We start from the raw sequence: 57,671 nt of genomic DNA on the forward strand, positions 1-57,671 counted from the left end.
GCAATCCTATTGGGCATCGTCACCCAATTGGCGCTGATCTTCATCATGCTCTCCATGCTGCGCAAAACACTCAGCCGACTGGCCTAGACGACCCCATAGGCCAGAATTGCGTCAGCAACCCTGCGGAACCCGGCTATATTTGCCCCTTGAATATAGTCGGGCCGCTTCCCATCCTGCGCACAGGCAACACAATCCTTATGGATTTGCTTCATAATCTTGCGCAGGCGCTTATCCACTTTTTCCGCTGGCCATGAAAGATGCATCGCATTCTGGCTGCGCTCCAGCCCTGATACAGCAACACCACCGGCATTGGCCGCTTTTGCTGGTGCGATCACAATGCCTTTTTCTTGCGCCTTTTCGCGGGCTTCGGCTTGCAACGGCATATTTGCCGCCTCACACACAATTTCCAAATTGCCATCAATCATTTTCGCCATATCGGCCCCGCTCACTTCATTTTGCGTGGCGGCAGGTATGGCAATCTCAAAATCCTCGCCCCAAGGCTTTTTGCCTTCATGATAACGCACATTTTCTGCTTCAAAATCAGCAAGTGTCCCACGTTTTTGTTCCTTTAGTTCAATGATCTGCTCGAGCTCCTCAAAGTCAAATCCGTCATTTTTGATAATATAGCCTTGGCTATCTGAAAGGGTGACGACCTTCGCATTGCGCTCAATCAGTTTTTTCGCCGTATAAAGCGCCACATTGCCAGCGCCAGACACAGCGCATCGCTTACCTTTGATATCATCATCACAGTGCGCCAACATATTCATCAAAAAATAAACACAGCCATAGCCCGTTGCCTCTTTGCGCACACAGCTGCCACCAAAGCCGGGGTTCTTGCCCGTCAGCACCGCCTCATGGCGCCCCGTCAATTGCTTATAAGCACCATATAGAAATCCAATTTCTCGATTGCCGACCCCAATGTCGCCCGCTGGCACATCTCTGTCTGAGCCAATGTGTCGATAAAGTTCCTGCATAAAGGCTTGGCAAAACCGCATCACTTCATGTTCACTTTTACCTTTAGGGTCGAAGTCAGATCCCCCCTTGCCACCGCCCATCGGCAGGCCGGTCAAAGCATTCTTGAAGGTCTGTTCAAAACCCAAAAATTTAAACGTGTCTAAGCGCACATTAGGGGCAAACCGCAGGCCACCTTTATAGGGTCCAAGCGCATTGTTATATTGCACGCGCCATCCATTATTGATCTGAATATTCTGATCATCATCCAACCAAGACACGCGGAACTGAATAATGCGATCTGGCACCAAAAGCCGTTCAAAAACGCGGTTGGCACGATAATCTTCATGCGCCCGCAACTCGTCACCAATATCAGCAGCAACCTCTTCTACCGCCTGATGGAACTGTTTCTCCTCTGGCGTATTCTGTTTAAGGGTCTCAATAATTTCAGAAAAATCAGACAATTTTTCACTCCGCAGCAAATAACCTTATCAAGCCAACGCCATTGATCGGATGAGGTTCCCGCCGCGTATAGAAACAAAGATCACAAAGGATTGAAGATAGATGGGCCAATCCCCCAGCCAAATAGCTTATGACCTGCTGACCGCCGAAGATGATGGCCGCGTGTGCAAGGACATTCCGGAAAAAGCCTGCAATGCGAAAGAAGAAAATTTCGCCATTCATGTTTCATCGCTCAGCATGAGCAAAATGGCCGACGGTTTGGTCGATCCAAAACTAATCTTGAGCTGGTTACTCACCAGCGCAGGTGCGCCCAATGCCATTATCGGCATGCTGGTGCCCGTGCGCGAAGCGGGTGCTTTGCTGCCCCAATTGTTCACCGCAGGCTATATCCGCAATTTGGCACAGCGTAAATTTGCGTGGGCCTTGGGCGCATTTCTGCAAGGCGCGTCCGCTGCTGGAATGGCCTTGGCCGCATTCACTCTTGAAGGCATAGCGCTCGGCATCACGATTTTGGCGCTGCTCGCCATTTTGGCACTATCACGCTCCATTTGTTCAGTGGCTTATAAAGATGTGTTGGGCAAAACAGTGGCCAAATCTGTGCGCGGCACCGCAACAGGCACCGCCTCAAGCATTGGCGCCGGATTTGTCATTCTATTTGCCGCCCTACTCGCCTTTTCAGGCGATAATAAAATGCTGGTCGTGCAAATCGGCCTCGCCACTGCTGGCATTTTATGGATAGTCGGCAGCCTCAATTTCTTGCGGCTAGCTGAGGAAAAAGGGGCAAATGAAGGCGGCGGCAACCCACTCACTTTAGCGATCCAGAACGCGACAGCCCTAAAAGACGACAAGCAGCTTATGTGGTTCATCATCACCCGCGCGCTGCTTACCGCAACCGCGCTCGCGCCACCTTTCTTGATCGCCCTTGGCGGCAATTCAAATGAAGGTGAAGTTTTCCAAGGCCTAGGTCTCCTTCTGTTGGCATCAGCAGGGGCAGGTCTGATCTCCAGCTATATCTGGGGGCGGCTTGCGGACAAGTCGAGCCGAAAGACCCTAGCCTTATCTGGAATAATGGGTGGTCTCGCACTTTGCTTTAGCGTGCTCGCCTCAATATTGAGCTGGATCAATATCTGGTTTGTGTTGCCGCTGCTCCTATTCGCGCTGATGATTGCCTATCAAGGCGTTCGCTTGGGGCGTTCTACCCATCTAGTCGATATGGCATCAAAAGATGATCGCGCAGTTTACACCGCCTTGAGCAACACAATCATTGGCATCGTGTTGCTGGCAGGGGCAGCATTCGGAATCATTGCAGAACTGTTCGGCCCCGCTACTGTGATCGCCCTCTTCGCACTCATGTGCTTCGCAGCAACGGTAACGGCGCTTATGCTGAATGAAGAACAGAAATAGGGCTGGACTACGTCAGCCCTATTTGTTTAGGCAACGCGTTCTGCTTCAGCCAAATCGAGGTGAAACAGTTCCACTATATCGTCCAACCGCTGCGACTGGCGGGCGGTGTGCTCAATATTTTCATTGTTGCGCAACACCAGCGCAGAGCTTTCACCGATCATGTCGCCCAGGCTAGAAATATCATGGCTGAGATGAGCTATGGTTTGCGCTTGCGCGTTCGCATCTTGCGCCAAATTCACCAGCGCCTGATTGTTTGCCCGCACACCATCCAGCATCTGGTTCAGCATTTGCGTGGAACGTGCCACCAATTTCGATCCTTGATCGACTTCCGCGTTGCTTTGCTCGATCAGGGCTTTCACCTCGTTTGACGCATCAGCTGCAGATTGAGCCAAGCGACGCACTTCCACGGCAACCACCGCAAACCCTTTGCCTGCTTCCCCGGCCCGCGCAGCTTCCACTGACGCGTTAAGAGCCAACAAATTGGTTTGAAACGCAATATCGTCAATCATGCCAATGATGGTCGAAATTTTCGATGCACTTTGCGTAATGCGCGTCATCGCATCATCTGCCTGCGCCATAATCTGCGCATTTTCCGTTGCAGTTTGCCCCACATCTTTTGAACGCCCAACAACTGCATTGGTATCGGCGGCCACCTGATTGATCAACACCGCCACATCATGCATGCCGCCGCGCGTGTTTTCCACCAACTGGCTTTGCTTGCTGCTGCGCGTGGTCAAATCCTGCGCATTTTGGTGCATGCCATGGCTGGCCGTTTTAATTGATGCAGATGCGCGCCGCAGTTTGCCAACAATATCACTCAGCGCATGCGCCACTTCATTCGTATCATCACGTAATCTGGAAAAGGCCCCGCGATAGCTGCCCTCCATACGCTGAGTCAAATCCGCCTGCGCCAAAGCCGATAGCACCCGCGCAGTTTCAGAAACGCCATGCTCCACATTATGAACAAGACTGTTCACCGCACGTGCCAATTTCTGCAACTCGGCGTCCGGCTGATTCTCTGGCAAACGTTGCGAGAAATCGCCATTGGCAGCTGCTTCAACAACCTCAGCCATAATAAATTGAAACTGATCCATTTGCCGCGCACGCCGCTCACGCTCTTCTGCGCGCACATCTTCATCGGCAGACAATTCGGCCACCCGCACCGCATTGGCGCGGAACACTTCAACAGTCGCCCGCATTTCGCCAATCTCGTCGCCGCGCTTCATTGGCGGCAAGTGCACTTGATGCTCACCATTGGCTAATTTGCGCATACATTGCGTCAATTTTGAAATCGGCTTTGCAACTGAGCGGGTATAGATCAACGCCAACGCCGTCGACACAACCAAAATCAAAACACCAACCGCCAACATCATCCAGCCCAACATCTGGGTAGGCTGTGTCAGCTCTGCTTGGCTTTGCGACACCCCAACCAGCCACGCAGCCTGATCAAAATTGACCGCGTCAAAAACATGCGTGCGCATTTGCCCATCCGCATCAGGCGCTTCAAACAGCAAATGCGTGCGCCACTTGGTCGGGTCCGCATCGGCAACTGGCCAATCGACCATCTCATGCGCATCAGGTGCAGAGCTGGCAATCACCGCGCCAGCCTCACGCACCAATTGGGTTTGTCCTGTGGTGCCCAAACCTTCAGCCAGTGTGAGGATGGTTTGGAGATTTTCAATTTTAATCTGCACCGCCATCACACCGATCACATCGGCTTTCTCATTGACCACTGGCGTCGCCAAAAACGCAGCATCCCCTGCATCTTTCATCGGGTAAGGCGCAAAATCAGCAAAGCTTGTTTCACCTGGTTGCAGTTCCAGTGCTGCCCGAAAAGCGTGTCCAAGACCTGTTTGATATAGTGGGCTATCTTCTTGCATAAAATTCGCTGCAAAATCGCGATGCTTGAAAACGGAATAAATCAAATTGCCCTTCTTATCGAACAGATACACATCGCCATATCCGTTGGCGAGCGCCAAATCGACCATGCCAGCATGACGCCCGGCATGATAACGATCATAGGCATCGCCGAGGGTCGATCGTTCCAACAAATAGCGCTCTGTGTCGCCATTCGGGTTGTCATCAATATAGGCTTTTTGCAGCAAGCCTGTGGCATCGCCCATAAAGGCAAGTCCACCAAACGCACTTGCCAGCAATTCAACGCCATCTGCCGCGCCCTTTTTATTGGCGTTTAGCACCAAATCTCGCTCTATGGAGGCCATTTGGTCAGCAATCAGCCGGGATTTCAGCGAAGCAATAGACCCCAAACGCGCTTCGGTCTCACTCTGTAACGATTGCGCCGAAACAAAATAGCTAAGTGTGGACGTGCAAAGCACCGTCAGCAAAACTAAACCTGCCAGCAAAGCGGACATTTTGGTCGAAAGCTTCAAATGATTTAAGAATTGAAATTTCGGCATCTGGGCGCAACCTATAAATAAATATCATATTCGCGCGATATTGATCTTGATTTGTCGCCAATTCCCTAACGTTATGTGAAAGTTTTGTGACAAGAAAGCTCTTATATAACAATGGATTAAATCATGCATCCAAAATGCACTATTATTCGACCAGAAGTTGTGAGAGCAGCACAAAACGCGTCGCAAAATGCAGGGCAAAAATCATAATCTGAGTGAGAAAAAAGATGGTGGGCGTGACTGGGATTGAACCAGTGACCCCTACGATGTCAACGTAGTGCTCTCCCGCTGAGCTACACGCCCATCTTTTGCATGTCTGATCACAAAAATCAGTGCGTCGCTGATAGACCATAAAACCGATAGTCTGGTCAATAGGTCAAAATAGCAAATTTTCACCTGCCTCGAAAACTAGACAGATCAGCTAATGACTTGCATACTGATGCTTCCATTGAGGATTTTGGGTAATCAATGTCTGCCAACCACAAAATATTGGCGCGAGAAATTCTAAAAGCGCACCACAAAAAAATCGCTTGGCCCACACTTTGGGCCTCAATAATCGTGGTGACGATTTTTGCCATAAATTTGGTCGCAACACTTTGGGGCACCTGGCCACTCTGGGCGGCAAGCATCATCAGCTTTTTTGCGATCCATGTCAGCTTCGCGCTCGCACATGAAGCTTCACACAAAACCATTTCAGGCGGGGGGCGTCACGGCTGGTTGGATCAAATGGTTGGCTATGCGCATTCTTTAATGCTGCTCTATGATTTTCCAACCTTTAAGTTCCTGCATTTGCGGCACCATTCAAACACAAATGACCCCGCGCTAGATCCTGATTATTGGATGCAAAAACACTCCATTTTCGTTGGGTTCATTCTCTCTTTGTTTGTGCCCTTGCATTATTTATATCTGTTTATTGCCGCTGCCCGAAAAGGTGAGTTGAGCAGGGATTTTGTTGTCCCGGCTACCATCCGGATAATTTTGCAAATCACCGTGCTTTTGACATTATTGATCATCGCGCCCATCCAAACATTCTTCTTGTGGCTCGCCCCTTCCTCGCTGGCATCGGCCATCATTTCTACGTCCCACCGCTTGCTGCACGATGCAGAGCAAACGCCGGACCGTACGCGCACCACCCGCATTATCCATGGCGAACGTATTTGGGAATGGGTTATTTGCCCATTCTTTTGGATGAATAATCACCATTTCTTACATCATGAATATCCGCGCTTGCCCGCTTTCACGCACGAAAATCTGTTCAATCAAGCCAGAGAAAGTTTGGAAGCTGATGGAGTAAAAATCACCATCATTGATCCATTGGGCGCGCGCAAATGAACCAGTTGCCGCCAGAGCAAGCACTTCTCAGCAGCGTCAATATTGACAAGCCTTTGCCACGTCGATCTGTCTACCGCTCGAAACTGGGTCGCCAGCGCATATTTGAACTTTACCAAAAAACGCTGAATGATCTGCCGTTCAAAGTGCGCCATCAAATAGTGCCCACCTCATATGGCAAAACTTTTTTGTCCATGGCTGGCAATCCTGATGCACCGCCCATTCTGGTGCTACCAGGCATGTCCATTGCCGGGCCGATGATGCTTGAGTTTTTTGAAGAGCTGCAAAAAAACCACTTGCTGATCGCGCCAGACCTAATCGGACAGCCTGGCCATTCAGAAGATGTTCCGTTTCCAAATAAAAAACAGGCCTACGGCCAATGGTCTTTAGAAATCTTGGATCATTTGGGCCTCAAACGGGTGGGCATTGCCTCGGCCAGCTTTGGCGGCTCCATCGCGTTGGAACTCACCGCAATGGCACCAGAACGGGTGGGCAAGCAAGTTTTGGTTGTGCCCGCTGGGCTAACGCCCAACTTGCCCTATTTCAAGCTATATGCTGGCCTTGCTGTAAATTGGATGGCCTACCGCTGGTGGCCATTTCACGCCGAACAGGCCATTCCTTATAAATGGCTAAAGCGCATCGCTCGGCCGCTATCGCGCAGCCTCACCCAAGATAATCTTGATTATTTCGACGCCGTGATCCGTCACACCGCATTTTGGCGACATCGTCCAGCTGGCCCTTTCACCAAAGGCGACTTTGCTGAAAGCGTAACACCAACTTTCGCAATTTTCGCGCAAAAGGATTTTGTTTTTCCCCATCGTGCAACTTTGGCCAATGCCAAGCAAAGCCTACCGATGGCCGAAATGGCAATTCTGGAAGAAAGCGCACATATGCCGTCAGACGCGGACATGGTGCCCATGCACGCGCGGATCAGCGCCTATTTCGACGGTTCAATATAATCGGGCTAGAAAGTTAGGCCGCGAGCAAACGCTCGACTTCATCCACCAAATCTTTCAAATGAAATGGCTTTGACAAAACAGAAGCATCTTTTGGCGCTTCACTGTCTGGGTTCAGCGCAACGGCAGCAAAACCGGTGATGAACATCACTTTCAAATCAGGGTCCAGCTCGGTCGCACGGCGCGCCAGCTCAATGCCGTCCATTTCCGGCATCACAATATCGGAAAGCAAAAGTGTAAACGGTTCTTCGCGCAGCTTTTCATAAGCGGAGCGACCATTGTCAAACGCCACCACGTCATAGCCTGCGCTTGAAAGCGCACGCGTCAGAAATTTGCGCATATCGTTATCATCTTCAGCAAGCAAAATGCGGCGCATTCTTGATAACCCCTAACCCGATTCTACTGATTCGCAATTTACCCCGGATTTCCGGCCTCTATCAAGTCAGTAATTATAAATTGACCGTACACAGATCCAGCCACCTTTTTGTGACAAGAAACATATTGTCGCCCTAGATTTTTGGTCACATTTTGGGCAAACTATATTTCAGTTCACAATTGATGGCGCACATCTGCCAAAGGGAGCATGGTTTGAACTCTGATTTTGCCGACCGGCCCGCATTTGAAACCATTCGTCCGCGGTTGCAGCGCATGCCTTTCTTGTTCAACTCCGCTCATTCTGGCCGTGACTATCCCCAACGTTTTCTGGAAATGACAAGGCTGGACAATCTGTCCATCCGTCAATCAGAGGACGCCTATGTGGATGAACTGTTTGAACGTGCGCCGCATATGGGCGCGATGATGCTGCGAGCGCACTTCCCGCGCGCTTATCTGGATGTGAACCGGGAACCATATGAGCTCGATCCAAAAATGTTTCGTGATCCGCTCAAACCAAATTACAACACGGCCTCGCCGCGCGTTGCTGCAGGGCTGGGCACCATTGCTAAAATCGTTGCTGAGCGGAAACCGATCTATCGTGACAAGCTGAGCCATGATGATGCTTTGATGCGCATTGAAGGCATTTATAAGCCTTATCATGCAACCCTTCAAACGCTGCTGACCCAAACATTAAATCGCTTTGGCGTTGCAGTTTTGATTGATTGCCATTCCATGCCCAATCTGGACAAATCGGGCAATGCTAACGCACCCGATATTGTGCTTGGTGATCGGCATGGCAGCGCCTGCCATCCAATCCTGTTGGAATTGACCGACACGCTGTTCACCACTGCCGGCCTAAAAGTGGCGCGAAATCGTCCGTACGCTGGCGGCTTTGTCACCAAAGCCTATGGCCAACCGCACAACAATATTCACGCTTTGCAAATTGAAATTGGCCGGCACCTTTATATGAATGAAGTAACGCTCGAAAAATCGCAGAACTTCACATCTATTCAAACAATATTGCAAAAACTCATTGCACTTTACGCGCGGCTAGACCTCAACGAACTGCTTGATCAAAAGCTCGCAGCTGAATAAACCCATCACACATTTGATTTGGCGAAAAAGGGGCCGCCCAAAGCGGCCCAAAGTCAAGGGAGGAAACGTCAGCAGCTCAAAGCTGTCGAAATATCGCGAGCTGCTAATGCATCATGCACTTACTGGGGTGAACTGATTTGCCCAGGGTTGCAAGCGATTCAACTTCAATTATTTAGATATCCTCAAATAATTGCAAGTTGTCTCATAATTTAAGCTAAAATCAAAAAGTGTACAATTTATTAACAATTGTATTTTTCTGACACAGCGGCAAATAAAGAGCGGAATTAACTGATGAATTCAGGCTGGAAAAGCGAAATAAAGACAAATGAAATCAATGATCTATTGCGGGAAGCCGCGCAAGAGGCATCTAAGATCACCAATGCCTTTTTCCGCACCAGCATCGCTATTGAGAATAAATTAAACCAAGGTTTCGACCCAGTAACCGAAGCAGACAAGCAGGCCGAAATGGCCATTCGCGGCGTGATCAACAAGTATTTTCCGAATCACGGCATCAGCGGCGAAGAATTCGACGACCAGCAAAGCGACAGCCCCTTCAATTGGATTATTGACCCAATTGATGGCACCCGCGCCTTTATTACTGGCTTGCCAGTTTGGGGTACGCTGATTGCCCTGACCTATAAAAATGAACCTATTGCCGGCCTGATGAGCCAACCACATATCGGTGAAAACTTCATCGCCATTCAGGGAGAAGGCGCCACCGTTGAGCGTGGCACCGCGCAAGCCCACCTCAAAACCAGCCAAGTGGGCGATTTGGATGACGCGCGCATGTTCACCACATCACCACGCATCTTTTTGAGCGATACAACCACTGCTGCCTATGATCGGTTGGAAGCTGATGTGAAATTGGCCCGTTATGGCCTAGATTGCTATGGCTATGCCATGCTGGCCGCTGGCCACGGCGAATTGGTGGTTGAAGAAGGCCTAAAAGACGTCGATATCGCTGCCATGATTCCGCTGATTGAAGAAGCAGGCGGTATCGTGACAACCTGGTCTGGCAAATCCGCGATTAAGGGCGGGCAAATCATCGCCGCGGCCAACCAAGCTATTTACGACAAAGCAATCGAATATCTCGCGTCACACGCGACTGATTAAGCTCGCTCAAACAGGTCAGGATAGGTGAGCACATAATTGTGCTCATCCACATCAAATACAGTTTGATAACCTGTGGTCAGGCTCCGATATTGATATGTGTCAGGACCAACCCGTTTATATCTCTGCGTTGCTTTGGTCGGCGTTAGGTCAAGATCAGCAATATAGATCACTTCAGCTTCTGCCGTTTCGCCTTCCGCCAATCTCAACCGATTGAGCGGCAAACTATTGGTGAAGGGCGTTGCGAAAATATCAATATCGATGGCCTCATCCAGCGCGGGAATATTCACTTCATACCCATTAAGCCAATGCCCGGCATCTGATCGGCGCAAAACTAGGCTATGCCCGTCCAACAAGCGCAATTCAGCGCGCATCAATTGCCAATCCACATCCAGCTCTAAGGCATAATCAAGTGCAAAATTCTGCCCACCTTGCTGGCCAACCACACGCCCTGTCACATCAATAAGTGAAGGGGTAAAGTCTACCCGCACCAGTTCAAGCCCTTCACTTTCCAAGTGTCGCCATTTGATCTGGTGATGATGCGTGCTCATGATTTTCCCTGCTCGGTGATAAAGGCGTCAAATGCGGCAAAGGCTTGCGCCCGCAAACCGTCATTTTCCATAAAAATTTCGTGGCGTGCATTCGGCAAAACTGCATGTCGTCCTGTGCGCATGCTCATGCCCAAATGCTCAATGGCCGAGGTAGAAACCACACGGTCATTTGCCGCTGCCAACATCAAAACAGGTAACTTTACTTTTTGGCCAAACTCAGGCGACGCCGCTTCTTCCATCGCAGCAAGGCTTGCTGCCGTCCAACCAACAGTTGGCGCCGCAATCAATAGATCAGGGCGATGATCCAATGTTTTCACCATTCGCATATAGCGCCCATGATCCGAAGTGAGTTCATTGCCGGGAAAGGTTTTAGCGCTCGGGCGCGGAAATTTCCAAGGCTGCATGGGCAAATGACCCGTGCCCAAAAACTTCAAAAACTGCACCAAATTTTTGGCAGTAGAAACACTCACGGCCAAATCCAGCGCCACCATTGGCGCCGACAAAAACACCCGGTCAAACATCAACCGATCGCGCGTGGCCGCAAAAAGCGATGCCAATCCGCCCATAGAATGGCCCACCAAATAAAAAGGCGGCGGACAGTCAGGCAGCAAAATATCCGCATGAAAGCCCACCAAATCTGTGATGTAATCTTGAAAATTTTCAACATGCCCAAGTTGGGGATTATCGATCAACCGATCAGAGCCACCCTGCCCGCGCCAGTCAAATGTCGCCACGGCAAATCCGCGCTGCTGAAAATCATAAATTGTCTCGAAATATTTCTCGATATATTCGGTACGCCCCTGCACCAGGCAAATGGTGCCTTTATTTTTATTGCCCAAACGCGGCCACAAGGCATAGCGCAACTGCACATTATCCGGCGTTTTGAAAAAGCCTGCCCGTGCCCCCGATGGAATGGGATTGCTGGGAATATTGGCCAATTCTGGTCCCATCACTCTGTTGGGCGCGTTCATGCTCTCTCCTCGGCGAAACAAAAAACAGTTCACCTCATTTAGGAACCAATGGGGGCTGGTTGCAAGGTGAAAGCGAAAGGCAAACGCAATAAAGCCAGCAATTTCGAAAAAATTGCTGGCTTATTGGGGTGGAACATCATGCGGGGGGCGGATGATGATGTTCCGATTAAGGTTGTCGTAAGCCGTGATCAGACTGTTTAGCGGCTTACAAAACTCAATCTAGTGCATGCTGGCTGAACGGCCATATAATTGCCCGTTCATTTTCGGTTCATCTACTTAGATAACTGAAAAACAAGTCAAAACAGCCATATTTGATTTTGAATTCTTACCCCTTGAAATCAAAAAATCTCTCCCCAAATATGAATTGTCAGCGGCCCAAAAGGGGGCTGACTTAATGAAACCTTCAGATGCCCAATAAGGGATCTGAACATCCATATTGCTTCTAAGGAGAATATGTTATGAACACTCTAGATCTTTCCCCATTCTATCGTTCAACAGTTGGCTTTGACCGTCTTTTCAACTTGCTTGACGATCTCTCACCACAAGAATCCAATGCCTTCCCGCCCTACAATATTGAGCGCACAGGCCAAGACACCTATCGCATCACCATGGCGGTAGCGGGTTTTTCAAAGGATGATTTGGTGATCGAGACCAAGGAAAACGCGATCATCGTCAAAGGCGCAAAATCCCAAAGCGAATCTGAGCAAAAACGCGACTTCCTCCATCGCGGCATTGCTGAGCGCTCATTCGAACGTCGGTTTAAATTGGCTGATTATGTAGAAGTACGCGGCGCAGATTTGGAAAATGGCCTTTTGCACATTGAATTGGCGCGCGAATTGCCTGAAAGCAAGCGCCCACGCAAGATTGCCATTGGCGCCGAAGGTGAAAATTCACCGAAGAAAATTGAAAGCGAAGTGAAAAACTAAGCTGACAAAACGTCAACAGATTGACTGAACGTCGGGCACAACATCTATATGTTGTGCCCGTCTTTATATTAGACCCAATTTATGGATCACGCTGCGACAAAAAAACTTTGTCGCCCCTCTTGCCCCATCTCGTGATTTCGAATAATCTCCGGCCAAAAATAGGACAGCAATACTGTCCATAACAAATGACCGAAGGATCTAAGTTGCAATTAACGCAACAGCCTTATATTTTTGTGTCATAAGCTGTGTATAGCACTCTGGGGGAGAGCCGATAAAGGCTCGATTGGGCGGCGGAAAAAGATCAACCAAAGATCGATATCGCCCATTTTAGGAAAAATTGCGCTCGTCGCGAACGGCGCGTTGTGAATGCGATTCATAACGCACTGCATATGTAAACCTGACCCAAATTCTGCGCGTCTGCGTGGAATAATGTGACTATTACGGAGGGGCTTATGGCCAACAAGAATGACCAAGCTTTGCGCAACGTGCAGGTGATCCCTGCCACAACTGCAAATGGCCGCCCCAAACCGGTCGGTCTTTATGACCCGAATAATGAGCACGATGCCTGTGGCTTGGGCATGATCGCCAATATCGACAACACAGCGACCCACGACATTGTTGCGTCTGGCCTTAAAATCCTAATCAACTTGACCCACCGCGGCGCGGTTGGCGCTGACCCATTGATGGGTGACGGCGCAGGCATGTTGGTGCAAATCCCTCATGGCTTTTTCGCAAAATCAGTAGATTTCGATCTGCCAGAAGCAGGCCAATATGCTGTAGCCATGTTGTTCTACCCGAACGATGAGAAGCTGAAAGCAAAATGCGCTGAAAAGCTGATCAATTGCGCACGCGCAGAGGGTCTTGAAATTTTGGGCACCCGCGAAGTGCCGACCGATAATTCTTCATTGTCAGAAGGCGTCATCGCCACTCAACCAATTATCGAGCAAGTGTTTGTGGCCCGCCCTGAAGGGTTGAGCGACGAAGAGTTCGAAACCAAATTGCTAATCACCCGTAAAGTGATCTCCAACACGATCTATCGCGAGCTGCCTGAAGCAGATAGCGACAATGGCTTTTATGTCGTGTCCTTCTCTGCCCGTACCGTGGTGTATAAAGGCATGTTTTTGGCCGAGCAATTGGGCCCGTTTTACCCGGACCTTGGCGACGAAGATTTCAAGTCAGCCCTCGCCCTTGTTCACCAACGCTTCTCTACAAACACATTCCCATCTTGGAAACTGGCCCACCCTTATCGCTTTGTGGCACACAATGGTGAAATCAACACCATTCGCGGCAATGTGAACTGGATGGCGGCCCGTCAGGCATCTGTTGCGTCCGACAAGTTCGGCAACGACATCGGCAAAATCTGGCCCATTTCCTATGAAGGCCAGTCAGACACGGCATGTTTCGACAACGCCCTCGAATTCTTGGTGCGCGGCGGCTATAAACTACCACATGCTGCCATGATGATGGTGCCGCAGGCATGGGCCGGCAATCCGCTAATGGATGATGAGCGTCGCGCCTTTTATGAATATCACGCGGCCCTGATGGAGCCATGGGATGGCCCAGCTGCAATGGTCATGACGGACGGTCGCTATATCACAGCAACACTAGACCGCAATGGTTTGCGCCCAGCACGCTATTGCGTCACCAAAAACAACCAGATCATTCTGGCTTCTGAATCTGGCGTGCTGGACATTCCAGAAGAAGATATTGTTGAAAAATGGCGTCTACAGCCCGGCAAAATGCTGCTTGTGGACCTCGAAAACAACAAAATGATTTCTGACGATGAGGTGAAAACCGAACTCGCCAAGAAAAACCCATATCAAAAGTGGCTCTCTCGCACACAAATCGTGCTGGAAGATGCGCCGGGTGTTGATCGTCAGCCCGTGCAACCTTTCGATAGCTTGTTGGACCGCCAGCAAGCCTTCGGGTACACGCAGGAAGACATTAAGTTCCTCCTGCCCCCAATGGCAACAACGGGCCAAGAAGGCGTTGGCTCAATGGGCACAGACACGCCTATTTCTGCCCTCTCTTCAAAGTCAAAGCTGCTTTATTCTTACTTCAAGCAAAACTTTGCGCAGGTGACCAACCCGCCGATCGATCCGATCCGGGAAGAATCTGTGATGAGCTTGATTTCGTTCATCGGCCCACGCCCGAACTTGTTTGACCTGAAAGGCCTTTCAGAGCGTAAGCGCTTGGAAGTGCGCCAGCCCATTTTGACCAATGAAGATTTGGAAAAAGTGCGCACCATTGGCTCCATTGGTGACAACCAATTCCTCACGGAAACAATCGACGTCACCTATGCCGCTGAAAAAGGCGCAGACTGGATGGAAGTGGCTCTCGAAGCCATTTGCGACCGTGCGGAAAGTGCCGTGCGTTTGGGCATGAACATCATCATCCTGTCAGATCGCTTGATCTCGCATGATCGGATTGCCATTCCTGCTTTGCTGGCCACAGCGGCGGTGCACCACCACCTGATCCGCAAAGGCTTGCGCACATCATGTGGCTTGGTGGTTGAAACTGGCGAAGCCCGCGAAATTCACCATTTCGCTGTGCTGGCAGGCTATGGCGCTGAAGCCATCAACCCTTATTTGGCGTTCGAAACCATTTCTGCCATGCAGGCAGAAGGTCACTTCCCACCGGAAGTTGACGCGCAAGAATGTGTGAGCCGTTACATCAAATCTATCGGCAAAGGCCTGTTGAAAATCATGTCCAAAATGGGCATTTCAACTTACCAATCCTATTGCGGCGCACAAATCTTCGACGCGGTTGGCCTTTCAACTGAATTTGTCAAAAAGTTCTTCTTTGGCACCGGTTCAGCCATTGAAGGCGTTGGCTTGAAAGAAGTTGCGCAAGAAACTGCCGAGCGGCACATGCTTGCCTTCGGCAATGACGCTGTGTTGAAAAACAGCCTCGATGTCGGTGGCGAATATGCTTACCGTATCCGCGGTGAAAAGCACTCTTGGACACCGGACACCATTGCTGACCTGCAACATGCCGTGCGCACTGCCGAAACGTCGCCTGAAACCGCACAAGCAAGATATGATGCTTTTGCCAATGCGGTAAATGATGCGTCTGAACAGCTATTGACCATCCGCTCCATGTTTGAATTGGCACCGCAAAGTAAGCCGATCAGCATTGACGAAGTGGAACCAGCGGTTGAGATCGTAAAACGCTTCTCAACCGGCGCCATGTCCTTCGGCTCTATCTCTCGCGAAGCCCACACCTCCCTTGCCATCGCCATGAACAAAATTGGCGGCAAGTCGAACACAGGTGAAGGCGGTGAAGAGCCAGACCGTTACAATCCATTGCCAGATGGCAGCATCAACCCAGAACGTTCCGCCATCAAGCAAGTTGCTTCTGGCCGCTTTGGCGTCACCACTGATTATCTGGTCAATTCAGATATGATCCAGATTAAAGTGGCCCAAGGCGCAAAGCCTGGTGAAGGTGGACAATTGCCCGGCCATAAGGTGGACGCGGTTATTGCTCAAACCCGTCATTCAACACCTGGTGTGGGCCTAATTTCGCCTCCGCCACACCACGACATTTATTCCATCGAAGATTTGGCACAGCTGATCTACGATTTGAAAAATGTGAACCCGGTGGCTGACATTTCAGTGAAACTCGTGTCTGAACTTGGCGTAGGCACCGTTGCTGCAGGCGTGGCAAAGGCCCATGCGGACCACATTACCATTTCCGGTTATGATGGCGGCACAGGCGCATCACCGCTCACATCCATCAAGCATGCAGGCTCTCCATGGGAAATCGGCTTGGCAGAAACGCACCAGACCTTGGTGCTGAACCGCCTGCGCTCTCGCGTGAAGTTGCAAGTTGATGGCGGCTTCAAAACCGGCCGTGACGTTTTGATCGGTGCCATTTTGGGCGCGGATGAATTCGGCTTCGCTACAGCGCCATTGATCGCAGCTGGCTGTTTGATGATGCGGAAATGTCACCTCAACACATGCCCTGTTGGCATCGCCACGCAGGACCCTGAATTGCGTAAGCGCTTCAAAGGCACACCAGAACATGTGGTGAATTACTTCTTCTATGTTGCTGAAGAATTGCGCCAATTGATGGCTGAGCTTGGTGTGAAGTCCATCAATGATCTGGTAGGTCGCACAGAATTGCTGCGCCAGCGCCAAGATGTGCCGCACGGCAAAGCCCAAGGCATCGACCTGTCGAAACTGATCTACAAGCCAGACCTTTATGAGGGTGATACATATTACCACTCACAATTGCAGGATCATGGCTTGGACGATATTTTGGACAAGACGCTGATCGAGCAATCCAAAAAGGCATTGGAAAAAGGTGAAGCGGTTAAATTCGATATTGATATCAAGTCGAAAAACCGTTCTGCCGGGGCCATGTTGTCTGGCGCTGTCGCCATGAAATATGGCTTGCAAGGCCTGCCAGAAGATACAATCGCCGTGAACCTACACGGCATTGCTGGCCAAGCATTCGGCGCGTTCCTCACCAATGGCATCAGCTTTGATCTGCAAGGCGAAGCCAACGACTATGTGGGCAAAGGCCTCTCCGGTGGCCGCATTGTGGTTCGCCCACCTGAAAATGCAAACATTGTGCCCGAACAATCCATTATTGTTGGCAACACAGTGCTTTATGGCGCGATTTCAGGCGAGTGTTACTTCCGCGGCTTCGCGGGCGAACGTTTCGCCGTGCGGAACTCTGGTGCCATCGCTGTTGTTGAAGGCTTGGGCGACCATGGCTGTGAATATATGACAGGCGGTGTGGTCGTAGTGATCGGCGAAACAGGCCGCAACTTCGCGGCAGGCATGTCAGGCGGCGTGGCCTATGTGCTGGATGAAGATCAAACCTTCCGCTCTCGCTGTAACCTTGCGATGGTGGACCTTGAGCCAGTGCTTGAGGAAGAAGATTTGATGCGCGAACACCACCATCATGGTGGCGATATCGAATGGCATGGCCGGGTGGATATTTCCGGCGATATGACCAAGCACGATGATGAGCGTTTATATCAGCTCATCTCTAATCATCTGCATTACACAGGTTCCAGCCGTGCAAAACACATCTTGGACAATTGGGAAGATTATCGCGCCAAATTCGTGAAGGTCATGCCCGTTGAATATCGTCGTGCCATTCTGGAAATGGAACAGGCCCGTCGTGAATCTGAAGATCAAAGTCAAAGCGCGTAAGAAAGGCATCAAAAATGGGTAAGCATACAGGTTTTCTCGAAGTCGATCGCCAAGAAGCACGCTATGAGCCAGCTTCAGATCGCGTCCGTCACTATAATGAATTCACCGTGCCCCTCACTGAAGGTGAGATTGTGCGCCAAGCCTCACGGTGCATGGATTGCGGCATTCCCTATTGTCACGGCAATACGGGCTGCCCGGTAAACAACCAAATCCCAGATTGGAACGATTTGGTGTATCAGCGGGATTGGGAAGAAGCGTCCATGAACCTTCATTCCACCAACAACTTCCCTGAATTTACGGGCCGCATTTGCCCCGCTCCATGTGAAGAAGCATGTACGCTCAATTTGGAAGACGCTCCCGTCACCATCAAAACCATTGAGCAAACCATCGCAGACCGTGCCATTAAAAATGGCTGGCTGAAGCCACAAATTGCCGAAAAGAAAACCGGCAAAAAAGTTGCGATTGTTGGCTCTGGCCCTGCAGGCATGGCCGCAGCACAGCAATTGGCACGTGCGGGCCATGAAGTGCATGTTTATGAGCGCGAAGCGAAAGCTGGCGGTCTGCTGCGTTATGGCATTCCTGATTTCAAAATGGAAAAGCACCATATTGATTGGCGCATTGAACAGATGGAAGCCGAAGGCGTCATCTTCCATTACAACGAAAATATCGGCGTAAGCCGCTCCTTCGCTAATCTGCGCAAAAACCACGATGCCGTGCTGTTGGCCGGTGGTGCCGAACATCCACGCGATCCAGGGTGTAACGGGCAGGATTTGGGCGGCGTGCACTTCGCCATGCCATATCTTACCCAGCAAAACAAGCGCGTCAGCGGCGAAGAAATTGGCGATGAAGACCCAATTCTTGCCAATGGCAAACGTGTTGTGGTGATCGGCGGTGGCGACACTGCATCTGACTGTGTGGGCACAGCATTCCGTCAAGGCGCTGTTTCAGTAACGCAGCTGGATATCCGTCCACAGCCCCCTGAAAAAGAAGACAAGCTGACAAGCTGGCCGCATTGGGCGATCAAAATGCGCACCTCTTCCTCTCAGGCTGAAGGCGCCAATCGCGAATTTCAGGCAGCAACGCTTGAAATCGTCGGCAATGATCTTGGCCACGTTACAGGCGTCAAATGCTCTCGCGTTGACGAAAGCAGAAAGCCTATTGAAGACGGTGAGTTCATTTTGCGCGCTGATCTTGTATTGATGGCGATTGGTTTCGCACATCCAATTCAAGAAGGCTTGCTGGCTGAATTGGGCGCGGATCTCGACCCACGCAAAAACCTGTTCGCGGACACATTGTCCTATCGCACATCTGCCGATGGCGTTTATGCGGCAGGCGACATGCGTCGCGGCCAATCTCTTGTGGTTTGGGCCATTCGCGAAGGCCGTCAGGCCGCACGCGCAATCGATATGGATTTGATGGGCGCCACCAATCTGCCCCGCTAAATTCTAATCTTATCTATTCCAACAGCCGGGGAAGCTCTTCTTCGGCTGTTGGGTCAATCCCCACACCAAACGCATCTGCCCGGCCAATTGGCGCATCCATAAGCTGCTGCAACCGTACGCTAGGCGTAGACTGGGCGGCCTTCACCACCAGACCACCAGCATCCGCCCGCGGTTTATCGCCCAACGGCCGCACCGCACCCGCCACTTCCAACATCCGCACTTGGCTTAGGCCCTGAAATGGAGGTCGCTGCAATTGCGCAGCATCGCTATTGGCCAACGGGTCCGCTACAGCAATCGTAATGCTGCCGCCGCGATAAAATGTCTTCACTGATTTATCGACGAAAAACGCCAACTTGTCATTGCCGCGCGCTGTAAAATGAATGCCATCCCCCTTGCGCATTTGTGCGTTTTGGCCATTCAGGTCTGGGCCATAGGCTGTGTAATTGCCATCCTCATCCACAAACCGCTCATAAATGTCGACAAATTCTGCGCCATATTCATAAGCCACCAAACGGTGAAGAGAAGAGATTTGGCTCATCGCGGATGAATAAGAGCCGGACCGCATTGGCGGCAGCCCCACCCAAACAACGGGTTTGTTTACTGCTTTGAGTTGGGAGATAAATTGACCAATTCGATCGCGGTAGGCAGTACGCCATTCGTCTGTCAGCGGGTCAAAAACGCCACTGCTCGACCGCAAAACCTGTCGATCATTGGTGCCGATGGCCACCACCACCATGTCAAAATCATCCGCGCCAATACGCTCAGCAATGGCGGCATTCCAATCATAATAATCGTCGCGCACAAAGCCAGACGATCCAACGCCTGCGCCAATAATTTTCAGCTGCGGATCTTCTGCATAAAACCGATCAAGCCCTTTGGCCAGATCAATCGACAAACTATCACCGATCACCAAAAGCCGCGTCGCATCTGGCGCTTTCTCAATGGTGTTCACCTTAACAGGTGCAGCCACGCTGGGTGCACTTCGCCGCGGCGTCGTGCGCTGTTGTTGCTGAGGTTTAGGTTGCTCTTTTTTGCGACCAAACAAAATATCGAACAGGGTGCGTCGCTCGCCGCTATTGTTCTGCGCCACTTCAATACGTTCTTGCGCCACGGCAGAATGTGGCGCAATGCCAACCGCCATTGGCAGCGCCAACGCCAGCAACATCATCAGCCAAAGTGCACGCATATTCAGTTTCATAAGAGTTGATCTACCACATCATTGCGCCATCAGCACATCAAAAACCTGTTTGGTGGCAAATCCATCGACCACAAGTCCCGCATGTGCCTGCCAATCACGCAAAGCTTCTTGGCTGATCGGCCCCAATCGACCATCCACCCCACCTTTGTAAAATCCCAATTGCTTGAGTTTATTTTGCAGGGCAACCCGCTGTTCGCGATTAAGGAACGTCGTATTGCGCGGCCAGTCTTGTGCAAATGGCCCGACACCTTTCAGTCGGTCAGTCAGGTGAGCCACAGTCAGCGCGTAAGAATCCGCAAAATTATAACCCTTAAACGCCAAATAGTTGCGTCCCATCAAAAATTTGGGGCCATTTTTGCCAGCAGGCACATATAGGAAAACGGGTTGGTTCATATCACCAAACTCGCGTCCCGCAACCCGGCGCACGCCCCGTTCTGCAAAAAAGCGAACATCGCGCAATTGCTCGCGTCCGGCCAAGCGATAATCAAAACCTTGCGGCAGGGTCACTTCCATGCCCCAATCTTCCCCCGGCACATAACCAAGCGATAAAAGCCAGCGTGCAGAGGAAGCCAAAGAATCGGCCAATGAGTTATGCACGTCGATTTTGCCATCACGATCAAAATCAGTCGCCAATTTGCTATAGGCCGTTGGCATAATTTGCAGATGCCCCATTGCCCCGGCCCATGATCCTTTTTGATCAACAGGCATCTTGCCTGCCTGCATTAGTTTCAGCACCAACAGCAATTCTTGCTTGTCCGCATCCACGCGTCCCCTGCGCTGATGCACCAAAGAGAAAAGCGAACGGATCACAGGCTTGAAATAGATATCGCTACTCATGATGGTGCCATAATTGGTTTCGATGCCCCAAATGGCAGCGAGCACATAGGGGTCAACACCATAGGCTGCAGCCACCTGATCAAAAACCGCCCGGTTCGCCTTCAGCTTTTGCTGCCCCTGTTTGATTTTGGCAGCGTCCACGCGCTTATCAACATAGTCCCAAATTGGGCGCTCAAATTCAGGCTGTGTGGCTTGGGCCACCTTGATTTTTGGGTCAGGCGTCAACCCATTGGTCACCCGACGATAGAAATCACGCGAAATCCCGGCGGCCACGGCCTCGCGTTCAAAACTTTTAATAAAATCTGGAAAACCTTGCTGTGGTGCCGCAAAACCGAACTGCGGCACCATCAAAAAACACATAAAAATCAAAGCGCGCAAAAACATAATTGTCCCCCTATTCCCGCTTTGATTGTGCCGTTCTATTTAGGCAATTTCCGGGCGATCATTCCGGGTTAAAAGATATTTTTCCCAAGCATAGGCATTGTTCACAATGCCATCCAGATCATCATATTGCGGTGTCCAACCAAGCATAGCCCGCACGCGATCAGCGCCCGCCACAACCGCAGCCGGATCACCTGCACGGCGATCTGTTTCCCGCGCCGTAAAATCGACCCCAGTTACATTTTTCACGGTATCAACCACTTCGCGCACACTATAGCCCCGGCCATAGCCGCAGTTCAGCGTGGTAGAAAGTCCGCCATCGCGCAAATAATTCAGCAGCAGACCATGCGCGGCCACCAAGTCGCTCACATGGATATAGTCGCGCAGTGCCGTGCCATCCGGTGTTTCATAATCAGTGCCGAAGATTTGCATTTCGTCACGTTGGCCCAAAGCCGCCTGACAAGCCACCTTGATCAAATGCGTCGCCCGCGGGGTGGATTGGCCCAAGCGTCCCTTCGGGTCTGCGCCTGCAACGTTGAAATAGCGCAAAACGCCATAGCGCAATGGATGCGCTGCGGCCACATCTTGCAGCATCATTTCGCTCATCAATTTTGATCGACCATAAGGCGACATCGGGTTGAGCTGCGCATCCTCAAACACAGGATCATTGCCAGTCATGCCGTAAACTGCTGCAGTTGAGGAGAAAATAAAGTGCTCCACGCCGCCCTTCACGGCAGCCTCGATCAAATTGCGCGTGGTCGCCGTGTTGTTTTGATAATATTTCAGCGGATTTTCCACTGATTCAGGCACAACAATTGACCCTGCAAAATGCAAAATGGACTTGATGCCGTGGGTTTTGATCAATTCTTCGACCAGTTCAGTGTCGCCAGCATGGCCCTCAACAAAAACGGCGCGATCATCAATAGCCCATTGGAAACCTGTGATCAGATTATCCAAAACCACCACTTTTTCGCCCTCATCCACCAGATGAAGCACCATATGCCCGCCAATATAGCCAGCACCACCCGTGACCAACACGCTCATCTTATTGTCCCTTAACTTAATTCTAATGTGTTGCCATCTAACTGGCAAAGGGTTGCGATTAGCTTTAAACGCACCTAATTATGCTTATAAATTTATTGAATAGGGGAAAAAATTGGCCAAAAAAGTTCGCACCGCAGTCTTTCCTGTCGCCGGCTTGGGCACACGCTTTTTGCCAGCCACTAAAGCCATGCCAAAAGAAATGCTGCCTGTGGTGGATAAACCCCTCATTCAATATGCGGTTGATGAAGCCCGCGAAGCCGGGATTGAACATTTTGTGTTCGTCACAGGCCGCAATAAGGGCGTGATTGAAGATCATTTCGACAAGCAGGTCGAATTGGAAATCACCCTACATCAGCGCAAAAAGACCGACATGCTGCAAATGCTGGACGAAGGCTTGCCGCGTCCGGGCCAAACCAGCTTTACCCGTCAGCAGGAACCTCTTGGCCTGGGCCACGCGGTTTGGTGCGCACGTGACATTGTGGGCAGCGAGCCGTTTGCTCTGTTGCTGCCAGATATGTTGATGCGGTCCGAGCCTGGCGTGTTGAGCCAGATGGTCGAAAGCTACAATCAAAATGGCGGCAACGTTATTGCAGTTGAAGAAGTCGACCCAGAAGAAGTAAGTTCTTACGGTATTGTGGGCCGCGGCGAAGGCCCAGATGAAGCATTTGAAATTACGCAGATGGTGGAAAAGCCCGCCAAAGAAGATGCTCCATCAAACTTGATCATCTCAGGCCGCTATATTTTGCAGCCCGAAATTTTTGATTTGATCTCAAAACAGTCAAAAGGTGCTGGCGGCGAAATTCAGATCACCGATGCCATGGGCAAACTCATGGAAACGCAAAAATTCACAGGTGTGAAATATAAAGGCCAAAGCTTTGACTGTGGGTCAAAAATCGGCTTCCTCACCGCCAATGTGGTGTTTGCGTTGGACCGCCCAGATATTGCGCAGGGCTTTCAGCGCGAGCTGCAATCTTTGGACCCAAGCTTCCTGAAAGGCCTGATTAAGGACGCGTAAAACGCAGTCCCGCTTCAATGCTATTGGTGCGGCTGCCGCCGTCAACGCTGTCTTCCCGCACCTCATAGCGATATCCCGCATAGGCTGAGGCATAGCTATTGATCACATAGGTGCCTTCCAGCCCAACGCCAAAGCGGCCTGCATTGCGGTCACTGCCTTGATAATGTTCACGGCCAAAATCTGCACTCAGCGCATAGCCAAGCCGATCATTAATCTGCTGGCTGAACCCGAGCGAAAGACTATCGGTGATTTTGCTGGCCTCGCCCGGTTCGGTGGCCGGGCTAAGGGCTGTGTCTGCACTAACTTCCAGTGAAGCGCTATTGCCAATTTGATAAGTAACCGCCGCACCGTACGAAGTCGTCAAAACCGTGTTGAGGCTCGCATCATCATAAGTGCGCCGCAATTGCCCAATCGACACTTCCCCGCTCAACCGTTCTTTAAAGTTCGCGCTAAGCCCGAGCCGATTATCAAAAGTCCATCCATCCCGCTTTGCCGACAGAGTCGCGGAAGCTTGGTCATAGATCGAGCGGGTAATGTCCGTATCGTAAAATACGCTCACAATCGGCGTCAGCTCACGGCTCGCCCGCCCCCCAACATTGATGGCCCAGCTATTTTGATCGCGATTATCCACCAAGCTGTCATCATCCAGCTTGGTCGCCCCGATTTGTGAGCGGGCCAGGCCGCCACGGGCTTCAAAAGCAGTTTTGTTGAATTGATGGGAAAGGGTGGCGCTGGCACCAAAATCTTGGCTCAAAGGCGCCTCTGCCACATTGCTCGGCAAATCATCGCTGTCCAAACGAGGCAAATTTAAACCATAGCTCAACCCAGCATCCAGCTTGGTGCGGCGTGTAAATTGATAGCTGACATTGCCACCAAGATTTAGGCTACGCACACCGCCCTGCTCGGCCTGATACTTATCTATCGTTGCTGAAGCACTACCACTTAATGTCCAGTCTTCATCGCTTCGGGTCGCGGAAATCTCGGGCACAGCTTCAAAAAAATTCTGCCCCACCCCATCTTTCATTTCATAGCCGCCCCGTAGGGTAAGGCCAGTTGAAATATCAAAGGGATAAAGCAAATCCTGCGCAAAAGCGCCGGGCGTGAATACCATCCATGCGCACCCACCCAACAGGGCAACGCGCAGCAATTTTGTGCTGAATCTTTCAAGTGCAGAAAACGCGCCCGTGGGCAAAAACATAATGATACTCAACCGAAACAATATGGAAATTCTTGCCTGCATCATGCCCATTTATGGTTAATGAACCGTTGAAGAACACCAATCAAAATCAGCGAAACACCTCGCTAAGCCATTAACTTTAAACAATAATTCCGCTCACTTAATTTTTACATCACAACATCGCGCCATTAACAGCTGATTAGCCTTAACAAGTTAGACTGGCCATAAGTTTGACCTAGCACCCGTTTGGGTTGCAGTAAGGAGTAGGGTCGCATGGATTTAGCCACAATTATCGGCATGGTCGCCGGTGCTGCGTTTATTGCGCTTGCCATTTTTATGGGTGGGTCATTTTCCCAATTTGTTGATCCCCCATCTTTGATGATCGTGATTGGCGGCGGTTTGGCTGCAACCTTAATTCGCTTTCCTTTTGCCGGTGTGATCAGCGCCTTTTCAACAGGCGGCAAAGTGGCCTTCACCCACAAGAAGGTCGATCCGCGCGAATTGATCGATAAGATTGCCGAAATGGGCGACATCGTGCGCCGCTCTGGTCCTTTGGGCTTGGAAAATGTTGAGGTTGAAGAACCCAATTTGCGCAAAGGCGCGCAATACATTGCTGACGGCTATGACGCCGCTTTCATCCGCGAAGCCATGGAACTTGAGCGCGATCACTACATCACACGCCTTTCTGAAGGACAGCGCGTGTTTAAAAGCCTCGGCGATGCTGCGCCCGCCTTTGGCATGATCGGTACGTTGGTTGGCTTGGTGCAAATGTTGGCCAACATGGAAGATCCATCTGCCATTGGTCCAGCGATGGCCGTGGCCTTGTTGACCACCATGTATGGCGCGGTGATCGCAAACTTGGTGTGTTTGCCTATCGCCGACAAGCTTTCGGCAAAGCTGGAAGTTGAAGAGATCAACCAAACACTGATCATCGACGGCATCATGTCCATCCGCGACGGCAAGAGCCCGGCGCTAATCACCCAAATGCTGACAGCTTACCTGCCTGAAAAAGCGCGGGAAAATCTGGAAGACGCAGCATAAGTTAGCTGAGGGACAAGTAAAATGGCCAGAAAGAAAAAAGCAGCAGGCGGTAGCGAAATCCCAGAATGGTTGGTCACATTTGCTGACCTGATGTCCATTCTGGTGTGTTTCTTCGTGTTGATTATTTCTTTCTCCATTCAGGATGAGTTGAAACTGCAGGTGGTGGCTGGCTCTTTGAAGGACGCATTTGGCGTGATCAAAGTGGAGCAACGCGCGGGCATCATTGAACGCGATGGTAACCCCCAGCGCGACTATGTGAAAACGCTGACACTTGATGACGAAGTCACCCAAACTGAGTTCCAAGAACAGCAACATGACGACCGGACCAAGCAAGGGCCGGAAGCCAACACCCATGATATTGAGCGTTCAGAGGTGGAAAAGCCACGCCAATTCGCGTTGGCAACAACCACCTTGCGTCAAGCTTGGCAAGAACTACCAGAAATCACTTTCGTGGCCGACAATCTGTTGATCGAAGAAACAGAAGAAGGGCTGCACATTCAAATTGTAGACCAAGAAGGCCGCGCCATGTTCCCAGAAGGGTCGAAATACCCTTATGAGGTGACACGCAAAGCCATTGAAGTCATGACCCCGATTTTGAAAAGCCTGCCAAACCAAATCAAGGTGACTGGCCATGTGGCCTCTGGCGGTATTTATCAAACCGAGACCTATGGCAAATGGGATCTATCGACCGACCGCGCCAATATCGTACGCCGCGTGATGGAAGAATATGGCATGCCAACTGAGCGCTTCTTCTCCGTGGTCGGCAAGGGTGAAAGCGAACCTTTGTTCCCGAACGATCCTTATCTTTCCGCCAACCAGCGCATTTCAATCTTATTGATGAAAGAAGAGCCACCTGTTCCTATCGAGCTACGCCCCTAACTCTTCAAGATAGCGCAAAACACGCTCCCGATGGGGCGCGATAGTGGTTAGCAAAAAGGTCAAAAACGCATCTGTTTTCGCTGAGTCATTGCGTCGCCGATGATAGAGCGCCACCCGATTGCCGCGATGTTCAATAAGCTGCGGCAACACATGCACCAGCTTGCCAGCCGCAATATATTCCAGCGCATAATCGGCCGGTAAATTGGCAATGCCCACCCCCTGCAACGCACACGCATTCAGGGTTTTATAGCTGTTGGTGCGGAATATCGCATCACATTCAATCGACACCATGTCCGTACCGACTTTTAGCTGCCAAATATCCTGTTTGCGCGGCCAGTCAAAATATAACAGCTTATGTTCATATAAATCATCGATGGCGTGCGGCGTGCCTGCACGCTCTAAATAAGCAGGGGACGCCACCAGAAAATTCACGTGGGGCAGCAGCTCTAACGCGAAAAACGGGCTATCTTGCCCAGGCACATGGGTGCGAATGGCAACATCAATATTGTTGCTCACCAAATCGAGATAACGACGGTCCGTATCGAAATCGATCATCAATTCAGGGTAGGCCATGCAAAACTCAGGCAATTTACTGCTAAGCATATGCTCGCTAAACGCAACAGGCGCGGTCACATGCAGCGTACCCCGCATTTCGTCACCCATACGCAATCTATCCTCAACCAGCTGCACGTCGCGCAAAACGCGCGTCACTGTGCGCAGATAATCTGCGCCCTCGTCACTCAACACCATGTGCCGTGTGGTGCGGCGAAACAGGGCAATGCCTAAGCGTTGTTCCAACTGGCCAATAGTTTTGCTCACCGAAGAAGCGGGAATCGCCAAGGCTATTGCCGCACGGGCAAAGTTCCCCTCCTGCGCCACAGCCGCAAAAACCCGCATTTGCTGATATTGATCCACTCGCCGCGACATCTACACCCCATTCATTCTATTAAAGAACTTATTTAATGCATTTTAGCGCAATTGTCCGGCTATAATTTCACGAATAAACACGCGGCAAAGGAGTTTTTCCATGTCGCACACGCCACTCGCCGCACCATCGAGCACCTATTCATTTTCACCAAAACTATTGATTTTGCTGTTCAGTGGCACCCTCATCACATCACTCGCCCAAGGGTTTATGTTGATTGGCGTGCCATGGATAATCGTTCAAATGCCCGGCGGCACAGAATTGTTGGGCGCGGCCTCCTTCATCCTCAACCTGATTATCTTTTTCTCCGGTCCCGCCTTGGGCACATGGATGGACCGCATAAACCGCAAAACCAGTTTTGTCGGCATTCGGTTTTTAGCCGCGTTTGGCTTGCTTATCGCCGCACTGCTCAGCCAATCCCAGGCAACTTTGCCTGCCGCGCTGGTGCTCAGTTTGACGCTGGTAAATTTCATCGTGACGTTCGATCAAAGCGCTCGCGTTGCTTATGCTCAGGCTTTGTTGGAAAGCCGTAATTTCCGCGCTGTCAACACCCTGTTCGAGTTGCAAAATCAAGGGGGAAACCTGCTGGTAGGCGCCAGCCTCGCCTTGGTCATTCACGATATGTCGCCGCAAACATTGCTATGGGCACTAATGGCGCTTTTCATTCTGTCAGGCTTGTTATTGGCAATGCTGCCGAAAACGGCCCCCGCCCCAACCATTGCAAAGAAATCTTTATTGGCTGCACTTGGCGAAGCCGCAACTTATCTCAAAACCCGCCCCCGCCTCACCTTGATTTCACTGGTCAGTTTCGGCCCTTATATCTGCGTGCAAACAGGCAACTTCCTCGTGCCGGTGCTGTTGGTAAAAATGCTGAATGGCACCATTGAAGATTTTGCGATTTTCGAAATCAGCTTTGCATTGGGCGCACTTGGCGTTGCACTCTCCATCAAGTTCGCCAACAGGTTGAGCCCGTTTACGCTGATGACTATCTCAATGGTCAGTTTCGCCAGCTGGACTCTCAGTCAGGTCATTTGGCCAAGCATGCTCACCATCATTTGGTTTGCCTTTTTTGCAGGTTGGGGGAACTCCACCATTCGCATCGCCCGCAATTCATGGCTTATGGATGAAGTGCCGCAACATATGATGGGCCGCATTCTGTCCTTTTTCCAAACAGCAATGATCGCGATGAAAACCATAGCGCTTGGCCTTGCTGCGTGGCTGGTCACCAGCTTCAGCCCATGGCATGCATTGGCGATGGTGGGAATTGCTCAAACAGGCGCGACAATTGTGATGATCATTGTCGGCCACCTCAAATATAAAGAGGGGCCAGCGGCCCCTCACATCAAGTGATTATTTGGTAGCGTCCAGTGCCTCAACATTTAAGGCGGTGGCCGTAGCCGAAACCACCTTCACCCGGCTTTGCGCCGGCATATCCGGCCCTTCAACAAGCCACCAGCTGTCGCCCACCTTCATCCGGCCTTTGCCATTCACAATCGGCTCATCAAGGCTATAGGTGCCCCCAACCAGCTTTTGCTGGCGGGCATTGAGAAACGGACGATCAGACGCGCCGCCTTTCCCTTTGAAATAGACTGTCCATACGGCCACACCGGCAATGGACAAAACGCCAAACAGCAACCATTGAAACTGCCAGCTCAAAATACCGGTAAAGGCTTGAATGCCCACAGCGATCGCGGCAAGGCCAAACCAAACCACAACCCCGCCGGGCACCAACAGCTCAATGCCCAACAGCGCAAAGCCAGCAATGATCCATGCCCAAGGCCCAAGTGAAGTGAACCAGTTAATCAGCTCCATTTAGCTCTCCTTATTGCCACTGTTTGGCACTCGTGAGCTTGAGCGCTTTTGCTTACTTTCTTCGCCAAACGCCTCTTTGGCAATTTCCGCAACACCGCCGATCGCGCCAATCACATTGGCTGCCTCAAGGGGCATCATCAGCACTTTTTGGTTTGGTGATTTAGCAATTTGCTCCAACGCGCTGATATAGTTGTTGGCCACAAAATAATTGATTGCCTGCACGTCACCTGCTGCAATCGCTTCAGACACCATTTGCGTGGCTTTGGCTTCCGCTTCAGCGGCCCGTTCCCGCGCTTCCGCATCACGGAATGCGGCCTCACGCCGACCCTCCGCTTCCAAAACGAGAGATTGCTTCTCGCCCTCTGCTTCCAAAATCGCGCTTTGGCGACGGCCTTCACTTTCCAAAATGGTGGCGCGCTTTTCCCGCTCCGCCTTCATCTGGCGGCCCATGCTTTCCACAAGGTCAGCTGGCGGATCAATATCTTTGATCTCAATCCGGGTGGTTTTCACACCCCAAGGGGAAACCGCTTGATCAACCACATGCAGCAACCGTGCATTGATCTCGTCGCGGTTCGACAGCAATTCATCCAAATCCATAGACCCCATCACCGTTCTGATGTTGGTCATGGTCAGGTTCAAAATTGCTGTTTCCAGCTGGTTCACCTCATAGCTTGCCGCTGCCGCATCCATCACTTGGAAAAAGTTGACACCGTTCACTTTCACAGTGGCGTTGTCGCGGGTGATTACCTCTTGTGAAGGCACATCCAACACCCGTTCCATCATGTTCATCTTGCGGCCAATCGTGTCCACAAAAGGCACAATAATGTTTAGGCCCGGCGTAAGGGTGCGGGTGTAACGCCCGAAGCGTTCAACTGTGAAGTTAAAGCCCTGTGGCACGGTTTTCACCCCTGCCACCAAAACCAAAATAATCAGCACCACTGCCGCAATAATGGCAATAGAAAAACCGTCCATAACGCCCACCTTCAAGCAAATTAATTAATTGGTGCGGGCATTATGAAACGTTTGGCAGGGGAAAGAAAGCGGTTTATGCCCCGCTGGCCCTTGTCTGTTAAATCCAGCCTTGCAACTCGCGGCGCACAACGCTTTCAATCACGTCCATGCCCGGGTCGGTAGCATTCAAGCAAGGGATATAGGCATATTTCTCGCCGCCCGCTTCCATGAACTCCTCTTGCCCTTCCATGGCAATTTCCTCAAGCGTTTCCAAGCAATCAACAGAGAAGCCGGGAGTCAAAATAGCCACTTTTTTCACGCCAAGGCTCGGCAGTTCTTCCAAGGTTTTATCCGTATAAGGCTGCAACCATTCTTCAGGGCCAAAGCGCGACTGGAAGGTCACCATCATCTTATCTTCTGCCCACCCCAACTTCTCACGCACCAACCGCGTGGTTTTAAAGCATTGGCAGTGATAAGGATCACCCTTCATCAAATAGCTTTTGGGCACACCGTGGTAAGAGGTGATCACCAAGTCAGGCTTAAAGTCGAGCTTTTCCAGCCCATCAGTGATCGACTTGGCAATCGCATCAATATAGGCAGGATCTTCAAAATAAGCAGGTGCCGTGCGCACGGCAGGTTGCCAGCGCATCTTTTTCAAATGATCAAACGCTTTGTCGTTAGCCGTTGCTGTGGTGCTGGCTGCATATTGCGGATAAAGCGGCGCCAGCAAAATCTTGTCGCATCCTTGCGCTTTCAGCCGATCAATTGCATCGGCAGTGGAAGGGTTGCCATAGCGCATACCAAAATCGACCACCACATCTTGATGCCCTTTTAGCCGCGCGCTCAGCTTATCAACTTGCTCTTTGGCGATCACACGCAGCGGGCTGTCGTCATTTTCCATATCCCAAATTTTATCATATGCCGCGCCAGACTTTTTCGGCCGCGTGGTCAAAACGATCAAATTGAGAATAGGCCACCAGATCGCACGGGGAATTTCAATCACGCGTCGATCAGATAGAAACTCTTTCAAATAACGACGCATGGACCAATAGTCGGTGGCATCAGGCGTACCCAGATTGAGCAGCAAAACGCCAATCTTTTTCGGTTTAACTTCTGGATGATCGGGTGGAAGATGCGAAACCATAATGCCCCTTAAGCGCTAAAGATTTGGGACAGCAAAAACAATTGGCCCGCAATGCGCCAAACCTGCCTGATCAGTCCCCATATAATCAATAAGCACATAACGCATTTTGGGTGCAACTGGTTCACAAAAAAAGGGCGGCCAAATGCCGCCCCTCGAAACCATTTTCTAAAGTTGATTACTCAACTTTGGTAATGCGGTCATCAGTCACTGGCTCATAATCACCGCCCAATTTGGCGATATAGTCGGCCACAACATTCTCAAGGCCTGGGCCAAAGTCATATGCATTCATGCCATTGGTAGCGAACACTTTGTATCCATCGCCACCTGAGCGCATATAATTGTTAGACGCCACACCATAAGTTGCTTCAGGATCAAGCGGTGCGAACGAACCATCATCCTGCATCACTTCAACTGAAACAACACGAGAACCTGGCTCTGCACTTGCGCTCCAAGTATATTTCATGCCCGCAACTTGTGGGAAGCGACCTGCGCCATCTTCAACTTGGCTCAAGCCATTTTCCAGCGCTGCAATCACGTCAGCACCTTTAAGTTCAAAAGTGGCCAATGTGTTTTGGAACGGCAATACGGTCAGCACTTCACCCATGGTGATTTCGCCCGCATCAATTGACGCACGCAAACCGCCACCATTTTGGATGACAATATCAACGCCTTGATCTTTCACCCGGTCCAACATGGCTTCAGTGACCAAAACACCCATAGAGCAAACTTCTGCCCGACATACATTGCGGTCGCCCACAATCTGTGCGGTGCTGTTGCCAACAATTTGTGCTTTGATCTCTTCAAGCGGCGCCGCTTTTTCTTCGATCACAGCCAGCATGTCTTTGTCTTCTGGCACGCGCGCATCCAGCAACCATGGGGCGCCTTCAGCTTCAACAACGTCACCATTATCGTCCCAAGTCACGCTCAGTTCACCCAAATATTTTGAGTATGCATAAGCTTGAACAATCGGCACATTTTTGCCGTTTGGTGCTTCAACCATTGTTGGATATTCGTCCAACAATGTGTGTGAGTGACCACCAACAATCACGTCAATGCCATCAACGGCAGCCGCAATTTCTTTGTCGCGGTTGATGCCAACGTGCGACAGCAAAATGATCTTGTTCACGCCATCAGCTTCAAGTTGAGTGACCATCTTTTTCAAAATATCTTCTGATTGGATGAAGGGCACATTCGGGCCAGGTGAAGACGTTTCCGCTGTGTCTTCAGCCAACACGCCGATAATAGCAACTTTTTCGCCGTCAATTTCTTTCACAATATGGGACGGCACTTTGCCTTTAAGCAAAGGCTCGTCAGCCAAATTTGTGTTGGCGAACAAAACCGGAAAATCAACTGCATCGACAAATTCCGCAAGCTTTTCCGGGCCATCGTCAAATTCGTGGTTGCCCACGGCCATGGCGTCATAGCCAATCATGTTCATCAATTGCGCTGCCAACGCACCTTTATAGGTGGTGTAGAACAATGAGCCCTGGAACTGGTCACCCGCGTCCAAGGTCAGAACATTGAAGCCAGCACCTTCCAAAGCAGAACGGCGGGTATCAATTGCAGTGGCCACACGTGCCATGCCGCCAAAACATTCACCTGCAGCATTATCTTCTGCGCCACAGCCCGAATCATAGGCGTTGATCGGTTGTATCCGTGAATGCACATCATTTGTGTGCAGAATTTTTAGAGAAAAATCCGCAAATGCGGGCGCTGCAACACCAGCCACCGCCATGCCTAGCGTAAGCGCTAAAGCCTGTTTTTTCATTTTGAGTACCCTCCAAAGTTTATGATGCAATCGGTTATAAGCCAGTCTTTGTTTCAGCATTTTGACAAAGCTGCTGAACTGGTCTTTGCCGATGTCCTCCGCACAAGGGCGCACCAAGCACGGCCCCCATGATGTGAAAAAGTTTATGACAGTTTTGTGACAGTCGCAACCGAATTTGACCGATTGGAAAAATCTATCGGCATAAACAGCAGCGCATCCCGTTTTAGAGACGCCAACCACGCTGCGTGAAACTATTGAAGTGCTGTCACGCGTATTCTTTGATCTGCCGATATAAGTCGCTGGTCGTCATTTGAAAAAGCAACGTAATTAATCGAGAGATTGCGCCCGTGGTTTACTGATCTTGTCAATTCCCCGGTCAAAACATCCCAAATTTTGACGATTCCATCATAGCCGCCGCTGGTTGCAACAAGCCGCCCATCAGAAGAAAATGACAAGGCATCTACCGATGATTCTTCCGCCCGAATTTTCCTAATTATTTTCCAATTGTTGGTCGAGAAAATCTCAACCACCCCATTCTCAGAACCCCGCGCAAACATGCTGCCATCCTCAGAGAACTGCATAATTGTCGGTTGATCTAGCTTTGCGGTCTCAATGATGCGATATGGCACCTTGGCGTCAAGATCCCAGATTAGAATACATCCATCACGTCCGCCCCATGCAAGAAGTTTGTGTGCGGCATCATAAGCGTGCAATTGCGCTCCACAATTTCCAACTCGAGTAAAGCTATCAATTTGGTTCCCAGCATCAGAATCATTTCGCACAAAAAATCCAAAATCATCTATTTTATAGGGCGCCCATATCGGCGGACGATATGTAATGCGTTGCTGTGGCCGATCATTGACCACAAATGAGGGGTACTCTTCCCCTTCATAAACAAACGCATCTACATCACCACCTTTGCCATATGCGATGAAGCTAACTGCACTTTCAAACGACAATAACTCGCGCTCTTCACCCGATTTTATGTGAAAAGAAATCAGTTTTTGCGAACTGGAGGTAATCTCCAAAGCAGAGATAACGGTCTCATCCTCTCCCCAATCGAACTGGCGAAACTGGCTGCTGCCATATGAGAAGTTTCGACTATTTTCGCCACTTTCCAAATCCCAAATCGCAAAACGTTCTGCTCCCTGATGATAACTTGCAACTGCAGCAAACCGTGAAGAAGGAGAAAGTGCCAATTCAAAAATTGTATCGTCAATCGGCGGCGTTTCACCCTCGAAACTTTTGTTTGTTGATATCTGCGCCAACTCAGTTTCAGATTGAGGAAGGGAGACGACCTCTGTTCGCTCTGAAGGCGCAGCTTCCTGAGCGGGAATAGGCAACTCAACTCGAAGGTCAGAGTTGACATCAGATTCATTTTCAGCTGTCGGCAATAAATTCTGTTGCGAAGCGCCAATTGGGCATTCACCCTTCACGCACTTAATTGTGAGTTGTAGTGGATCCACATCAAACTGCCAAATCGTCCAGATATTGATTACAGCCAGCACAAAAAGAGCGAGCCCCGTCGCCCCTCTTCGTCGGCCCTGACCAGTTCCGACATATTTCAGATAAATGGCGGCCATTGCCACCAAAAATATCTGACCGGCTATGAAGAAGAAATTTCCCAAAGATCCAAGCGCCGCGAAATGTGAACATTGCTTTATTGTTATCAATAGCTGGCAATTTAACAATCACATTCAAGAATTGGATTTTTGAGGTTGGTCGCCGCTCAATTGCCTGTCACATAGCGATGTTTTTCCTGTGTAAAATGTGCAACCAGATGGCGCATCATGGCTTCGATCCGTTTTGCTTTGCGCAATTCTGGGTGGATCAACACCCAGATCGGCATGTAATCTTGCCACCCCAAAGCCTCCACATGCGATAGATCAGGCTGTGCATCGCCCACGGCTTTGGGCATGCGGGTTATGCCCATGCCTGCGCGCACCAATTGAATGGCACCGATCATATCTTCCGTGCGGGCAGCAACACGGGCGTTGGCACATTTCTTCTGCACCGATTGTGGTATTGCCATGGGCCAAGAATGAAAGGAAATAATCGGCACATCTGCCGTCAAATCACCTGCAGCCAATGGACTTTGCGCCAACCAGCTTGATGACGCGTAAAAGCCAGCTTCCTGATTGGTGAGCTTGCGCCCCCATAAAGTCTCTGGCGGCTCACGCGTCACGCGTATGGCCACATCGGCCTCGCGCTGATGCAAATTTAGCAGATTATTGTCACCAACAAATTCAAGCTTAATATTTGGATATTGCTGCGCAAATGATGAAAGACTGGTGCCCAACTGCGCATCAATCAATGCGGGCGGAATGGTCAACCTGATCGGCCCGCTCAGCCCTTCCTCATGCACAACCAAATGCCGCTCCAGCGCGTGAAATTCAGGCTCAACCCACCGCGCATGATCCAGCACCAGTTGCCCTGCCGCGGTTAGTCTCAACCCAGCAGGCAACCGCTCAAAGAATATAATTTGAGCCTCCGCCTCAGCACGCGCCAAGCGCCGCGAAATGGTGGCATGGGTCACACCCATATAGCGCGCCGCGCCCGCAACGCCGCCATGCCGGTCAATCGCCAGCACCAGCCGCAACACATCCCAATCGCCAATCAGACTATTATTTTCGTACATAGATTGTACTCAGATAGCGAATTTTGCACAAAGTCAATCTTTGCTATCTCTCTTTCATCACAAAGGAGAAACAAATGGCACATTATGCGCTCATCACATTGGTTGTGAAAAACCAAGAAAAATTAGCAGCTTATTTGAAAGTCGGCGGCCCTGCCGTGGCCAAACATCAAGGCATAGCCATTGCCGGTGGCCCTGAAAGTCAGCAATTGCAAAATCCGCATGGTGAAACCAAAGGCGTGGTTTTGGAATTTCCAAGTGCTGAACACATCACTGCATGGCTGGAAGATCCTGAATTGGCAGAAGTTCATGCACTGCGCAATGAAGGCGCAGACGTGACCATCCTATCACTGCCTAAAATTGCCTAAAGAACTAAGGGCTGCGCTAAGCAGCCCTTAAAATCTTCTCCATGGCTTTGCCCTTGGCCAGCTCGTCAATCAACTTATCCAAATAGCGAATTTCGCGCATAAGTGGCTCTTCAATGTCTTCCACGCGCACGCCACAAACAACACCTTTAATCAAGGTCCGATTGTCGTTCATCTTCGGCGCTTGTGCAAAAAATTCTTCCATGCTCACCGCATCGGCCAATTGCTGTTCAAACCCGTTCGCATCATAGCCAGTGAGCCAAAAGATGATGTCATCTACCTCACCTTTGGTGCGCCCTTTGCGCTCTGCTTTAGCCACATAATGCGGGTAAACGCTTTTAAAGCTCATCGCATAAATTTTGTGTGCTGCCATATGGTCCTCGCCAATCTGTAGGCATTATCCAAACAATGCACTCAACAACAAAATAGCACCAAAGCCGAAAACGGTGAAGGCACCCACAAGTTCGGCTATGGTCAGCACTTCGCCCCAAATCTTACCGCCCTTTTGCTCCTGCGCCCGCACCAGGTCTTTGAAATAGACCGCGAGACAGGCCAAAACTGAAACCGTGATCGCCGTACCCAAGCCCATCAAAAAGGTGGCCGCAATCCCGGCGGGTAGCAAATCTTGGCTCAAGGCAAACGCCAAGACGACCAATGCGCCGGAACAAGGGCGCAAACCGACGGACATCACGAGGCCAAGCTGCGCTTTCCAGTCGCGCCCGGCAAACTGCTTTGGCTCAGGCGCATGGTTGCAATGGTCGCAATTGGCCGCATCATGGTCGGGGTGATCATGGTCATGCCCATGATGATGGTGATGCACATGCCCCTTGCCACCGAACCGACGAGCCAGCTTTCGCCACACCAGATAAATCCCGAGCAGCATCACCAAAGCATAAGAGCTTACCGCCATCCAATGGGCCGCATCCGACATGGCGAAACTGGTCAACCGCAATAGACCCGCCGCAATCAGCACAAATGCCACCGCAACAACAGATTGCATCATGGCCGCCGCAAAACTGATCAAAATGCCCTGCCGCAATTCGCGCTCACTCGCCACCATATAGGAGGAGATCACCACCTTGCCATGCCCCGGCCCTGCCGCGTGAAACACGCCATAAAGAAAGCTCAAACCGCCCAAGGCCCAAAAGCCATTCCAATCCTCTTTCAAGAATTGAAGTGCTTCTGTGAGCGCTTGGTAAAATGCTTTTTGCTGGGTGTTGATCCATCCCAAAATCCCAGTGGTGCTGCCCCCCATATTGGGCTCTTGTGGCGGGGCCACAAACGGGCTGCCACCACGCCGCCCAACATTTGATGCGGCTGGCGCGGCGGCTTCATCATTGCTGTCACAGCGCACCACAAGCACATTGGCCAAATCTTTAGCCGCATCAGCCAAATGCGGCGGCAATTGCAACACATCAGGTCCAAGGGCAAACAATTCTTCTTCCAAAGCCGGGTCAATCGGGCGCGGGCCGTTCACTTCCAAACTGCACGCTTCCGGTGCGCCCACCAGCTCCGCTGCGTTTTGCTCAGCAAAGGTGAAGGCCACATAATATTCAGGGTCACCCACCTCAATTTCAAAGGCACGATCAACAGGTCGCGGCACCGCAAAATCGAGCGTAAACGACAAAATCAAATTGGTACCATCAAACACCATGCGCGCATCGCGCCCACGGGCTATTTCCGCATGGCCACTGCCTTCGCCTGCAAAGGTGTAATAGCTATATTCGGCCAGCCCGATCATATTATCTTCAGCAAGTGGCTGCAGTTCTTCTGGCGTCACCTCGCCATCGCCATCTACATCCAAGCCCTGCACAGCCCATGCAGAATAAAGCGCGTCAAAATTCCAACTTTGACGCAGCCCAGCAATCTCTCCCCGCTCGTTGAACAGCACCTCAACTTGCGCATCAGCAAAAATATGCGGATGCGACAAGGCCGCGTGTACGGGCGCCATCACCAAAATGGTCATGGCCAAAATCAGATGCGCTAACCTGCGACGAAAAATATGAAAATATGCCATAGGCCCCCGACAAATAGTTCAACCGCTTTTGCCCGGCAAATACGGCAAAAATCAGTAATAACATTACATATCGTGATTTGCCTCACCTCGCCAATTCTATTTCAGCACCTTAAATTCACCGCTAAACTTTTGAAAATATTAAACCTTTTAAAATCCTCCATTAACGATATTCCTGCTCCTTGGTTCCCACTGATCCGCCTATGCGCTAAAAAAGACAAATGGCGCTAAAATTTGAAAAAACTTTGAGCTATCAATTGATGCAACTGGGGGCCATTGCCCGCCAGGAAGCACTTGCGCCTTTATCAGCACAAGGTCTGCTCATCGGTGACGATGCCGTGTTGTTTTGGCTTGCCGACCAATCTCGCCTTACACTGGAAGAAATGCGGCAGGAGCTAAACCTGCCACCCGAACAATTTAACGCTTTAATTGATCGGCTGGATCGAGCAAATATTCTTGACAGCCAGACAGATGAAGCAGACGGAACGCATCATGTTTTCTTGTCTACCAAAGGGTTAGACCTGCTTCACACCGTCCATAAAAACCTCAAATCACTCGATACTGAATTCACAAGTTCCCTGTCGGCGCACAAATCCAAAAAACTCAGAAAACTACTGAGCAAAATCAACAATCTATTTTGACAATCCGTCAAACATTTGGTTCTCTCACGTCTCAAACGGAGAGCGCCCATGTTGTCGACGCCACTTTACATTCTTGATTTGCTCGGCGTGGCGGTGTTTGCCACCACTGGCGCATTGGTCGCCTCCCGCAAACAGATGGATATTATCGGCTTTGCATTGTTGGCCACCCTTACCGGCGTTGGCGGCGGCACCTTCCGCGATTTGATTTTAGATCGTCCGGTTTTTTGGACGGTAGATCAAACCTATCTGATCATTTGCTTTGGCATCGCCATCATTGCCTTCTTCGCTTCGCACCTTATTCAACGACGCTATGTCGCGCTGCTCTGGCTCGATGCGATTGGTTTGGCGGCATATGCGGTAATGGGCGCCCACATTGCCACGCAAAATGGCGCGGGCTTTTTTGTGGCAGGTGCAATGGGCGTGATGACGGCCACCTTCGGCGGCATGATCCGCGATGTGGTGAGCGACGAAAATGTGCTGATCCTGCAAGAAGAGATCTACGCCACTGCTGCACTCATTGCAGCCTTCGCCTATCTCGCACTCACCTATCTCGGCATCCCCCCGCTTTACGCAGCAAGCGCAGGCACAGCATTGGGCCTCATCGCGCGAGGCGGCGCCATCATTTGGCACTGGCAATTGCCACGCTACAAGCCGCGCGAAGGGCGGGAATATTAATTATTCAATCGAAGCCGATTTGATAATCACAAAAATATCTGCACCCGGGGCTAGCACCAAATCGGCGACGGTTTTGGTCATAACCCGAGCGCGGATGCGCGCCTCGCCAACCTTCACAAAAATATCCGTTGTAGCAGGATCAATCGCTTCCAAGCGCTCAATGCTGCCCGCCAATTGATTGCGCGCACTGATACCTTCAAGCCGTGATTTGGCCAGCATCACATCGCGCGCCCAGATATTGAGCTGCACCTGCCGCCCGATATCTAACCCGCGATTGGCGACTTCTAACATCTGCCCACCAATATTGATTTGCGCCAGACCATATTGATCATCCAACGCCGCCACATGCCCCTGCACCCGGCTGAGCAAATGCGCATCGGCCCGCAAAGCAAGAACTTCTTGCGTCGGTCCATGGGTGACAATACGGCCCTGTTCGATCACGGCGATCTGATCCGCAAGCCGCGCCGCTTCTTCCATGGCGTGGGTTACATAAAGCACCGGCACATCAAGATCTGCGAAAACATCACGCAAAAAAATGATCATCGCTTCGCGCCGCTCTGGGTCTAAGGCAGATAAAGGTTCATCGAGCAACAAGGCGCGTGGTTGCACAAACAGCGCCCGCGCCAGCATCACCCGCTGCTTTTCCCCGCCAGACAAATCTTGGGGGGCGCGCGCCAGCAGATCGGCAATCCCCAAGCGATGCACCAGTGACATGTGTACACCTTTGCGGCCCAACCGAATATTTTCTTCAACACTCAAATGGTCGAGCAGTCGTGGCTCCTGAAACACCATGCCCAAATGCCGCTTATGCGGCGCACTGGCTTTGCCACGACCCGCAAAGACCTGCCCATCAAGCTCGATCTGCCCTTTGCTCGGCTCCAGCCCGGCAATGGCCCGCAATAACGATGTCTTGCCCGCGCCCGATGGCCCCACCAGCGCCGTTACACCGCGCCCCATCTCCAATTGAAACTGAAATGATCGCGCCCCGCGCTCAAATTTCAAATCCACCTTAAGCATGGCGCACCGCCCGCCGTCCGGTCAGCCTTTTCTCCAACCATGAGAGCAAAAATTCGGACCCCCAAATCGCCAGCCCAGAAATGGCAAGTGACGCAACACACAGCCACACCACCAGATCAGTTTGATCAAAGGCCTGCAGCGCCGAATGAATGGCCAGTGAAATGGTTTGCGTTTCGCCGGGGATATTGGCGACAAAAGTTATGGTTGCGCCAAACTCTCCCATGGCTTTGGCAAAGCCCAACACGCCACCAGCCACCACGCCGGGCAACGCACTAGGCACATATAGCATTATAAATCGTTGCCATGGCGTAAGTCCCGCCACCGCCAGCGCTTCATCCAAATCTTTGGACACATGCTCAAAGCTCAGCCGGATCGGCCGCACAATCAGCGGCAACGCCACCAGTCCCGCCGCCAATGCGGCCCCTGCCGCATTAAAAGCAAAGCTGATCCCTAGCGGCGCCAAAAGCCCGCCAATAGCGCCCTTTGGACCCAATACATAGAGCAGCACCAACCCCGTCACCACTGGAGGCATCACCAGCGGCATCATCACCAAAACGGAGAGCAATCTTCGGCCGAAAAAACGTTTGGTCGCCAGCACATAGCCGAGCGTAAATCCCAAAGGCAGCGCCCATAAAAGCGCGAAAAACGCGACTTTTAGTGACAAGGCGATAATGGGCAGAAAAGCAATCAAAGTGGGCGCTCAATCGGTTGAAAACCAAATTCAGCAAGCAGCTTATGGCCTTCCGCACTATCGATAAAGTCCAAAAACGCGTCCACAGCGGGATCATCATCTCTCAATTTAACGGCCCAATAGCGTATTGGAGGATGGCTTTCTGCCGGAAACGCATAAGCAATGGGTAAATTCAATGCCTTGGCATCCGAGCCATAAACCACCCCAAAGGGCGCAGCCCCACTCCGCACAAAACGCGCCGCACTGCGCACATTTTCCGCCGCTGCCACACGATCCGATAATGCCTCCCAAAGCCCCAAATGCTCAAGCGCAGCCTTTGCATAAATTCCCGCAGGCACATGATGCGGATCGGCCAAAGCCAAACGGTTTTCTCCAAGCAATAAGGGAAGTGCTGAAATCTCTAACGCCCCCGCACGATCCGCCACCAACACCAAACTGTTCCCGAACAAAGGCAGCAAGTCGCGCTCACCTGCCGCATGTTTGGCCCAATCCTCATTGGCAGAGATAAACAAATCAGCGGGTGCACCCGCTTCAATTTGCCGGGCAAGTGTTGAAGACCCGCCCGCCACAACTTCCACATCAAGTTGCGCCGCCGCTACTGCACTTTGGGCAAAATCCACCATGCTGGACGCCACAAATATGCGGGTTTCAGCCCATGCTGGCCGCACAAAGGCAAGTGCCACCAGCGCAAGAACGCCAATGCGGGCGGCGCGCCAAATCATGCGTTTTCAGTCAACCGTGCGGCTGTTGCTGCCAAATTTTCAATATGCGCAAAATCGCCAGCTTCGATCACATCGCCAGGCACCACCCAAGAGCCGCCAACGCAAATCACATTCGGCAAAGACAAATAGTCCCGCGCATTTTGAACGCTCACGCCACCGGTTGGGCAAAACTTCAAATCCGGCAAAGGCGAAGCAAAGCTCTTCAGCAATTTCGCGCCACCAACAGCCTCCGCGGGGAACAATTTCAACCGCTGATAACCTATTTCCGCAGCAGCCATAGCTTCGGTTGCGGTGCTGATGCCCGGCAAAAGCGGAACATCAAAATTGAGTGCATCTTCAAGCAATTGGCGCGGCGCGCCCGGTGAAACCATAAATTGCGCGCCTGCTGCAATGCTCTTTTCAATGTCGGCTTTTGTGCGCACAGTGCCCGTGCCCACATAGGCACCCTTCACCCCGGCCATCTTTTCAACGACTTTCAGCGCATTTGGGGTCCGCAATGTGACTTCCAGCGCAGGCAATCCGCCAGCTACAAGCGCTTCCGCCAAAGGAATCGCTGCATCCACATCATCCAAGATAATGACAGGAATAACCGGGGCAGCGCCCATAATTTCATCGAGTTTTGCAATATTTTGCGCCATATGATCGGGACCTCATTGGGCTGGATTTAAAGGGACAGGGCCGCAATCACGGCCTTTCAACTTGGATTAGCATAAAGCAGAGATTGAAATACACCTCAAAAATACCTAAGTTCCACCCAACTTTGCTGCTGAAAGGGCGAAAGATGGTACAATTGATCAACGCGTTGACCCCAATGGATGAAGCGCGTGCAATTTTGAGCAAAGAATTTGATCTCAAATTCACCAAAGCGGTAGAAAAGGAAACGGCTGACATTTACGAACATGTCAAAGACCGTATTCCAGAGATCGAATGGCAGTTTTACGCGCCGCTGATCCGCGAGATCAACAAGCTGAAGCGCGAAAAAGATGCTGTGATTCTGGCGCACAATTATCAAACACCGCAAATCTTCCATGGCGTAGCCGATTTTGTGGGCGACAGTTTGCAGCTGGCCATTGAGGCAACAAAGGTTAAACAGCAAACCATCATTCAGTGCGGCGTGCACTTTATGGCGGAAACATCCAAATTGCTGAACCCAGAAAAAACCGTGCTGATTCCGGATAGCCGTGCCGGCTGTTCTTTGGCCTCTTCCATCACGCCAGAAGATGTGATGGCCATGCGCGAGCAATATCCGGGCGTGCCTGTGGTCACTTATGTGAACACATCCGCCGCAGTGAAAGCCGTGACCGATATTTGCTGCACCTCTTCCAATGCGCTCGACATTGTTGAAGGGTTGGACAGCGACACTGTGATGATGATTCCGGATCAATATTTGGCGCAAAACACCGCCAAAAAGACCAAGAAGAAAATCATCACTTGGGCAGGCGCGTGTGAAGTGCACGAAACCTTCACTGCTAAGGATATTGAAGAGCTGCGCCAGGCCTATCCAACGGCCAAAATCATCGCGCACCCAGAGTGCCCGACCGAAGTGATCGACGCGTGCGATTTCTCCGGCTCTACTTCTGGCATGATCAATTGGGTGAAAACCGAGCGCCCCGCCAATGTGGTGATGGTGACCGAATGTTCCATGTCAGACAATGTGGCGGCAGAAACGCCGGGTGTGCAGTTCTTGAAAGGCTGCAACATCTGCCCGCACATGAAGCGAATCAATTTGGAAAATGTGCTTTGGTCTTTGCACACAGGCACTGAAGAAGTGACTGTTGATCCCGAAATCGCGGAAAAAGCCCGCGGCGCTGTGGAACGCATGATCAATTTTGGCAAAGATAAAAACGCCACAAAAAAATAAGATCTGATCGATCAAATTAAAGCCGGGGCAGTGCCCCGGCTTTTTTATTAGTGATCAGAAAGATGTCCGCCAGCGGCAACAATTGAATAAGGTTTGCCCGCCACGTCAATCACCTCCAACACGGCCAGTTCATCAGTAGAGATCAGCTTCAGCGCGTTCGCCAACGGCTCCACCAATGCAATATGGTCTCCCGCAAATGTAAAATTAGGCCGCGGCGCATACCAAGGCTGTTCCATATCCACGGGCGCCGTCGCGTCAATTGATGCAACAATCTTCGCGCTAAACGCATCAATCTTATGCAGCTTGCCATCTGCTGTATGGGCAAAAGCCTCACCAGAATTGGCAGGGTTCAAATATCCGCTCACCAGCGGCGCCTCAAATTGAACTGATGTGAAGCTTCCCTCGCCTTCCACATCGATAAAGATCATTTTGTCTTTGCCAAAATTGCCTGCAAAAAACTGAACAGTTTTTCCGCCATCCAAGCGACCTGAGCGCCCTTCACCCAGTTCTTCCAGATAAGGCAAGAATGCTGATTTGCTCAAATCGTCTTCATCAAAAACCAAAATGCCATCAATGCAGGCAAACGCAATTTTGTGCATGGAGCTGGCCTCGCCATGCAAGCCTTTACACTCATGCAGATCGCCGAGCTGCTCTCCGTCTTTGTCCAAAACCTGCACATGGTTGGGCAAGCTGCCTGGCTCCTCCATATTTGGCGCAGTGATCAGCATATGATCATGCAGCGGCACCGCAACACCATGATGCGGCGCATCGGTAACCGTGTAGTTCACCTCAAACGCGTCATCAAATGCCGAAACATCCACTTTCGCCACACTCCCTGTGCCATCCATAAAGGCTGCCACTTCATCGCCATGCAAAACAAAGTGAGTTGGCCGCGCACCGGTCAAAAAAAGCCCTTGCCAAGCAGGCGCTTCCAAATGCAGATCGCCATGGTCACCGTGATCTTCCACATGCAAACCAGTTTCAGCCACATCCACGCGCCCCTTGCTGCGCTGCACCGCAAACAACAATTCTCCATCTTCACTCAAATGCAACCGCGCTGGCTCAGCCAACTGATCCCAAACAATTGGATCATTTCCTTGCTCAATCACAGTGATTTGCGCTTTTTCATGGTCGCCAATGAAATAGCGCCATGCCTCGTCAGCACTTGCGTTCACCGCGCCCGCCATCAATGCAAATGTTGAAACACCAAACGCCAAAATCTTTTTCTTCATCTCAATTCACCAAATGTAATATCATAACATCTGCGACTCATATGTTATAACGTTACGAATATCAAGCTGGTGATTTTACTTTCCAATGACGAAGCAATTTGTTTGGAAATTTGACACAGCACCGCCCCTTGCGCTCAGGAAACGCAATTCAGGCAAGATGCTATTTTATAGAAGAACGAAGAGTTTTAGGCTTTTTTCAAAAACTCAGTTTTGAGCACAATTGTCGATTTGCCGATGCGGCATTCAACTTCGCTGTCTTTGTTTGTGGTGCGGATATTTTTGATCAATGTGCCCCGCTTCAATGTTTTCGACATGCCTTTAACCTTCAAATCTTTGTTGACTTGAACATTATCGCCATCTTCAAGGGCAGCCCCGTTACAATCTTTCGCGCTCATCAAAAAAACCTCGCTCTAACACTAGAGCGAGGCTTAAACCATTGCATCCGGCCTGTCGCCCAAAAAACTTATTTTGGTGCACCTTCTGGCCAAAATTCAGGATCCCACGTCACATCAACACCGTAAAGCGGTACGGTCGAGATGGCCATTTTGGCAGATCCATCCGTCACCTGACGCGAATGCGACAGGTAAATCATGGTGTTGTTGTTCTTGTCATAAATCCGATTCACCACCAGCTTTTTCCATAGGAACGAGCGGCCTTCTTTAAAGACCTCCTCCCCATCCTTATCGAGCTGAATGTCGCGGATCACAATCGGACCCGTCGCGCGACAAGCAATGGAAGAGTTCGACGGATCTTCAAACCAATTGCCCTTGGTCAACCGATCAATCATCCCGCGATCGAAATAGGCCAAGTGACAGGTGATGCCGTCCACCTCTTTATCGTGCACGGCCTCGATCAAGATATCATTGCCAACCCAGTCAACACCAATCTTGCCTGCCTCTTCGGCATAGCTTGGCGCAACCATAAGGCCAATGGCTGCAAAGCCGGCGATAATCAATCGCTTCATGTCACACTCCATTCAATTCTGTTCTCTCATAAATGGGCACCAAACCTCATATTACAACCCGCAGCATCAATCAGAAGACAAACGCCCGGTAATATCCTTCAGCCGCAAAGCTTCTTGATAGAAAATCGGGAGGCCAACGACAACTTCAATATAGTCAAATACATACATGATCGTCGTGATTTTCTGCCCCGCTGAAATCGCGCCATTGTCAACAATGAAATAGATCGACCCCAGCAACATGGCCGCCAGAACAACCCAGACAAGCGAGAAGTTCACCGTTTCCAAATCCGAAAGCCGCACCCGCCAGCGCATCAAACGGCGAAAATGCCGATCCACTTTTCCAACATCCTGCAATGCAAGCATATCTAGCTGTCGTTCATATTCGTCATTCTGCCCTTTATTGAGCCGCAAATAGGCACCACCACTCAACCAATAAATCGACACAACCAATATGGACGCCACAAAGCATAGCCCCATCACCCGCATATCGATGCCAAACACCACGATCAAAATGCCAACAAACATAATGCCCGTCAGAATGAGTGTGGGCAGGGATTGCTCCAAAAACTCGACCAGTTCACCCAGCAAGTTAACTCGTGCGACGGTTTTAGACATAGGCAAGTTTTTCGCCTTTTCTCGCGCCACAAGGCTATTGCTCAAATCGCGCTGAATGGCAGAATAGGCGCGCGTATCATAAAAACGCCGGGCACTGCCAATAACAATCAGCGCAACAATCAGCACGCCCAATTCAATAAGGCCAGAGAAACTTTGACGGTTTAACGCATCCACCGAACGGCCAATGCACAATGGCAACAGCAAAGTAAGCAGCGCCTCCAACACCAGCAATGTCCATGTGATGATGATTTTGGAAAGGTAGGCAAAACCCACCGCACGCAACGACAAGCCGTCGCGCCATACGCGTTCAATTTGTGACATTGTAAAATCCTAAATATTCAAAAAATCAAAACGAAGCTGCCGCCGCAATCCATGCAGCGGCGCAGTTCAACATGGTTTATGGGAATATATAGGTTTTACAGAACGGTCATTCTATTAATCTCTCAAATTAATTCAGGTCTGCAGGACAGCTTTCATAAAGCCCGATAATATGCAGCGCATTAGAACACATAATGCCGCCCCACATATAGCCGCGCAAGCCCTCACTATATTCAATTTCAAACCATTCATAGCCATCAAATTGCACATCGGTGCGTGACACAATGGCAATTGGCTCACCATAAGCCAGACTGTCGACTTTTTCATCTTGTATGCTGGGACCAGAGCGGACATTGCCACCGAGCGCAAAATTACCCATGCTCGACACATAGCCATCTGCCTCGCCAGAAACTTCTGAGGAGGTGCTGCTGGTCGGTGTAACCTTGCACTGCTTTGGCGCATCATCATCCTTCATCAGCAGCAAATTGTCGGTCCCTTTGCCATGCACCATCCAATGATGTGGACCTAAAATCACCTCCGCACCATAGCCAGATGCAACCGGGGTTGGTTTCATTTCAATTTGCTCACTACCAAGCAAAAGAATGGGATTCATATCCTGACCGCTGGGCACCAGAACCTGCACATAAGGTTCGCCCTCGTCGCACAAAAATAATGTGCCATCTGGCAACGGCCCGCTGGCCATCGCCGCGCCACCGCTCATCAAAAATGCACCAATTGCACCAAACATAATTTTCGAAAATCTCATATTCCCTCTCCCGCGCCCCTCACTTGTCTGAGCATGCAACCAAACTTTGCCACCCGTTCCTATATAAGCCTCACATGTTGCACCCTTTGCAACCCATCGCAATCTATGTATCTATAGCCGCCAAACTATTTCGCACCGCTCGGTGCCCAAAGGTATCAACGCGCCTATGACTATTTATGACAATGTTTTAAACGCCGAAGGCGCCCTAATTGTGGGTGCAGGCTTGGCCGGTTTGTTTTGTGCACTGAAGTTGGCGCCCCGCCCGGTCACTGTATTGTCGCCTAAACCACTCGGCCTTGGCGCATCCTCAAGTTGGGCCCAAGGCGGTGTTGCCGCGGCGGTCGGCCAAGGCGATAGCGCCGAAGCCCATGCCCGCGATACAGATATTGCTGGCGCAGGCATTGTGGATTTCGAACTGGCAGAATCCGTTGCGGCAGAAGCGGCAGAGCGTATCGAAGATTTGGCCAAATGGGGCACCCCATTTGACCGCGATGAAAACGGCCAATTCATTCTATCAAAAGAAGCGGCGCATTCAGTCAATCGCGTTGTCCGTGTATCCGGCGACCGGGCGGGCCGCGAGATCATGGCGGCCCTGATCGAAGAGGTGCGCAACACGCCCTCCATTCGCATTGTTGAAGGCATCACGGCTGTTGATCTGGCGCGTGCCGATGGCCGCGTCATTGGTGTTTATGCCCGTAAACTTGGCGATCGCTATGCCGAACCCGTCCTCATCCGCGCCCGCGCCACCGTGTTGGCGGCAGGCGGATTGGGCGGGCTTTATGCGGTAACCACCAACCCGCCCGGCGTGCGGGGCCACGCCATGGGCATGGCTGCCCGCGCAGGCGCGCTTATTGCCGACAGCGAATTTGTGCAATTCCACCCTACAGCTATGGCTGTGGGGCAAGACCCTGCGCCCTTGGCCACAGAAGCCCTGCGCGGTGAAGGCGCAATCTTGGTCAATGATCTTGGCGATCGCTTTATGCTTGATGTGCATAAAGATGCTGAGCTGGCCCCACGCGACATCGTGGCCCGTGCCAATTTCCGCCAAATTCAAGAAGGCCGCAAAGTGTTTTTGGACACACGCGAAGCGCTTGGCAGCCGCATCTATGATGCCTTCCCAACCGTTGCCAATTATTGCAAAGAAGCAGGCATCGACCCTGCTGTTGAAATGATCCCCGTCACCCCTGCCGCACACTTCCATATGGGCGGCGTAAAGGTGGATGATCGCGGTCGCTCCTCCTTGGCTGGCCTTTGGGTTTGTGGCGAAGCCTCCTGCACCGGCTTGCATGGCGCAAACCGCTTGGCATCTAACTCGCTGCTGGAAGCCGTCGTGTTTGGCGCACGCATCGCAGAAGATATTTCTGGCCTAGAACCGATCAATAAAAGCCTGCCCCCCTATCTCGGGATAGAGTGGGACGAGGAAAAGGGCGAAGAAGCAGAACGCATGTTGCGCAACCTGACAGCAGTGCAGCAATTGCGCCATATCATGACCAATTATGTGGGCGTGGAACGGTCCGAAGAAAGCTTAATAACCGCTCTGCGCAAAATCAGAGAGCTGGAAGAAACAGCGCGCGACGTGACCCGTTCCTATTTGAATATGACCGTGTCCGCCACCTTGGTGGCCGCCGCTGCATTGCAGCGCACGGAGAGCCGTGGTGGTCATTACCGCTCCGATTATCCGGAGAAAAACCCAAAATTCAGAGACCACACCACGCTAACGCTCACCGAAGCGCTAAGAATTAGGGACGCTTGCTAAACAAGCGCCCCACCTAAAATCTCCGATCTGCCTATCGATCAGAAAAGGCCAGCTTTAAGCCCAAAAAGCCAAACGTGCCCGCGAAACCTCGCCGCAGCCAAAGCAACACATTTGGGCGCGACAAAACAAAGTCGCGCGCCAAAGAAGCACAGGCCCCATATCCCACAAAAACAATAAATGTCATGCCCATAAAGATCGCGGCAAGGCTCAGCATAAGAGGCGTCGGGTTGGCGACTGAGGCTGGCACAAATTGCGGTAAAAAGGCGAGGAAAAAGAGCGACAATTTCGGATTCAACACATTGAGCAATGCACCATCGCGAATGGTCTTGCGTGCGCTTTTCACGTCTGGCGCCTTTTCAACATCCAGCGCACCACCCTCGCGCAAAATGCCCCACGCCATATAAAATAGATAAGCAACGCCAGCATATTTGATCAGTTGGAACGCCAATGCACTCGTGTGCAAGATCGCGGCCAACCCCACCACGCTGGCAAGCGCCGCCGGAATAATGCCTAGGGTGCAGCCAAATGCGGCCATAACGCTCATTTTAAAGCCCCGGGAAAGGCCGATTGCCAAAGTGTACAGCACACCAGTGCCGGGCAACAAAACCACCACCAGTGAGGTCAGTAAAAACTCTAAAGACATATTATTTCTCGCTTTTAAATCAGGCTACTCGCCCTCTAACAAATAAGTCGTCAACGCAGTTAAATCTTCATCAGTCCAATGCATCAGTGATTCATTGATCACCTCACCCATTGACCCGCCAAGCGTGTCAAAATCTGGCGTAAAGCCGCCAGTCAGCGCATCTTTAAGCGAGGCTTCGTCCCAATCTGCAGCTTTCAAACTTGCCGGGTCAATCGCAGGCACAAATGATCCACCTGTGCCCCCGCGCGATCCTTTAAAGTGCTGGCTGGCATCTGCAGCACCCAGCAAATTACGCGGCGTATGACATGCCCCACAATGGGCGGGGCCCTTCGCCAAATATGCACCCCGGTTCCATTGCTCTGATTTTTCAGGATTTGGCTCAAAACGCCTCGGCGTGAAGAACATATTTTTCCACCCCAGCATGGCGAGGCGGATATTGAATGGGAAACCAACATTATGTTCAGGCGCTTTTTCCGCCACCGCATCAGTGGCCATCAGCGCGGCGTAAAGATCAACAATATCTTGGTCGCTCATCAAGGTGTAATTATCGAATGGAAAGGCGGGATAATAATGTGTGCTGCCGGGGCCTTCCCCCACGCTCATGGCGCGTGAAAATTCCTCAAGCGTCCATGCCCCAATGCCTGCGTCTTTATCAGATGTAATGTTAGGGGGCACAAATGCACCAAATGGCGTTTCCAGCGCGGCACCGCCAGCCAAAAATGCACCTTCATTTTTAAGGTCAGTGTGGCACGCAACGCAGCCGCCAATCCGCATAACATAATTGCCGCGGGTTGCATCTGCCTCGAGGCTGAGGTCGCGCTCCGGCCCGTTCACAGGCTTGAAGAAATAAACAGCAGCGCCAAGGCCAATCAAAACACCAAGGGCCAAAACAATCTTAAAAATACGCCGCATAATTAGACCTCTATGTTTCAAAACATCCCCGCCCAACTATCTGGGCGCCAGCCTATGATGTCAACAAATGCAAAAGGCCGCCCATTGGGCGGCCTTTCAATAAAACGTGATCTTATGACACTAGAACAACAAATCAGGCAGCCAGGTCACAAGGCTTGGGAAGGTCCACAACAACGCCAAGGCCAAAATTTGGATGGCGATAAAGGGCAACACCCCAGCATATAAATCGCTTGTTTTGAAATCCTTAGGCGCCACCCCGCGCAAATAGAACAGGGCAAACCCGAATGGCGGCGTCAAGAAGCTGGTTTGCAAATTGATGGCGATCATCACACCCAACCACAATGGGTCATAACCCAAGGCGATCAAGATCGGACCAACAATCGGCACCACCACATAGATGATTTCGATGAAATCGAGGAAGAAGCCCAAGAAGAACATCAACAACATCACGAGCAACAAGGCAGAGAACGCACCGCCAGGCAGGTGGCGCAAAAACTCAGCGATCACATCATCACCGCCAAAGCCTTTGAACACGGTTGAAAACAAGCCAGCGCCAATAATGATCAAGAAGACCATGGACGAAACTTTAACCGTCTCTAAGCCCACATCGCGGAACAGCGCGAAATTGAGCTTTTTGGACTGCCATGCCAACACCATTGCGCCAATCGCACCAACGGCGGCTGACTCGGTTGGGGTGGCAATACCCGCCAAAATTGACCCAAGCACCAAAACGATCAAAATCAATGGCGGCAACACCGCTTTGAGCAAAGTGCCAAATGTCGGCGCATGCACGCTTTCATCTTTCATGGACGGCACATCATCAGGGCGAATAATGGTGAGAATAAACACCCAGCCCAGATATAGCCCAACCAACAAAAGACCCGGGATCAACGCCCCTGCAAACAAGTCAATCGCGGTCACAGGATCTGGTGCCAAATTGCCGATCAAAGCTGCGGCTTCTTCATTTACACCTTGCAAAATGCTGGCCAATAGCACCAACACAATTGAGGGCGGAATGATCTGACCCAATGTGCCAGACGCACAAATAATGCCCGATGCCACTTTCGGGTTATAACCCGCTTTCAACATCACGGGCAGGCTCATCAACCCCATGGTCACCACTGTGGCGCCAACAATGCCAGTTGAAGCCGCCAACAAAGCGCCCACAATCACCACAGAATAGCCAAGGCCACCGCGCATTTTGCCAAAAAGTTGGCCCATAGACTCAAGCAATTGCCCTGCAATATCCGATCGCTGCAGCACCACCCCCATATAAACGAACAGCGGCACCGCCACCAAAGGCTCGTTTTTCATGGTGGAGAAAATCCGCGTGGGCGAAAGGTTCAAAAAGGCAAAACGGAACAGGTCCAACTGATCGCCAATAAAGGCAAACAAAATGGCGGACCCAGCCAAACTCAGGGCAACAGGAAAGCCCAAAATAAGGATCACGATGGTGACCCCAAACATAATAAACGCTAAGAGCTCTGGGGTCATGCCATCACCTCTTCATCTTCGCTGACAAGACCAACTGTTTCACCTGTGATCATGCGATCAATTGCACGCAAGCTGAGCGAGATAAGCTGCAGGCCGAGTAAAATAGCCATTGCGGGAATAACCGCCTTCAAAACGAAAAGATAGGGAAGGCCGCCCACCTCGGCGCTGGCTTCCATGCGAGAATAGGACCGCTGGAAAAAGTCAAAGCCGCGCCAATAAATCAGCCAAAGTACAGGGAACCCGAAACAAATTGTGCCCAGCAAATTCACCACATCGCGATAGCGTTTTGACGCACCAGCATAGATCAAGTCAATGCGCACATGCCCATTGTGCAAAAGCGTATAACCTGCGCCGAGCATAAAGATGAAGGCATGCATCCAGATATAGCTTTCTTGCATCCACACTTCGCCGATGGAAAACACATAGCGCAGCACCACCACCAAAAACACATTGAGCACCAAGATCAGCGCGGTCCACGCCATAATATGGCCGATCACCATATTGATCCGGTCAATAATGTTGGCAACTTTGCGTCGCACCTCTGTGTCTGCAACAAACACCAAAAGCGCTAAAACACCCGCCACAATGGCATGTATTTTGGCATGTGTGCCGGCGCGATCTTGAAAGCTGAACCCAGCGGCATAGCCAATGGCAATGCACACCGCCAACGCAACAATCGCGCGCAGATAAACGTTAGAAATAGCTCCACATACAGGGGCCCAACCCTTTTGTAGAGCGCGCACTAGGCCAGACATGAAGTGTCCCCCCGCTCCCCGATACAAAAAAGCCGCCGACCGAGGCCGACGGCTCTTTTAAGCATGTTGATTATATGGCTTCAAACTTAGCTGATGTCCGTGCATTCATGAATTTACCTTCAGAAATGCCTGACCATTCAACCATTGTGCGACGCCATTCAATCAATGAGTTGTAAAGCTCAGAGGCTTCAGGTGAAGCGCTTGCGCGATCACGCACAACTTCAGCTGTCCGCTCACCAATCGCTTGCAACAACTCATCAGAATATGGACGCAACTGAACGCCATTCTCATTCACAAGCTTTTGCAGTGACGCATTGTTCACAGCCTGGAAGCGAGACAGAATCCAAAGGTTGGTTGAAGCAGCAGCGCGCTCAACAATACCCCGCAAATGATCGTCCAAAGCTTCCCAAGCTTGCATATCAAAGAATGAGTCAAGCACAGTGGCAGGCTCGTGCCAGCCTGGGTAATAGTAGTTTTGCACCACTTTAAAGAAGCCAGCACCAAGGTCAGCCGCAGGGCCAATCCACTCGGTGCCGTCAATCGCGCCTGATGTCAAAGCTGGCAACACTTCGTTACCGGGCAACAACACAACGTTCACGCCAAATGTTTTCAACACTTCGCCGCCAAGGCCAGGCATACGGAACTTCAAGCCATCCAAATCATCAACTGTGTTGATTTCTTTGGCATACCAGCCGCCCATTTGGTTACCTGTGTTGCCCATTGGCAGGAATTTTACGCCAAGCGGGTTGTAGCTCAAACGGTCAGCCATTTCGATGCCGCCGCCATAATAGAACCAAGCATTTTGCTCTTGCGCATTCAAACCGTAAGGCATGGCCGCAACAAATGAGATGCTGTCTGATTTACCTTCCCAATAGTAAGGCGCACCAAAGCCCATTTGGGCTGTGCCTGATTGAACCGCATCCAGCGCTTCCAGGCCGCCAACAAGCTCACCAGCATGGTATGTTTTGATGGTCAATTTACCTTCAGACATGGTGGCCACATCTTCAGCAAATTTGTCCAAAGCAGCGCCCAAAAGGCCCGCTTTACCAAACGCAGAAACAGCAACCCATTCCATGTTGCCCTGAGAAAGCGCAGGTGTTGCCAATGTGGCAGCGCCAGCAGCGCCAACAGCGCTAACCCCAGCTTTTTTGAAAAACTCACGTCTCTTCATTAATTCCTCCCAAAAAATGAACTCGGCCCTCTTAATGGCTAACATCAAAAGTAACCGTCAAATTATAGACCGAACCAGCGCATTGCGTAAACTGGCTAGCTATGTCTGCGACCTTTCTACGACAAACAATGGCTTTGAGCACGACCAACTTGTGCTAAATTACCCATTACTACGGAGCGCCCGCAAAACAGGCCTCGACAATCTGGCAAAGGTTACAAAATGCTGTCGCATATGAATTTCAGACAAAAGATCCTCGCCCTTGCCACCCTGCCGCTTATCTTGGCCATTCTGGCCATCACCAGCTTGGTGACCTGGCAATCCAGCGAATTGTCCAAACAGGGCATCACCGCGTTTGAGCAATCCATGCTGGCGGCAAAAGAGGCGGAGCTGAAAAATTATATCGAACTGGCGATGACCGCCATCGCCCCCTATTATGGCCCTGCTCGATCTGATGACGAAAATTCGAAACAGCGCGTTATCAGGATTTTGCAAACCCTCGAATTTGGCGAAGATGGCTATTTCTACGTATATCATTACGACGGCACCAACATTGTGCACCCGCGCCAGCAATTCCGCATCGGCGAAAACTGGGCAGACCACCCAGACGTTGCAGCGCTAATCACCGCGGCAAAAAATGGCGGCGGGTTCCACCGCTATGTGTGGGAGAAGCCGTCTTCCAGCGAACGCTCCGATAAAATTGGCTATGCCGTGGGCTTGGATAAATGGCAATGGATGGTCGGCACTGGCGCCTATATTGACGACATTCTGGCGCAAACTGCTGCCGCCAATCAAAGCCTAAGCGACCGGGTGAACCAAACCTTTTTCTGGGTTGCCCTGATCACCGTGCCAGCGGTTTTTGCTGTGTTTGGCACCGGCATCGTGCTCAATCTGCGCGAGCGCAAAATGGCTGACACCAAATTGAAAGAACTCACCCAGCGAATCGTGGACACACAAGAAGAAGAACGCACCCGCATCGCCCGCGAACTGCATGATGGCATTTCGCAAAATATGGTTGGCGTGCGCTATGTGCTCGACCTTGCGCAAAGGCAGGCGCAAAAAGGCACCGCAAATGCCTTGGCCACCATTGAACATGGCGCCGAAGCGCTCAATGCAGCCATTAAAGAAGTGCGTCGCATCTCCCACGATTTGCGCCCGGGCATTCTTGATGATTTGGGCCTCACCGCGGCGCTTGAAGCCCTTACAGGCAATTTTGCCGAACGCACCAACATTCATGTTGAACTCAAAAGCGTGGCATTCAAAAACCTATTGCCCACAGACGCCAAAACCGCTGTTTATCGTGTAGCGCAAGAAGCGCTAAACAATATTGAGCGGCACTCCGGCGCCACTAAAGTGTTGCTACAGCTCAAAAGCACCAAAGCAGGGCTGGAAATGCACATCACCGATAATGGCTGCGGCTTTTCCAATCTGTTGGAGGCGCGCCGAAAATCAACGCGCGATATTGCCCCGCAGCGCACAGGTCTTGGCTTACGCAACATGCAGGAGCGGATGGAGCATTTTGGCGGCACGCTGGACATAAAAACAACTCAAAATGGCACCCATCTAATTGCCAAACTGCCGTCTTCCATTTATCTCACCCATGAGAAAGAACAGGAAAAAGACGCGGCACAAGCCGATCTAAAAGAAGCAACGAGTGCATAGATGAGCCGATCCACCCCCATCAAAATCATCCTGATTGATGACCACCCATTGGTTTTGGAAGGCATCCGTTCCGTGCTTGAAACCTACGCGCATATTGAAGTGGTCGGCGCGGCTTCGTCTGCCAAGCAGGGCCTAAAAATCGCAACGGCTAGCAAACCTGATGTGGTGTTGATGGACATTAACATGCCGGAAATGAATGGCATTGACGCGATTGAGGTGTTTAAGGAGCAATTGCCCCACACCCGCCTTTTGATGCTGTCCATGCACGATAGTCGGGAATATATCTCAACCTCCACCATGTATGGCGCCTCCGGCTATTTGTTGAAAGACGTGTCGACAGACGAAATCGTTCATGCCATCGAAACGGTAGCCGCTGGCGGCACATATTTTTCCACGGGCGCTGCACAGGCATTGATGGCGGATAAGCCAAAATCAGACATTGAAACTCCGCTCACCACGCGGGAACAGGCCGTGTTGTTGCTGGTCGCCGAAGGTGTATCCAATCGCGAGGTCGCCGAAAAGCTAGACATTTCCGTGCGCACGGTTGAAACACACCGCAAAAATATCAAGAAGAAGCTTGGCATTTCCACCACCGCAGGCCTCACCAAATATGCCATCTCAAACGGCCTAATTGGCTAACCGCATTTCTGCTAGAGCCGCGTAAACACCAAATAAGCATGAGAAATATGCGCGGCTAGAAAGATGCCTGCCAATCCCCAAAAATAGAAATGGGGCCGCGCCAAACGCCCAACCATAGATTGGTTGCCCATCATGCCAATTCCCAATAGCCAGATTGCTGGCGTATAGGCAGGCGCGAGAAACCCAAGCGCACTAGTGGCCCACCAACCCGTTGGGTTCAGCACGATAATCCATTGGCAAGCCACGTAAAGGCTAATGCCAATCACATAGATCCATAGGCCCAATCTCTGGCGCGGTGTGCGCCAACTCATCAACATAATGACCGAAAAGCTTATGGTGGCAATGCGAGCAACATTTTCAACCATGCCAAGCAAAACTGGAATATCCCGCCAGAAAAACTCTGGCTGATAGGCAGAGCCAAGCTTTGGCCAAAAGGCAAAACTTGCCACAAGCGGCGGCACCCAAAGCCAAATACAACTTCTTAAAAATGTCCGCAGCACATTCATGGTTTCCGCCCTCGCCTTGGGCAACCTAACGCAATTCACCCGCGCACCACATGATATGCATCAAATAAAAAAGCGGGCTCGAAAGCCCGCTCAAGTTTGCACTCTTAGGGATAGAATGCTTAGTCAGCCAAATATGTAGAATTGTTGGCGCCTTCAACAGCGTCTTTAAACTGGTTCAAAAGCGCTACGCCTTCTTCACCCAACTCTTCTTCCACATGCTTCAACACAGCAGGTTGCGCCGCTGCCTTGAACTCTTCACGCGCTTCAGCAGAAAGCGCGGTAACTTCAATTTTGTCC

Annotated in this window: 54 protein-coding genes and 1 tRNA gene (2 of these 55 running past the window's edge); 20 read left to right on the forward strand and 35 right to left on the reverse strand. The window is 51.1% G+C overall.

All coding sequences use genetic code 11. The annotated features are described in order from the left end of the window. Positions 1-87 carry the end of a hypothetical protein gene (locus tag ATL17_RS07190; RefSeq protein WP_133572056.1) on the forward strand. 681 nt of this gene lie to the left of the window's left edge, so only the last 87 of its 768 coding nucleotides appear in the window; its start codon lies beyond the left edge, outside the window; it ends in the stop codon at positions 85-87. Here ATL17_RS07190 and gdhA read toward each other — a convergent pair. Continuing rightward, a complete protein-coding gene (gene gdhA / locus ATL17_RS07195) occupies positions 84-1,415 on the reverse strand; it encodes an NADP-specific glutamate dehydrogenase (RefSeq protein ID WP_133572057.1) in 1,332 nt (443 codons plus the stop codon). The genes ATL17_RS07190 and gdhA overlap by 4 nt on opposite strands. Before the next feature lie 100 nt (positions 1,416-1,515). Here gdhA and ATL17_RS07200 point away from each other — a divergent pair, with 100 nt between their 5' ends. After that, positions 1,516-2,817: an MFS transporter gene (locus ATL17_RS07200; RefSeq protein WP_133572058.1), complete on the forward strand. Its 1,302-nt coding sequence runs from the start codon at positions 1,516-1,518 to the stop codon at positions 2,815-2,817. A gap of 26 nt (positions 2,818-2,843) precedes the next feature. On the opposite strand, the gene ATL17_RS07205 is transcribed toward ATL17_RS07200, so the two are convergent. Together ATL17_RS07205 and ATL17_RS07210 are read right to left on the reverse strand one after the other, a co-directional pair. Further along, complete coding sequence (locus ATL17_RS07205; RefSeq protein ID WP_133572059.1) at positions 2,844-5,234, reverse strand: methyl-accepting chemotaxis protein; 2,391 nt, start codon at positions 5,232-5,234, stop codon at positions 2,844-2,846. A gap of 225 nt (positions 5,235-5,459) precedes the next feature. Then, positions 5,460-5,534, reverse strand: a tRNA-Val gene (locus ATL17_RS07210). A 165-nt stretch (positions 5,535-5,699) separates the two neighbouring features. On the opposite strand from ATL17_RS07210, the gene ATL17_RS07215 reads away from it, so the two are divergent. Both ATL17_RS07215 and ATL17_RS07220 read left to right on the forward strand, forming a co-directional pair. After that, positions 5,700-6,563 carry a fatty acid desaturase family protein gene (locus ATL17_RS07215; protein WP_133572060.1) on the forward strand — a complete coding sequence of 288 codons (864 nt, stop codon included), beginning with the start codon at positions 5,700-5,702 and terminating at the stop codon, positions 6,561-6,563. After that, on the forward strand, positions 6,560-7,519 hold the full coding sequence (locus ATL17_RS07220) for an alpha/beta fold hydrolase (RefSeq protein ID WP_133572061.1): 960 nt from the start codon (positions 6,560-6,562) through the stop codon (positions 7,517-7,519). The genes ATL17_RS07215 and ATL17_RS07220 overlap by 4 nt, the downstream gene beginning before the upstream one ends. 13 nt (positions 7,520-7,532) lie before the next feature. Here ATL17_RS07220 and cpdR read toward each other — a convergent pair whose 3' ends face one another. Further along, positions 7,533-7,892 (reverse strand): cell cycle two-component system response regulator CpdR, encoded by a 360-nt coding sequence (gene cpdR / locus ATL17_RS07225; protein WP_027835038.1) that lies wholly within the window; start codon positions 7,890-7,892, stop codon positions 7,533-7,535. Between the two features lie 182 nt (positions 7,893-8,074). Between cpdR and ATL17_RS07230 the strand changes: the two genes are divergently transcribed. Next, positions 8,075-8,986: an N-formylglutamate amidohydrolase gene (locus tag ATL17_RS07230; protein ID WP_133572228.1), complete on the forward strand. Its 912-nt coding sequence runs from the start codon at positions 8,075-8,077 to the stop codon at positions 8,984-8,986. Between the two features lie 291 nt (positions 8,987-9,277). Next, positions 9,278-10,099 carry a histidinol-phosphatase gene (gene hisN, locus ATL17_RS07235; protein ID WP_133572062.1) on the forward strand — a complete coding sequence of 274 codons (822 nt, stop codon included), beginning with the start codon at positions 9,278-9,280 and terminating at the stop codon, positions 10,097-10,099. Here the strand turns inward: hisN and ATL17_RS07240 are convergent. Beyond that, positions 10,096-10,647 (reverse strand): putative glycolipid-binding domain-containing protein, encoded by a 552-nt coding sequence (locus ATL17_RS07240; RefSeq protein ID WP_133572063.1) that lies wholly within the window; start codon positions 10,645-10,647, stop codon positions 10,096-10,098. The genes hisN and ATL17_RS07240 overlap by 4 nt on opposite strands. Next, positions 10,644-11,618: an alpha/beta fold hydrolase gene (locus tag ATL17_RS07245; RefSeq protein ID WP_133572064.1), complete on the reverse strand. Its 975-nt coding sequence runs from the start codon at positions 11,616-11,618 to the stop codon at positions 10,644-10,646. The genes ATL17_RS07240 and ATL17_RS07245 overlap by 4 nt, the downstream gene beginning before the upstream one ends. Positions 11,619-12,076: 458 nt before the next feature. Here ATL17_RS07245 and ATL17_RS07250 point away from each other — a divergent pair, with 458 nt between their 5' ends. The 3 genes from ATL17_RS07250 (at position 12,077) to ATL17_RS07260 (ending at position 19,151) form a co-directional block, all read left to right on the forward strand. Continuing rightward, the gene (locus tag ATL17_RS07250; RefSeq protein ID WP_133572065.1) at positions 12,077-12,544 is read left to right on the forward strand and encodes an Hsp20 family protein; all 468 of its coding nucleotides are present in this window, start codon (positions 12,077-12,079) and stop codon (positions 12,542-12,544) included. A gap of 452 nt (positions 12,545-12,996) precedes the next feature. Next, entirely contained in the window at positions 12,997-17,709 is a 4,713-nt protein-coding gene (gene gltB, locus ATL17_RS07255; protein ID WP_133572066.1) for a glutamate synthase large subunit, read from the forward strand. 14 nt (positions 17,710-17,723) lie between these two features. Next, positions 17,724-19,151, forward strand: coding sequence for a glutamate synthase subunit beta (locus tag ATL17_RS07260; RefSeq protein WP_133572067.1), 1,428 nt, complete (start codon positions 17,724-17,726; stop codon positions 19,149-19,151). Between the two features lie 13 nt (positions 19,152-19,164). Here the strand turns inward: ATL17_RS07260 and ATL17_RS07265 are convergent, their stop codons facing one another. From ATL17_RS07265 to galE, 3 genes are read right to left on the reverse strand one after another with little or no spacing between them, the layout of a single operon-like run. Beyond that, positions 19,165-20,337, reverse strand: a complete 1,173-nt coding sequence (locus tag ATL17_RS07265) for an SGNH/GDSL hydrolase family protein (RefSeq protein WP_166638926.1) — start codon at positions 20,335-20,337, stop codon at positions 19,165-19,167. 30 nt (positions 20,338-20,367) lie between these two features. Next, complete coding sequence (locus tag ATL17_RS07270; protein ID WP_133572069.1) at positions 20,368-21,570, reverse strand: lytic murein transglycosylase; 1,203 nt, start codon at positions 21,568-21,570, stop codon at positions 20,368-20,370. Between the two features lie 39 nt (positions 21,571-21,609). Beyond that, positions 21,610-22,611, reverse strand: a complete 1,002-nt coding sequence (gene galE, locus ATL17_RS07275; protein WP_133572070.1) for a UDP-glucose 4-epimerase GalE — start codon at positions 22,609-22,611, stop codon at positions 21,610-21,612. A 112-nt stretch (positions 22,612-22,723) separates the two neighbouring features. Between galE and galU the strand changes: the two genes are divergently transcribed. Next, positions 22,724-23,626, forward strand: coding sequence for a UTP--glucose-1-phosphate uridylyltransferase GalU (gene galU / locus ATL17_RS07280; RefSeq protein WP_133572071.1), 903 nt, complete (start codon positions 22,724-22,726; stop codon positions 23,624-23,626). Here the strand turns inward: galU and ATL17_RS07285 are convergent. Then, positions 23,613-24,737, reverse strand: a complete 1,125-nt coding sequence (locus tag ATL17_RS07285; protein ID WP_166638927.1) for an outer membrane beta-barrel protein — start codon at positions 24,735-24,737, stop codon at positions 23,613-23,615. The two genes, galU and ATL17_RS07285, sit on opposite strands and share 14 nt — an antisense overlap. A 339-nt stretch (positions 24,738-25,076) precedes the next feature. On the opposite strand from ATL17_RS07285, the gene ATL17_RS07290 reads away from it, so the two are divergent. Beyond that, on the forward strand, positions 25,077-25,844 hold the full coding sequence (locus tag ATL17_RS07290) for a motility protein A (RefSeq protein WP_133572073.1): 768 nt from the start codon (positions 25,077-25,079) through the stop codon (positions 25,842-25,844). Positions 25,845-25,865: 21 nt separating this feature from the next. Then, positions 25,866-26,723, forward strand: coding sequence for an OmpA/MotB family protein (locus ATL17_RS07295; protein ID WP_133572074.1), 858 nt, complete (start codon positions 25,866-25,868; stop codon positions 26,721-26,723). Here the strand turns inward: ATL17_RS07295 and ATL17_RS07300 are convergent. Further along, positions 26,712-27,650 carry a LysR family transcriptional regulator gene (locus ATL17_RS07300; RefSeq protein WP_133572075.1) on the reverse strand — a complete coding sequence of 313 codons (939 nt, stop codon included), beginning with the start codon at positions 27,648-27,650 and terminating at the stop codon, positions 26,712-26,714. The two genes, ATL17_RS07295 and ATL17_RS07300, sit on opposite strands and share 12 nt — an antisense overlap. 100 nt (positions 27,651-27,750) lie before the next feature. On the opposite strand from ATL17_RS07300, the gene ATL17_RS07305 reads away from it, so the two are divergent. Continuing rightward, entirely contained in the window at positions 27,751-28,998 is a 1,248-nt protein-coding gene (locus ATL17_RS07305) for an MFS transporter (protein WP_133572076.1), read from the forward strand. Here ATL17_RS07305 and ATL17_RS07310 read toward each other — a convergent pair whose 3' ends face one another. From ATL17_RS07310 to ATL17_RS07335, 6 genes are all read right to left on the reverse strand, one after another. Further along, positions 28,999-29,460: an NfeD family protein gene (locus tag ATL17_RS07310; RefSeq protein ID WP_133572077.1), complete on the reverse strand. Its 462-nt coding sequence runs from the start codon at positions 29,458-29,460 to the stop codon at positions 28,999-29,001. Then, positions 29,461-30,432, reverse strand: a complete 972-nt coding sequence (locus ATL17_RS07315; protein ID WP_133572078.1) for an SPFH domain-containing protein — start codon at positions 30,430-30,432, stop codon at positions 29,461-29,463. It lies immediately after the preceding gene. 97 nt (positions 30,433-30,529) lie between these two features. After that, positions 30,530-31,555 (reverse strand): ferrochelatase, encoded by a 1,026-nt coding sequence (hemH, locus tag ATL17_RS07320; protein WP_133572079.1) that lies wholly within the window; start codon positions 31,553-31,555, stop codon positions 30,530-30,532. Between the two features lie 175 nt (positions 31,556-31,730). Further along, positions 31,731-33,323 carry a bifunctional metallophosphatase/5'-nucleotidase gene (locus ATL17_RS07325; protein ID WP_133572080.1) on the reverse strand — a complete coding sequence of 531 codons (1,593 nt, stop codon included), beginning with the start codon at positions 33,321-33,323 and terminating at the stop codon, positions 31,731-31,733. 251 nt (positions 33,324-33,574) lie between these two features. Continuing rightward, positions 33,575-34,906, reverse strand: a complete 1,332-nt coding sequence (locus ATL17_RS07330) for a WD40 repeat domain-containing protein (RefSeq protein ID WP_133572081.1) — start codon at positions 34,904-34,906, stop codon at positions 33,575-33,577. A gap of 146 nt (positions 34,907-35,052) precedes the next feature. After that, on the reverse strand, positions 35,053-35,961 hold the full coding sequence (locus ATL17_RS07335; RefSeq protein ID WP_133572082.1) for a LysR family transcriptional regulator: 909 nt from the start codon (positions 35,959-35,961) through the stop codon (positions 35,053-35,055). Positions 35,962-36,035: 74 nt separating this feature from the next. Between ATL17_RS07335 and ATL17_RS07340 the strand changes: the two genes are divergently transcribed. Next, entirely contained in the window at positions 36,036-36,326 is a 291-nt protein-coding gene (locus tag ATL17_RS07340; protein ID WP_133572083.1) for a DUF1330 domain-containing protein, read from the forward strand. A gap of 16 nt (positions 36,327-36,342) precedes the next feature. Here the strand turns inward: ATL17_RS07340 and ATL17_RS07345 are convergent, their stop codons facing one another. Both ATL17_RS07345 and ATL17_RS07350 read right to left on the reverse strand, forming a co-directional pair. Next, the gene (locus ATL17_RS07345) at positions 36,343-36,696 is read right to left on the reverse strand and encodes a DUF2200 domain-containing protein (RefSeq protein ID WP_133572084.1); all 354 of its coding nucleotides are present in this window, start codon (positions 36,694-36,696) and stop codon (positions 36,343-36,345) included. Positions 36,697-36,720: 24 nt separating this feature from the next. Further along, entirely contained in the window at positions 36,721-38,340 is a 1,620-nt protein-coding gene (locus ATL17_RS07350) for a HoxN/HupN/NixA family nickel/cobalt transporter (protein WP_133572085.1), read from the reverse strand. Between the two features lie 218 nt (positions 38,341-38,558). Between ATL17_RS07350 and ATL17_RS07355 the strand changes: the two genes are divergently transcribed. Further along, positions 38,559-38,978 (forward strand): MarR family winged helix-turn-helix transcriptional regulator, encoded by a 420-nt coding sequence (locus tag ATL17_RS07355; RefSeq protein ID WP_133572086.1) that lies wholly within the window; start codon positions 38,559-38,561, stop codon positions 38,976-38,978. Positions 38,979-39,026: 48 nt separating this feature from the next. After that, positions 39,027-39,653 carry a trimeric intracellular cation channel family protein gene (locus ATL17_RS07360; protein ID WP_133572087.1) on the forward strand — a complete coding sequence of 209 codons (627 nt, stop codon included), beginning with the start codon at positions 39,027-39,029 and terminating at the stop codon, positions 39,651-39,653. Here ATL17_RS07360 and modC read toward each other — a convergent pair whose 3' ends face one another. Genes modC through eda form a run of 4 tightly spaced genes read right to left on the reverse strand, consistent with a single transcriptional unit; the run spans position 39,654 to position 42,721 of the window. Continuing rightward, a complete protein-coding gene (modC, locus tag ATL17_RS07365) occupies positions 39,654-40,670 on the reverse strand; it encodes a molybdenum ABC transporter ATP-binding protein (RefSeq protein WP_133572088.1) in 1,017 nt (338 codons plus the stop codon). Then, positions 40,663-41,361 (reverse strand): molybdate ABC transporter permease subunit, encoded by a 699-nt coding sequence (modB, locus tag ATL17_RS07370; protein WP_133572089.1) that lies wholly within the window; start codon positions 41,359-41,361, stop codon positions 40,663-40,665. The genes modC and modB overlap by 8 nt, the downstream gene beginning before the upstream one ends. Then, positions 41,358-42,083, reverse strand: coding sequence for a molybdate ABC transporter substrate-binding protein (gene modA / locus ATL17_RS07375; RefSeq protein ID WP_133572090.1), 726 nt, complete (start codon positions 42,081-42,083; stop codon positions 41,358-41,360). Before modA ends, modB begins: the two co-directional genes overlap by 4 nt. Further along, complete coding sequence (gene eda / locus ATL17_RS07380; RefSeq protein ID WP_133572091.1) at positions 42,080-42,721, reverse strand: bifunctional 4-hydroxy-2-oxoglutarate aldolase/2-dehydro-3-deoxy-phosphogluconate aldolase; 642 nt, start codon at positions 42,719-42,721, stop codon at positions 42,080-42,082. The genes modA and eda overlap by 4 nt, the downstream gene beginning before the upstream one ends. A 173-nt stretch (positions 42,722-42,894) precedes the next feature. Here eda and nadA point away from each other — a divergent pair, with 173 nt between their 5' ends. Continuing rightward, positions 42,895-43,944, forward strand: a complete 1,050-nt coding sequence (nadA, locus tag ATL17_RS07385) for a quinolinate synthase NadA (RefSeq protein ID WP_246028664.1) — start codon at positions 42,895-42,897, stop codon at positions 43,942-43,944. A gap of 47 nt (positions 43,945-43,991) precedes the next feature. Here the strand turns inward: nadA and ATL17_RS07390 are convergent, their stop codons facing one another. The 5 genes from ATL17_RS07390 to ATL17_RS07410 all read right to left on the reverse strand — a co-directional run bounded on the left by ATL17_RS07390 (position 43,992) and on the right by ATL17_RS07410 (position 47,839). Beyond that, entirely contained in the window at positions 43,992-45,176 is a 1,185-nt protein-coding gene (locus ATL17_RS07390) for a hypothetical protein (RefSeq protein WP_133572093.1), read from the reverse strand. A gap of 185 nt (positions 45,177-45,361) precedes the next feature. Then, positions 45,362-45,571: an alkylphosphonate utilization protein gene (locus tag ATL17_RS07395; protein WP_133572094.1), complete on the reverse strand. Its 210-nt coding sequence runs from the start codon at positions 45,569-45,571 to the stop codon at positions 45,362-45,364. Between the two features lie 68 nt (positions 45,572-45,639). Further along, positions 45,640-46,140, reverse strand: a complete 501-nt coding sequence (locus ATL17_RS07400) for a CreA family protein (protein WP_133572095.1) — start codon at positions 46,138-46,140, stop codon at positions 45,640-45,642. A 66-nt stretch (positions 46,141-46,206) separates the two neighbouring features. Next, positions 46,207-47,076 (reverse strand): ABC transporter six-transmembrane domain-containing protein, encoded by an 870-nt coding sequence (locus tag ATL17_RS07405; protein ID WP_133572096.1) that lies wholly within the window; start codon positions 47,074-47,076, stop codon positions 46,207-46,209. Positions 47,077-47,203: 127 nt separating this feature from the next. Further along, on the reverse strand, positions 47,204-47,839 hold the full coding sequence (locus ATL17_RS07410) for an SH3 domain-containing protein (protein WP_133572097.1): 636 nt from the start codon (positions 47,837-47,839) through the stop codon (positions 47,204-47,206). A 166-nt stretch (positions 47,840-48,005) separates the two neighbouring features. Between ATL17_RS07410 and ATL17_RS07415 the strand changes: the two genes are divergently transcribed. Next, positions 48,006-49,595, forward strand: coding sequence for an L-aspartate oxidase (locus tag ATL17_RS07415; RefSeq protein WP_133572098.1), 1,590 nt, complete (start codon positions 48,006-48,008; stop codon positions 49,593-49,595). Positions 49,596-49,626: 31 nt separating this feature from the next. Here the strand turns inward: ATL17_RS07415 and ATL17_RS07420 are convergent, their stop codons facing one another. The 5 genes from ATL17_RS07420 to ATL17_RS07440 form a co-directional block, all read right to left on the reverse strand. Further along, positions 49,627-50,238, reverse strand: coding sequence for a LysE family translocator (locus ATL17_RS07420; RefSeq protein ID WP_133572099.1), 612 nt, complete (start codon positions 50,236-50,238; stop codon positions 49,627-49,629). A 24-nt stretch (positions 50,239-50,262) separates the two neighbouring features. Then, on the reverse strand, positions 50,263-51,150 hold the full coding sequence (locus tag ATL17_RS07425; protein WP_133572100.1) for a c-type cytochrome: 888 nt from the start codon (positions 51,148-51,150) through the stop codon (positions 50,263-50,265). Positions 51,151-51,270: 120 nt separating this feature from the next. After that, entirely contained in the window at positions 51,271-52,644 is a 1,374-nt protein-coding gene (locus ATL17_RS07430) for a TRAP transporter large permease (RefSeq protein WP_133572101.1), read from the reverse strand. Next, positions 52,641-53,399: a TRAP transporter small permease subunit gene (locus ATL17_RS07435; RefSeq protein ID WP_133572102.1), complete on the reverse strand. Its 759-nt coding sequence runs from the start codon at positions 53,397-53,399 to the stop codon at positions 52,641-52,643. The genes ATL17_RS07430 and ATL17_RS07435 overlap by 4 nt, the downstream gene beginning before the upstream one ends. Positions 53,400-53,469: 70 nt before the next feature. Beyond that, positions 53,470-54,570 carry a TRAP transporter substrate-binding protein gene (locus ATL17_RS07440; protein ID WP_208111134.1) on the reverse strand — a complete coding sequence of 367 codons (1,101 nt, stop codon included), beginning with the start codon at positions 54,568-54,570 and terminating at the stop codon, positions 53,470-53,472. Between the two features lie 231 nt (positions 54,571-54,801). On the opposite strand from ATL17_RS07440, the gene ATL17_RS07445 reads away from it, so the two are divergent. Both ATL17_RS07445 and mctR read left to right on the forward strand, forming a co-directional pair. Continuing rightward, the gene (locus tag ATL17_RS07445) at positions 54,802-56,229 is read left to right on the forward strand and encodes a cache domain-containing protein (RefSeq protein WP_133572104.1); all 1,428 of its coding nucleotides are present in this window, start codon (positions 54,802-54,804) and stop codon (positions 56,227-56,229) included. After that, positions 56,230-56,868 (forward strand): two-component system response regulator MctR, encoded by a 639-nt coding sequence (gene mctR / locus ATL17_RS07450; RefSeq protein ID WP_133572105.1) that lies wholly within the window; start codon positions 56,230-56,232, stop codon positions 56,866-56,868. A gap of 11 nt (positions 56,869-56,879) precedes the next feature. Here mctR and ATL17_RS07455 read toward each other — a convergent pair whose 3' ends face one another. Together ATL17_RS07455 and ATL17_RS07460 are read right to left on the reverse strand one after the other, a co-directional pair. Beyond that, positions 56,880-57,374 (reverse strand): hypothetical protein, encoded by a 495-nt coding sequence (locus ATL17_RS07455; protein ID WP_133572106.1) that lies wholly within the window; start codon positions 57,372-57,374, stop codon positions 56,880-56,882. Between the two features lie 119 nt (positions 57,375-57,493). Then, a protein-coding gene (locus ATL17_RS07460) for a TRAP transporter substrate-binding protein (RefSeq protein WP_133572107.1) crosses the window boundary here: on the reverse strand, positions 57,494-57,671 show its 3' end. It continues 878 nt past the right edge of the window; 178 of the gene's 1,056 nt are visible here — the last part of the coding sequence; its start codon lies off the right edge, out of view — the gene reads right to left on this strand; the stop codon is at positions 57,494-57,496.

The organism is Maritalea mobilis, assembly GCF_004363175.1.
GTDB lineage: Bacteria > Pseudomonadota > Alphaproteobacteria > Rhizobiales > Devosiaceae > Maritalea > Maritalea mobilis.

Excerpts from the sequence above, each read along its gene's own strand:
- ATL17_RS07200 (WP_133572058.1), top strand. The coding sequence starts at position 1,516 with ATGGGCCAATCCCCCAGCCAAATAGCTTATGACCTGCTGACCGCCGAA.
- ATL17_RS07205 (WP_133572059.1), bottom strand. The coding sequence starts at position 5,234 with ATGCCGAAATTTCAATTCTTAAATCATTTGAAGCTTTCGACCAAAATG.
- ATL17_RS07215 (WP_133572060.1), top strand. The coding sequence starts at position 5,700 with ATGTCTGCCAACCACAAAATATTGGCGCGAGAAATTCTAAAAGCGCAC.
- ATL17_RS07220 (WP_133572061.1), top strand. The coding sequence starts at position 6,560 with ATGAACCAGTTGCCGCCAGAGCAAGCACTTCTCAGCAGCGTCAATATT.
- cpdR (WP_027835038.1), bottom strand. The coding sequence starts at position 7,892 with ATGCGCCGCATTTTGCTTGCTGAAGATGATAACGATATGCGCAAATTT.
- ATL17_RS07230 (WP_133572228.1), top strand. The coding sequence starts at position 8,075 with ATGGCGCACATCTGCCAAAGGGAGCATGGTTTGAACTCTGATTTTGCC.
- hisN (WP_133572062.1), top strand. The coding sequence starts at position 9,278 with ATGAATTCAGGCTGGAAAAGCGAAATAAAGACAAATGAAATCAATGAT.
- ATL17_RS07240 (WP_133572063.1), bottom strand. The coding sequence starts at position 10,647 with ATGAGCACGCATCATCACCAGATCAAATGGCGACACTTGGAAAGTGAA.
- ATL17_RS07245 (WP_133572064.1), bottom strand. The coding sequence starts at position 11,618 with ATGAACGCGCCCAACAGAGTGATGGGACCAGAATTGGCCAATATTCCC.
- ATL17_RS07250 (WP_133572065.1), top strand. The coding sequence starts at position 12,077 with ATGAACACTCTAGATCTTTCCCCATTCTATCGTTCAACAGTTGGCTTT.
- gltB (WP_133572066.1), top strand. The coding sequence starts at position 12,997 with ATGGCCAACAAGAATGACCAAGCTTTGCGCAACGTGCAGGTGATCCCT.
- ATL17_RS07260 (WP_133572067.1), top strand. The coding sequence starts at position 17,724 with ATGGGTAAGCATACAGGTTTTCTCGAAGTCGATCGCCAAGAAGCACGC.
- ATL17_RS07265 (WP_166638926.1), bottom strand. The coding sequence starts at position 20,337 with ATGCGTGCACTTTGGCTGATGATGTTGCTGGCGTTGGCGCTGCCAATG.
- ATL17_RS07270 (WP_133572069.1), bottom strand. The coding sequence starts at position 21,570 with ATGTTTTTGCGCGCTTTGATTTTTATGTGTTTTTTGATGGTGCCGCAG.
- galE (WP_133572070.1), bottom strand. The coding sequence starts at position 22,611 with ATGAGCGTGTTGGTCACGGGTGGTGCTGGCTATATTGGCGGGCATATG.
- ATL17_RS07285 (WP_166638927.1), bottom strand. The coding sequence starts at position 24,737 with ATGGTATTCACGCCCGGCGCTTTTGCGCAGGATTTGCTTTATCCCTTT.
- ATL17_RS07290 (WP_133572073.1), top strand. The coding sequence starts at position 25,077 with ATGGATTTAGCCACAATTATCGGCATGGTCGCCGGTGCTGCGTTTATT.
- ATL17_RS07295 (WP_133572074.1), top strand. The coding sequence starts at position 25,866 with ATGGCCAGAAAGAAAAAAGCAGCAGGCGGTAGCGAAATCCCAGAATGG.
- ATL17_RS07300 (WP_133572075.1), bottom strand. The coding sequence starts at position 27,650 with ATGTCGCGGCGAGTGGATCAATATCAGCAAATGCGGGTTTTTGCGGCT.
- ATL17_RS07305 (WP_133572076.1), top strand. The coding sequence starts at position 27,751 with ATGTCGCACACGCCACTCGCCGCACCATCGAGCACCTATTCATTTTCA.
- ATL17_RS07310 (WP_133572077.1), bottom strand. The coding sequence starts at position 29,460 with ATGGAGCTGATTAACTGGTTCACTTCACTTGGGCCTTGGGCATGGATC.
- ATL17_RS07315 (WP_133572078.1), bottom strand. The coding sequence starts at position 30,432 with ATGGACGGTTTTTCTATTGCCATTATTGCGGCAGTGGTGCTGATTATT.
- hemH (WP_133572079.1), bottom strand. The coding sequence starts at position 31,555 with ATGGTTTCGCATCTTCCACCCGATCATCCAGAAGTTAAACCGAAAAAG.
- ATL17_RS07325 (WP_133572080.1), bottom strand. The coding sequence starts at position 33,323 with ATGAAAAAACAGGCTTTAGCGCTTACGCTAGGCATGGCGGTGGCTGGT.
- ATL17_RS07330 (WP_133572081.1), bottom strand. The coding sequence starts at position 34,906 with ATGGCCGCCATTTATCTGAAATATGTCGGAACTGGTCAGGGCCGACGA.
- ATL17_RS07335 (WP_133572082.1), bottom strand. The coding sequence starts at position 35,961 with ATGTACGAAAATAATAGTCTGATTGGCGATTGGGATGTGTTGCGGCTG.
- ATL17_RS07340 (WP_133572083.1), top strand. The coding sequence starts at position 36,036 with ATGGCACATTATGCGCTCATCACATTGGTTGTGAAAAACCAAGAAAAA.
- ATL17_RS07345 (WP_133572084.1), bottom strand. The coding sequence starts at position 36,696 with ATGGCAGCACACAAAATTTATGCGATGAGCTTTAAAAGCGTTTACCCG.
- ATL17_RS07350 (WP_133572085.1), bottom strand. The coding sequence starts at position 38,340 with ATGGCATATTTTCATATTTTTCGTCGCAGGTTAGCGCATCTGATTTTG.
- ATL17_RS07355 (WP_133572086.1), top strand. The coding sequence starts at position 38,559 with ATGGCGCTAAAATTTGAAAAAACTTTGAGCTATCAATTGATGCAACTG.
- ATL17_RS07360 (WP_133572087.1), top strand. The coding sequence starts at position 39,027 with ATGTTGTCGACGCCACTTTACATTCTTGATTTGCTCGGCGTGGCGGTG.
- modC (WP_133572088.1), bottom strand. The coding sequence starts at position 40,670 with ATGCTTAAGGTGGATTTGAAATTTGAGCGCGGGGCGCGATCATTTCAG.
- modA (WP_133572090.1), bottom strand. The coding sequence starts at position 42,083 with ATGATTTGGCGCGCCGCCCGCATTGGCGTTCTTGCGCTGGTGGCACTT.
- eda (WP_133572091.1), bottom strand. The coding sequence starts at position 42,721 with ATGGCGCAAAATATTGCAAAACTCGATGAAATTATGGGCGCTGCCCCG.
- nadA (WP_246028664.1), top strand. The coding sequence starts at position 42,895 with ATGGATGAAGCGCGTGCAATTTTGAGCAAAGAATTTGATCTCAAATTC.
- ATL17_RS07390 (WP_133572093.1), bottom strand. The coding sequence starts at position 45,176 with ATGAAGAAAAAGATTTTGGCGTTTGGTGTTTCAACATTTGCATTGATG.
- ATL17_RS07395 (WP_133572094.1), bottom strand. The coding sequence starts at position 45,571 with ATGAGCGCGAAAGATTGTAACGGGGCTGCCCTTGAAGATGGCGATAAT.
- ATL17_RS07400 (WP_133572095.1), bottom strand. The coding sequence starts at position 46,140 with ATGAAGCGATTGATTATCGCCGGCTTTGCAGCCATTGGCCTTATGGTT.
- ATL17_RS07405 (WP_133572096.1), bottom strand. The coding sequence starts at position 47,076 with ATGTCACAAATTGAACGCGTATGGCGCGACGGCTTGTCGTTGCGTGCG.
- ATL17_RS07410 (WP_133572097.1), bottom strand. The coding sequence starts at position 47,839 with ATGAGATTTTCGAAAATTATGTTTGGTGCAATTGGTGCATTTTTGATG.
- ATL17_RS07415 (WP_133572098.1), top strand. The coding sequence starts at position 48,006 with ATGACTATTTATGACAATGTTTTAAACGCCGAAGGCGCCCTAATTGTG.
- ATL17_RS07420 (WP_133572099.1), bottom strand. The coding sequence starts at position 50,238 with ATGTCTTTAGAGTTTTTACTGACCTCACTGGTGGTGGTTTTGTTGCCC.
- ATL17_RS07425 (WP_133572100.1), bottom strand. The coding sequence starts at position 51,150 with ATGCGGCGTATTTTTAAGATTGTTTTGGCCCTTGGTGTTTTGATTGGC.
- ATL17_RS07430 (WP_133572101.1), bottom strand. The coding sequence starts at position 52,644 with ATGACCCCAGAGCTCTTAGCGTTTATTATGTTTGGGGTCACCATCGTG.
- ATL17_RS07435 (WP_133572102.1), bottom strand. The coding sequence starts at position 53,399 with ATGTCTGGCCTAGTGCGCGCTCTACAAAAGGGTTGGGCCCCTGTATGT.
- ATL17_RS07440 (WP_208111134.1), bottom strand. The coding sequence starts at position 54,570 with ATGAAGAGACGTGAGTTTTTCAAAAAAGCTGGGGTTAGCGCTGTTGGC.
- ATL17_RS07445 (WP_133572104.1), top strand. The coding sequence starts at position 54,802 with ATGAATTTCAGACAAAAGATCCTCGCCCTTGCCACCCTGCCGCTTATC.
- mctR (WP_133572105.1), top strand. The coding sequence starts at position 56,230 with ATGAGCCGATCCACCCCCATCAAAATCATCCTGATTGATGACCACCCA.
- ATL17_RS07455 (WP_133572106.1), bottom strand. The coding sequence starts at position 57,374 with ATGAATGTGCTGCGGACATTTTTAAGAAGTTGTATTTGGCTTTGGGTG.